Annotated in this window: 50 protein-coding genes; 29 read left to right on the top strand and 21 right to left on the bottom strand. The window is 69.0% G+C overall.

All coding sequences use genetic code 11. The annotated features are described in order from the left end of the window. The first annotated feature begins 207 nt into the window (after positions 1-207). The 3 genes from QZ772_RS19090 (at position 208) to QZ772_RS19080 (ending at position 2,576) form a co-directional block, all read left to right on the top strand. Complete coding sequence (locus tag QZ772_RS19090; RefSeq protein WP_295529517.1) at positions 208-1,362, top strand: zinc-dependent alcohol dehydrogenase; 1,155 nt, start codon at positions 208-210, stop codon at positions 1,360-1,362. Positions 1,363-1,382: 20 nt separating this feature from the next. Next, a complete protein-coding gene (locus QZ772_RS19085) occupies positions 1,383-1,922 on the top strand; it encodes a hypothetical protein (protein WP_295529515.1) in 540 nt (179 codons plus the stop codon). A gap of 69 nt (positions 1,923-1,991) precedes the next feature. Next, complete coding sequence (locus QZ772_RS19080) at positions 1,992-2,576, top strand: hemerythrin domain-containing protein (protein ID WP_366510621.1); 585 nt, start codon at positions 1,992-1,994, stop codon at positions 2,574-2,576. Here QZ772_RS19080 and QZ772_RS19075 read toward each other — a convergent pair. Beyond that, positions 2,569-3,477 carry a LysR family transcriptional regulator gene (locus QZ772_RS19075; protein WP_295529513.1) on the bottom strand — a complete coding sequence of 303 codons (909 nt, stop codon included), beginning with the start codon at positions 3,475-3,477 and terminating at the stop codon, positions 2,569-2,571. The genes QZ772_RS19080 and QZ772_RS19075 overlap by 8 nt on opposite strands. Further along, positions 3,474-4,373, bottom strand: a complete 900-nt coding sequence (locus QZ772_RS19070; protein ID WP_295529511.1) for a helix-turn-helix transcriptional regulator — start codon at positions 4,371-4,373, stop codon at positions 3,474-3,476. The genes QZ772_RS19075 and QZ772_RS19070 overlap by 4 nt, the downstream gene beginning before the upstream one ends. A 106-nt stretch (positions 4,374-4,479) precedes the next feature. Between QZ772_RS19070 and QZ772_RS19065 the strand changes: the two genes are divergently transcribed. The 12 genes from QZ772_RS19065 (at position 4,480) to QZ772_RS19010 (ending at position 16,385) form a co-directional block, all read left to right on the top strand. Then, the gene (locus QZ772_RS19065; RefSeq protein WP_295529508.1) at positions 4,480-5,247 is read left to right on the top strand and encodes an alpha/beta hydrolase; all 768 of its coding nucleotides are present in this window, start codon (positions 4,480-4,482) and stop codon (positions 5,245-5,247) included. A gap of 11 nt (positions 5,248-5,258) precedes the next feature. After that, the gene (locus QZ772_RS19060; protein ID WP_295529506.1) at positions 5,259-6,041 is read left to right on the top strand and encodes a transporter substrate-binding domain-containing protein; all 783 of its coding nucleotides are present in this window, start codon (positions 5,259-5,261) and stop codon (positions 6,039-6,041) included. A 130-nt stretch (positions 6,042-6,171) separates the two neighbouring features. Then, complete coding sequence (locus QZ772_RS19055; protein WP_295529504.1) at positions 6,172-6,972, top strand: isochorismatase family cysteine hydrolase; 801 nt, start codon at positions 6,172-6,174, stop codon at positions 6,970-6,972. Between the two features lie 11 nt (positions 6,973-6,983). Continuing rightward, on the top strand, positions 6,984-8,033 hold the full coding sequence (locus tag QZ772_RS19050; protein WP_295529502.1) for an ABC transporter substrate-binding protein: 1,050 nt from the start codon (positions 6,984-6,986) through the stop codon (positions 8,031-8,033). A 40-nt stretch (positions 8,034-8,073) separates the two neighbouring features. Beyond that, positions 8,074-8,865 carry an SDR family NAD(P)-dependent oxidoreductase gene (locus QZ772_RS19045; protein WP_295529500.1) on the top strand — a complete coding sequence of 264 codons (792 nt, stop codon included), beginning with the start codon at positions 8,074-8,076 and terminating at the stop codon, positions 8,863-8,865. Between the two features lie 17 nt (positions 8,866-8,882). Continuing rightward, positions 8,883-10,355 (top strand): dihydroorotase family protein, encoded by a 1,473-nt coding sequence (gene pyrC, locus QZ772_RS19040; RefSeq protein WP_295529498.1) that lies wholly within the window; start codon positions 8,883-8,885, stop codon positions 10,353-10,355. After that, positions 10,352-11,479 (top strand): ring-opening amidohydrolase, encoded by a 1,128-nt coding sequence (locus QZ772_RS19035; RefSeq protein ID WP_295529496.1) that lies wholly within the window; start codon positions 10,352-10,354, stop codon positions 11,477-11,479. The genes pyrC and QZ772_RS19035 overlap by 4 nt, the downstream gene beginning before the upstream one ends. Before the next feature lie 27 nt (positions 11,480-11,506). Further along, the gene (locus tag QZ772_RS19030; protein WP_295529493.1) at positions 11,507-12,376 is read left to right on the top strand and encodes an ABC transporter ATP-binding protein; all 870 of its coding nucleotides are present in this window, start codon (positions 11,507-11,509) and stop codon (positions 12,374-12,376) included. A gap of 35 nt (positions 12,377-12,411) precedes the next feature. Next, positions 12,412-13,236, top strand: a complete 825-nt coding sequence (locus tag QZ772_RS19025; protein WP_295529491.1) for an ABC transporter permease — start codon at positions 12,412-12,414, stop codon at positions 13,234-13,236. A 175-nt stretch (positions 13,237-13,411) separates the two neighbouring features. Then, entirely contained in the window at positions 13,412-14,473 is a 1,062-nt protein-coding gene (locus QZ772_RS19020) for an ABC transporter substrate-binding protein (RefSeq protein WP_295529489.1), read from the top strand. Then, positions 14,470-15,930, top strand: coding sequence for an amidohydrolase family protein (locus tag QZ772_RS19015; protein WP_295529487.1), 1,461 nt, complete (start codon positions 14,470-14,472; stop codon positions 15,928-15,930). The genes QZ772_RS19020 and QZ772_RS19015 overlap by 4 nt, the downstream gene beginning before the upstream one ends. 29 nt (positions 15,931-15,959) lie before the next feature. After that, positions 15,960-16,385, top strand: a complete 426-nt coding sequence (locus tag QZ772_RS19010) for a DUF3830 family protein (RefSeq protein WP_295529485.1) — start codon at positions 15,960-15,962, stop codon at positions 16,383-16,385. 50 nt (positions 16,386-16,435) lie between these two features. Here QZ772_RS19010 and QZ772_RS19005 read toward each other — a convergent pair whose 3' ends face one another. Continuing rightward, positions 16,436-17,320: an HDOD domain-containing protein gene (locus QZ772_RS19005; RefSeq protein ID WP_295529483.1), complete on the bottom strand. Its 885-nt coding sequence runs from the start codon at positions 17,318-17,320 to the stop codon at positions 16,436-16,438. 50 nt (positions 17,321-17,370) lie between these two features. Then, positions 17,371-18,174 (bottom strand): exodeoxyribonuclease III, encoded by an 804-nt coding sequence (locus tag QZ772_RS19000; RefSeq protein ID WP_295529481.1) that lies wholly within the window; start codon positions 18,172-18,174, stop codon positions 17,371-17,373. A 19-nt stretch (positions 18,175-18,193) separates the two neighbouring features. Between QZ772_RS19000 and pyrE the strand changes: the two genes are divergently transcribed. Both pyrE and QZ772_RS18990 read left to right on the top strand, forming a co-directional pair. Continuing rightward, positions 18,194-18,883, top strand: a complete 690-nt coding sequence (gene pyrE, locus QZ772_RS18995) for an orotate phosphoribosyltransferase (protein ID WP_017757167.1) — start codon at positions 18,194-18,196, stop codon at positions 18,881-18,883. Continuing rightward, positions 18,876-19,601 (top strand): DUF4124 domain-containing protein, encoded by a 726-nt coding sequence (locus tag QZ772_RS18990; protein WP_295529479.1) that lies wholly within the window; start codon positions 18,876-18,878, stop codon positions 19,599-19,601. Before pyrE ends, QZ772_RS18990 begins: the two co-directional genes overlap by 8 nt. On the opposite strand, the gene gatB is transcribed toward QZ772_RS18990, so the two are convergent. Genes gatB through gatC form a run of 3 tightly spaced genes read right to left on the bottom strand, consistent with a single transcriptional unit; the run spans position 19,567 to position 22,849 of the window. Continuing rightward, positions 19,567-21,060 (bottom strand): Asp-tRNA(Asn)/Glu-tRNA(Gln) amidotransferase subunit GatB, encoded by a 1,494-nt coding sequence (gatB, locus tag QZ772_RS18985; protein ID WP_295529477.1) that lies wholly within the window; start codon positions 21,058-21,060, stop codon positions 19,567-19,569. The two genes, QZ772_RS18990 and gatB, sit on opposite strands and share 35 nt — an antisense overlap. A gap of 2 nt (positions 21,061-21,062) precedes the next feature. Next, the gene (gene gatA, locus QZ772_RS18980) at positions 21,063-22,553 is read right to left on the bottom strand and encodes an Asp-tRNA(Asn)/Glu-tRNA(Gln) amidotransferase subunit GatA (protein WP_295529475.1); all 1,491 of its coding nucleotides are present in this window, start codon (positions 22,551-22,553) and stop codon (positions 21,063-21,065) included. Further along, positions 22,550-22,849: an Asp-tRNA(Asn)/Glu-tRNA(Gln) amidotransferase subunit GatC gene (gene gatC, locus QZ772_RS18975; RefSeq protein WP_058642685.1), complete on the bottom strand. Its 300-nt coding sequence runs from the start codon at positions 22,847-22,849 to the stop codon at positions 22,550-22,552. Before gatC ends, gatA begins: the two co-directional genes overlap by 4 nt. Positions 22,850-23,080: 231 nt before the next feature. Between gatC and QZ772_RS18970 the strand changes: the two genes are divergently transcribed. The 4 genes from QZ772_RS18970 (at position 23,081) to mrdA (ending at position 27,873) form a co-directional block, all read left to right on the top strand. Further along, on the top strand, positions 23,081-24,124 hold the full coding sequence (locus tag QZ772_RS18970; RefSeq protein WP_058642686.1) for a rod shape-determining protein: 1,044 nt from the start codon (positions 23,081-23,083) through the stop codon (positions 24,122-24,124). Positions 24,125-24,213: 89 nt separating this feature from the next. Further along, positions 24,214-25,314 carry a rod shape-determining protein MreC gene (gene mreC / locus QZ772_RS18965; protein WP_366510618.1) on the top strand — a complete coding sequence of 367 codons (1,101 nt, stop codon included), beginning with the start codon at positions 24,214-24,216 and terminating at the stop codon, positions 25,312-25,314. Further along, positions 25,311-25,832, top strand: coding sequence for a rod shape-determining protein MreD (gene mreD, locus QZ772_RS18960; RefSeq protein ID WP_295529472.1), 522 nt, complete (start codon positions 25,311-25,313; stop codon positions 25,830-25,832). Before mreC ends, mreD begins: the two co-directional genes overlap by 4 nt. A gap of 70 nt (positions 25,833-25,902) precedes the next feature. Then, complete coding sequence (gene mrdA, locus QZ772_RS18955; protein WP_295529470.1) at positions 25,903-27,873, top strand: penicillin-binding protein 2; 1,971 nt, start codon at positions 25,903-25,905, stop codon at positions 27,871-27,873. Positions 27,874-27,943: 70 nt separating this feature from the next. Here mrdA and QZ772_RS18950 read toward each other — a convergent pair whose 3' ends face one another. From QZ772_RS18950 to QZ772_RS18910, 9 genes are all read right to left on the bottom strand, one after another. After that, a complete protein-coding gene (locus QZ772_RS18950) occupies positions 27,944-28,702 on the bottom strand; it encodes a TSUP family transporter (RefSeq protein ID WP_295529468.1) in 759 nt (252 codons plus the stop codon). Between the two features lie 340 nt (positions 28,703-29,042). Beyond that, on the bottom strand, positions 29,043-30,911 hold the full coding sequence (locus QZ772_RS18945; RefSeq protein WP_295529466.1) for a potassium transporter Kup: 1,869 nt from the start codon (positions 30,909-30,911) through the stop codon (positions 29,043-29,045). A 164-nt stretch (positions 30,912-31,075) separates the two neighbouring features. After that, entirely contained in the window at positions 31,076-32,377 is a 1,302-nt protein-coding gene (gshA, locus tag QZ772_RS18940; protein ID WP_295529464.1) for a glutamate--cysteine ligase, read from the bottom strand. Between the two features lie 111 nt (positions 32,378-32,488). After that, on the bottom strand, positions 32,489-33,763 hold the full coding sequence (locus QZ772_RS18935; protein WP_295529462.1) for a glutamate-5-semialdehyde dehydrogenase: 1,275 nt from the start codon (positions 33,761-33,763) through the stop codon (positions 32,489-32,491). Positions 33,764-33,982: 219 nt separating this feature from the next. Further along, complete coding sequence (locus tag QZ772_RS18930; RefSeq protein WP_295529460.1) at positions 33,983-36,337, bottom strand: xanthine dehydrogenase family protein molybdopterin-binding subunit; 2,355 nt, start codon at positions 36,335-36,337, stop codon at positions 33,983-33,985. 154 nt (positions 36,338-36,491) lie between these two features. Next, positions 36,492-38,171 carry a long-chain-fatty-acid--CoA ligase gene (locus tag QZ772_RS18925; RefSeq protein WP_295529457.1) on the bottom strand — a complete coding sequence of 560 codons (1,680 nt, stop codon included), beginning with the start codon at positions 38,169-38,171 and terminating at the stop codon, positions 36,492-36,494. A gap of 117 nt (positions 38,172-38,288) precedes the next feature. Then, positions 38,289-39,773, bottom strand: coding sequence for an NAD(P)(+) transhydrogenase (Re/Si-specific) subunit beta (locus tag QZ772_RS18920; RefSeq protein WP_295529455.1), 1,485 nt, complete (start codon positions 39,771-39,773; stop codon positions 38,289-38,291). 4 nt (positions 39,774-39,777) lie between these two features. Next, on the bottom strand, positions 39,778-40,107 hold the full coding sequence (locus tag QZ772_RS18915; RefSeq protein ID WP_295529453.1) for an NAD(P) transhydrogenase subunit alpha: 330 nt from the start codon (positions 40,105-40,107) through the stop codon (positions 39,778-39,780). 17 nt (positions 40,108-40,124) lie between these two features. Beyond that, positions 40,125-41,270 (bottom strand): Re/Si-specific NAD(P)(+) transhydrogenase subunit alpha, encoded by a 1,146-nt coding sequence (locus tag QZ772_RS18910; protein ID WP_295529451.1) that lies wholly within the window; start codon positions 41,268-41,270, stop codon positions 40,125-40,127. 244 nt (positions 41,271-41,514) lie between these two features. Between QZ772_RS18910 and QZ772_RS18905 the strand changes: the two genes are divergently transcribed. Both QZ772_RS18905 and QZ772_RS18900 read left to right on the top strand, forming a co-directional pair. Then, the gene (locus tag QZ772_RS18905) at positions 41,515-42,237 is read left to right on the top strand and encodes a response regulator transcription factor (RefSeq protein ID WP_295529449.1); all 723 of its coding nucleotides are present in this window, start codon (positions 41,515-41,517) and stop codon (positions 42,235-42,237) included. A gap of 202 nt (positions 42,238-42,439) precedes the next feature. Beyond that, complete coding sequence (locus QZ772_RS18900; protein ID WP_295529447.1) at positions 42,440-42,934, top strand: NUDIX hydrolase; 495 nt, start codon at positions 42,440-42,442, stop codon at positions 42,932-42,934. 53 nt (positions 42,935-42,987) lie between these two features. On the opposite strand, the gene QZ772_RS18895 is transcribed toward QZ772_RS18900, so the two are convergent. After that, positions 42,988-44,070 (bottom strand): phosphotransferase, encoded by a 1,083-nt coding sequence (locus tag QZ772_RS18895; protein ID WP_295529445.1) that lies wholly within the window; start codon positions 44,068-44,070, stop codon positions 42,988-42,990. Between the two features lie 99 nt (positions 44,071-44,169). Between QZ772_RS18895 and QZ772_RS18890 the strand changes: the two genes are divergently transcribed. The 3 genes from QZ772_RS18890 (at position 44,170) to rsmA (ending at position 48,938) form a co-directional block, all read left to right on the top strand. Next, positions 44,170-46,569 (top strand): LPS-assembly protein LptD, encoded by a 2,400-nt coding sequence (locus QZ772_RS18890; RefSeq protein ID WP_295529443.1) that lies wholly within the window; start codon positions 44,170-44,172, stop codon positions 46,567-46,569. A gap of 90 nt (positions 46,570-46,659) precedes the next feature. Next, positions 46,660-48,132 (top strand): peptidylprolyl isomerase, encoded by a 1,473-nt coding sequence (locus QZ772_RS18885; protein ID WP_295529441.1) that lies wholly within the window; start codon positions 46,660-46,662, stop codon positions 48,130-48,132. 35 nt (positions 48,133-48,167) lie between these two features. After that, complete coding sequence (gene rsmA / locus QZ772_RS18880) at positions 48,168-48,938, top strand: 16S rRNA (adenine(1518)-N(6)/adenine(1519)-N(6))-dimethyltransferase RsmA (RefSeq protein ID WP_295529439.1); 771 nt, start codon at positions 48,168-48,170, stop codon at positions 48,936-48,938. 114 nt (positions 48,939-49,052) lie between these two features. Here the strand turns inward: rsmA and QZ772_RS18875 are convergent, their stop codons facing one another. From QZ772_RS18875 to QZ772_RS18860, 4 genes are all read right to left on the bottom strand, one after another. Beyond that, on the bottom strand, positions 49,053-49,193 hold the full coding sequence (locus QZ772_RS18875; protein WP_295529437.1) for a hypothetical protein: 141 nt from the start codon (positions 49,191-49,193) through the stop codon (positions 49,053-49,055). Between the two features lie 47 nt (positions 49,194-49,240). Further along, complete coding sequence (locus QZ772_RS18870; RefSeq protein WP_234983623.1) at positions 49,241-49,645, bottom strand: barstar family protein; 405 nt, start codon at positions 49,643-49,645, stop codon at positions 49,241-49,243. Between the two features lie 71 nt (positions 49,646-49,716). Next, entirely contained in the window at positions 49,717-50,133 is a 417-nt protein-coding gene (locus QZ772_RS18865; RefSeq protein ID WP_295529432.1) for a ribonuclease, read from the bottom strand. A 212-nt stretch (positions 50,134-50,345) separates the two neighbouring features. After that, positions 50,346-52,655: an NADP-dependent malic enzyme gene (locus QZ772_RS18860; protein WP_295529430.1), complete on the bottom strand. Its 2,310-nt coding sequence runs from the start codon at positions 52,653-52,655 to the stop codon at positions 50,346-50,348. Between the two features lie 204 nt (positions 52,656-52,859). Here QZ772_RS18860 and QZ772_RS18855 point away from each other — a divergent pair, with 204 nt between their 5' ends. Genes QZ772_RS18855 through QZ772_RS18845 form a run of 3 tightly spaced genes read left to right on the top strand, consistent with a single transcriptional unit; the run spans position 52,860 to position 55,680 of the window. Continuing rightward, positions 52,860-53,903 (top strand): SPFH domain-containing protein, encoded by a 1,044-nt coding sequence (locus QZ772_RS18855; protein WP_295529428.1) that lies wholly within the window; start codon positions 52,860-52,862, stop codon positions 53,901-53,903. A 21-nt stretch (positions 53,904-53,924) separates the two neighbouring features. After that, positions 53,925-55,418 carry a DUF4178 domain-containing protein gene (locus tag QZ772_RS18850; protein WP_295529426.1) on the top strand — a complete coding sequence of 498 codons (1,494 nt, stop codon included), beginning with the start codon at positions 53,925-53,927 and terminating at the stop codon, positions 55,416-55,418. A gap of 40 nt (positions 55,419-55,458) precedes the next feature. After that, the gene (locus QZ772_RS18845) at positions 55,459-55,680 is read left to right on the top strand and encodes a DUF350 domain-containing protein (RefSeq protein WP_295529424.1); all 222 of its coding nucleotides are present in this window, start codon (positions 55,459-55,461) and stop codon (positions 55,678-55,680) included. Positions 55,681-55,767: the final 87 nt, after the last annotated feature.

Here is a 55,767-nt window from a genome sequence, read left to right as displayed (position 1 = left end):
TGTTCATGCGCGGCTTCGGCGTGCCGCCGCAGGTGGTGCGCCGGGCGGCGCGCGGCACCGACTGAACGGCCGCACAGGCACGGCCTCGTGCCCGGCGTGCGCCGCGTGCGACCGCCTACCGGCGCCTCGCCGGCTTCCTACAAGGCCCGCGCAGGGCCCCGCAACCATGGGTGTCGACCTCTTCCCCACGCGAAGGACCCCGACTCCATGCTTGCCATGAACTACCGCGGCCCCTACCGGGTGCGCATCGACGAACGCGCCGAGCCCGAGATCGAGCACCCGGGAGATGCCATCGTGCGCGTCACCCGCAGTTGCATCTGCGGCTCGGACCTGCACCTCTACCACGGCCTGGTGCCCGACACCCGCGTCGGCACCACCTTCGGCCACGAGTTCACCGGTGTGGTCGAGCGCGTGGGCCCCGACGTGCAGCGCCTGAAGCCCGGCGACCGGGTGCTGGTGCCCTTCAACATCTTCTGCGGCACCTGCTTCTTCTGCAGCCGCGAGCTGTTCAGCAACTGCCACAACGTCAACCCCGAGGCCACGGCGGTGGGCGGCATCTACGGCTACTCGCACACCACCGGCGGCTATGCCGGCGGCCAGGCGGAATACGTGCGCGTGCCCATGGCCGACATCGGCCCCACGGTACTGCCGGAGGGCCTGGACGAGGACGACGCCGTGCTGCTGACCGACGTCTTCCCCACGGGCTACCAGGCCGCCGAGATGGGCAGCATCCGCGAGGGCGACACGGTGGTCGTGTTCGGTGCCGGGCCCGTGGGGCTGTTCGCCGCCCGCTCGGCCTGGTTCATGGGCGCGGGCCGGGTGATCGTGGTGGACCACGTGGAATACCGCCTGGCCTTCGCGCGCGAGTTCGCCCACTGCGAGACGGTGGACTTCAAGTCGGTGGGCGACATGGCCATCCACATCAAGAAGATGACCGACGGCCTGGGTGCCGACGTGTGCATCGACTGCGTGGGCGCCGAGGCCGCCGGCAGCTTCGCCCAGACGCTGACCGGCGTGAAGCTCAAGCTGCAGGGCGGCGCTGCCACGGTGCTGCACTGGGCCATCAACTCGGTGCGCAAGGGCGGGCATGTGTCCATCGTGGGCGTGTACGGACCCACCTTCAACGCACTGCCCATCGGCAATGCGGTCAACAAGGGCCTGACGCTGCGCATGAACCAGGCCTCGGTCAAGCGCCACCTGCCCAAGCTCATCGAGCATGTGCAGGCCGGCCGCATACGCCCCCGCGACATCATCACCCACCGCCTGCCGCTGGAGGAGGTGGCCGAGGGCTACCACCTGTTCAGCAGCAAGCTGGACGACTGCATCAAGGTCGTGCTGCTGCCGCCCTCGGCGCGCGCCTGACGAACGCACACGGAGGCCCCATGGCAGACAGCTCGAACACCGACTCCACCTCTTCTTCCGCGGACGCATCCACGCGCCATGCCCACATCCCCGGCTGGGGCGTGGACCGTGACCGCAACAGTCGCCCCGCCGTGCCCATGGAGCGCACGCCGCCCCGCCTGGAGGGCGTGCACTGGACGCAGCCGGCGCAGCAACCCCAGACGGTGGAGGTGCTGTGCTCCACCGAGCGCGACAGCACCCTCACGCCCATCTTCGGCAGCACGCTGCCGCCGCAAGGCGTCAGCGGCGGCCTGCGCCGCGCCGCCTTCCGCTTCAGCGAGAACGACCTGCGGCACTGGCTGATCCTGCTGCTGGCCGACCGCACCGAGATGGTCGAGGGCGTGATCGACGACTTGCGCCGTGGCCATGTGCCCAACCTGGTGGCCGAGATGGGCCTGGGCGCCGCCTGGAAGCACGACCGGCCGCGCCTCATCCGCAAGCTGGCCTGGACGGCCGGCAGCGCCGTGCTGCTGGGCCTGCTGCTGAGACGGCGGCGCGGCAGCGGTCGGCGCCTGCGCTGAACGGCGAGCCGTGCCTCGCCGCGCCGGCGAAGCGGCCCCGACGACGAACCCCGAGAAGGAAAGCGCGCCATGATGCGAACCGCCACCGAGTGCCTGGCGCCTTACGCCACCAACATGATCCGGCTCGACCACACGCATGTGGTCGCCACCTTCCATCACTACCGCACCACCGACCACCCGCGCGTCAAGCGCGGGCTGGTCGATCAGGTCTGCCTGGCGCTGGAGGTGCATGCGCAGCTGGAGGAAGAGATCTTCTATCCCGCGCTGCGCGCCGTCGCCGGCGACGAGGAGGCCATGCAGAAGAGCGTGCCGGAGCACGCCGAGATGAAGCGCCTGATCGGCCGCCTGCGCGGCATGGCCCCGGAAGACCCGGCCTTCGACGACACCTTCATGGAACTGCTGCGCGACGTGCTGCACCATGTGGCCGACGAAGAGACCCTCCTCCTGCCGCTGGCCGAACGGCGGCTGCACGACCGGCTGGGCGAACTCGGCCTGGCCATGACCAAACGGCGCATGGAACTGCTGGTGCCCCGCACCGGCGAACTGGCCTCGGCCATGGCGCGGTCGATGTCGCTGGCCACGCTCGCCGCCACGGCGGCTGTCGCGGCGGCACTGACGGCGCTGTGCCTGCACCGCCACCGGCCTCTCAGCTGATGCCCTCGGCGCCCAGCGCCGCGAGGCGCTCGCGCAGGAATTCGGCGAACGCGTAGGCGATCACCGGCAGCTGCCGGCCGCGCAGGCAGCCCAGCACCAGTTCGCCCTGCGGAAAGGCCCGGTCCTCGATGGCGCGGGCGACCAGCTCGGCATCGCCCAGCTCGGTGCCCACCGCCATCTGGAAGGTGATGGACCGGCGGTCGGCCAGGCAGCCGCGCAGGAACTCGAAGCTGTTGCTCTCCACCATGGGCTGGAAGCGGGTGGAGCTGCGCGCGAGGAAGCGCTCCAGCAGCTGGCGGCCACCGATGTCCCGGTTGGGCAGCACGAGGGGATAGTCGGCGCAATCGCGCAGCCGCAATGCGGTGTGACCGGCCAGCGGATGCTCGACGTGCATCATGGCCATCAGCCGCTGGCCGGCCACGTCCAGCCGCTGGATGTCGGACTCGGCCGGCAGGTTGAACACCAGGGCCAGATCGGTGTCCAGGCTGCGCAGGGCTTCGGCGGCATGCACGTGGTCGCCGATGCGCGCGTCGAAGGCCACCAGCGGATGCGTCTCGCGGAAGGCTGCGATGGCCGCCGGCAGGAAGCGCGGCGCCAGCGCCTGGCTGGCCACCAGCCGCACCCGGCCGCGGCGCAGGCCCTGCAGTTCCTCGATCTCGGAGCGCACCCGCTCCAGCTCGGCGCCGCGGTCGCGGATGTAGCGCACGAACAGCTCGCCCGCGGCGGTGAGCCGCATGCCGCGCGGCAGCCGCTCGAAGATGGGCGTGCCCAGCTCCTCCTCGATGTCCTGGATGCGGCGGTTGACGGCCGAAGGCGCGACGTGCAGCCGCTCGGCCGCCTGGCGGATGGAGCCGATGCGCGCCACTTCATCGACGTAGCGCAGCAGGCGCAGATGGTTCATGCGCCCATTGTGGTGTCTGCGTGCGCGTGCAGCAGGCGCGCCATCTCGGCGCTGGCCGCTGCACCCTTCAGGGCCGAGTCCCACAGGCGCGCCGCCAGCGTCTCGTGCAGGCGCAGTGCTTCCTCGTCCTCGCTGATCATCGCCACGCCATAGTGCAGGTTGGTCGGCTCCACGATGCGGAAGGGGCTGGTCACCAGCACGCGGCGCCCGTGCGGCAGCTGGACCAGCTGGAAACCGCTGGTCGGCAGCGGCTGGGTGGTCAGCACGACCTGCACGCCCATCGGCGGCGAGGCGATCAGGCCGGCCAGCCGTTCCATCTCGCGCCGCGCGGCCACGCGCCGGGCAGCGCGTTCTGCCGCGGGCAGCCGCGGGTGGCCACCGAGCCCGTGTGTGAGATAGCGCTCGATGTCGCTCACCGGCACGATGTTGACGAGCGCCGGCCGGTTGCGTGCGAAGGCGGCCTTGCGCTTGGCCAGCAGGTGCATCAGGCGCTCGGCCTCGGCCGGACTCAGGGCGGTCTGGTCGTCGCGCCGGTCGACCAGGCGTTCGGCCAGTGCGGCGTCGTAGTCGTCCGAACTCAGCATGTACGCCTGCGGCCCGAACACCACGGTCATCTGCGTGGCCTCGGCCTCCAGCCGCTGCTGGCGGTCGAAGAACAGCATGCCGTGGGTGATGTACTCGTTGCCCAGGCCGAGCAGGGCACTGGTCGAGGTCTCGTACAGCCGGGCCAGCCTTTCGAGCACCTCGAGCTTGACCACATCGCCCGACTCGTAGCGGTAGAGCAGCGCGCGCGAGATGCCGGCCGCGCGCGCCACCTGCTCGGTGCTCAGGCGTGCGTCCTGGCGCCGGCTGCGCAGGCGCTCGCCGATGTGGGCGTAGTGGTGCGTGGTGGTCATGGCTGTCGCCGTCTCGTTAATGAGTCAGTTCGCGAAATTGCACGTTGTGACGCCGGGCGGGTCGGCCTACGCTGGCCCGGCCATCGCAATACATCACGCAACGAACATGCCCACCATTTCCGTCGACGGGGTACCCGTCCACTACATCGAAGCCGGCCGCGGCGAGCGCGCCATCGTCTTCCTGCACGGCGGCTTCGGCAGCTCCTCGGAACTGTGGGAGCGCACCCTGCAGGCGCTGCCCGCCGGCTGGCGCGGCTACGCCATCGACAACTTCCTGCGCTCGGGCGCGCCACCCGACGGCTACAGCGTGCAGTCGCTGGCGCGCCGCGTGCGCGGCTTCGTCGACGCGCTGGATCTCGAAAAGCCCGTGATCGGCGGCCATTCGATGGGCGGCGTGGTCAGCCAGATCGCCGCCTCGAACGACCCCGGGCGCTACGGCGGCGTGGTGCTGGTGTGCACCGGCGCCGTCATGACCAACCACACGCTGGGCCGGGTGCTGCTGCAGGACCTGCGCGACAACGGCCATGCCAACCTGCGCGAGATCAGTGCGCACTGGTTCCGCGAACTCCCCGAAGGCTTCTTCGAGGGCTATGTGGCGCGCGCCCAGGCGGCGCCCCTGGCCGCCATGATCGACGTGCAGCAGAGCCTGCTCGACACCGACTGCCGGCCCCTGCTGCCGAAGATCACCGCGCCCACGCTGGTGGTGTTCGGCGCGCACGACGCGGGCCGCACCATCGACCACGCGAACACCCTGCTGGCCGGCATTCCCAACAGCCGCCTCGCGCACATGCCCGAGAGCGGGCACACGCCGATGGTCGAGACGCCCGAGGCCTTCGACGCCGCGCTGCACGCCTTCCTGCTCGAAACCCAATGAGGACCTCCACCATGTTCCGACGTTCCATCCTCGCCCTGGCCGTGGCGGCCGGCGGCTCCTTGCTCACACTGCCCGCCGCGCTGGCCGACACGCTCGACGACGTGCAGAAGGCGGGCGTGCTGCGCGTCGCCATCACGCTCGACTACCCGCCCTTCGGCTCGGTCGATGCCAATATGAGCCCACAGGGCTACGACGTGGAGTTCGCCAACCTGGTGGCGGCGGCGCTGGGGGTGAAGGCCGAGCTGGTGCGGGTGACGGCGCAGTCCAAGATCCCGACCATGGCCACGCGCAAGGCCGACCTGCTGCTCAACATCGGCCGCAATGAAGAGCGCGCCAAGGTGGTGGACTTCACACAGCCGTACGCGCCCTACTACATCGGCGTGTTCGGTCCGGTCGACCAGACTGCCACGGGCGTGGCCGACCTGGCCGGCAAGAAGATCGCGGTGACGCGCGGCACGCTCGAGGACCAGCTTCTCACGAAGATGGCCCCGCCCGAGGCGGCGATCCAGCGCTACGAGGACCACAGCAACACCATCAGCTCCTTCCTCAGCGGACAGAGTGACCTCATGTCGGTCGGCAACATCGTGGCCGCGGCCATCATGGAGAAGAACCCGCCGCGCAAGCCGGAGCAGAAGTTCCTGCTGATGAACTCGCCCGTGTGCGCCGCCGTCACCAAGGGCGAGCAGCGGCTGCTCGAGCGGATCAACGCGGCCATCGCGGAAATCAAGGCCAACGGCCGGCTCGCCGCCATGGCCACGCGCTGGCTCAAGCAGCCGCTGCCGGCCAATCTCTGAGGCGCCGGCAGACCGTTGCCGAAACGGCAACGGCGCTGGCGCGATAAAGCGCCGGAAGGTGAGCGCTGGTGGCACGGGCGATGCGTGCTCCCGGCGCATGCACAGTGATGAAAGCACTCCCGGCACCAAGTTGGACACGGCCACCGGCGACGCCCCCGGCTTCGGCCCCGCGGCCGCCAACCGCTGGCAGTTGCAGGACGGGCACCTGAGCCTGGTCCGCACGCCGCCAGTGCCGCGCCCGCTGGCGCTTCCGGCACAGCCGGAATCGCTGGTGATCGACCTGGCTCGCACCGCCCTGGTGGTGGTCGACATGCAGAACGACTTCTGCCACCCCGAAGGCTGGTTCGGCCAAAAGGGCCTGGACGTGCAGGCCGCGCGGCGGCCCATCCCGGTGCTGCAGGCGCTGCTGCCCGCCTGGCGCCGCGCGGGCAGTCCGCTCGTCTGGTGCAACTGGGGCATCCGTGCCGATCGACGCAACCTCGGCCCCACAGTGCAGTTCAAGGGCAAGCGCACGGCCGAAGGCGTGGGCTATGGCGAGTGCTCGCCTATCGACCACGGGCCCTCGCTGGTCCAGGGCAGCTGGGGCGCGGCACTGGTCGACGAGCTCACGGCCGAGCCCGGCGACATCCTGGTGCACAAGCACCGGCTGTCGGGCTTCTGGGACAGCGAGCTCGACAGCGTGCTGCGCAACGCCGGCATCACCACCCTCCTGTTCGCCGGCATCAACACCGACCGCTGCGTGTTCTCCACGCTGCAGGACGCGGCCTTCCTGGGCTACGACTGCGTGCTGCTGGAGGACGCCTGCAGCACCTCGTCGCCCGACTACGTGACCGACGGCGTGCTCTACCTCGTGCGCCTGCTGCACGGCTTCACCGCGCGCGCCGCCGACCTTGGTGCAGCGCTTGCCGACCTTCCTTCCCAACCTGACTGAGGAGCTTCACCATGACCTCGACCCTCTCCCTTCTCGCACGCTGGACACGGCCGCTCATCGGCGCCGCCGCCCTGGCGCTGGCCGCGCTGCCCGCCGCCGCGCAGACGCCGATCAAGCTGGTGCTCAACTGGAAATACGAAGGCCCGCAGGCCTGGTTCTTCCTGGCGCAGGACCGCGGCTACTTCAAGCAGGAGGGCCTGGACGTCAGCATCGACCAGGGCGAGGGCTCGGCCGCCTCGATCCCGAAGGTGGCCGCCGGCACCTACCAGGCCGGCTTCGGCGACATGAATGCGCTGATCGACCTGGCGGCCAAGCGGCCGGCCGATGCGCCGGTGGGCGTTTACATGCTCTACAACACGCCGCCCTTCGCGGTGGTGGTGCGCAGCGACAGCCCGATCAAAAGCCCCAAGGACCTCGAAGGCAAGACCATCGGCGGCCCGGCCAACGACGGCGCGCTCAAGCTCTTCCCGGCCTTCGCCAAGCTGGCCAAGGTCGATGCCGCCAAGGTCACGATCTCGAACATGGCACCCAACCTGCGCGAGCAGATGCTGGTGCGCGGCCAGATCGACGGCGCCTTCGGCTATGTCACCACCGTGAGCTTCAGCGCCCGCGGCATGGGGCTGGACCCGGCCAAGGACCTGCGCTTCATCCGCTACGGCGACCACGGCATGGACCTCTATGCCAACACCGTGTTCTTCTCGCGCAGCTTCGTGCAGGAGAAGCCCCAGGCCGTGGCCGGCTTCGTCAAGGCCCTTAATCGCGCCATCAAGGAGGTGCTCGCCAATCCCGAGGCCGGCATCGACGCGGTGATGAAGCGCGAGCCGCTGCTCAAGCGTGAGGTCGAGAAAGAGAAGCTGCTGGCCACGCTCAGGAACGACATGAGCCATCCCGAGATCGCCCGCATCGGCCTGGGTGACGTGGACGACGAGCGACTGAAGAAGGCCATCGGCATCGTGGCCGAGGCCAACCAGCTGCCACGCCAGCCCGAGGTGGGCGAGGTCTTCGACCGCCGCTTCCTGCCGGCGCGCGCCGAGCGCCCGTCCAGCACCGTCGCGCCCTGAACACCACCGACAAAACCCTCTGAAGAAAGACGAGACCGCCATGGATCTGCAACTGCGCGACAAGGTCGCCATCATCACCGGCCCGGCCAAGGGCATGGGCGCCGCCATTACCCTGGCCTTCGCCCGAGAAGGCGCCAGGCTGGTGCTGGCCGGCCGCGACACCGCCGCCATCGAACCCGTGGCCGCGGAGGCCCGCGCCCTTGGCGTGGCGGCGCAGGTGGTGGCCTGCGACCTCACCGTCTCCAGCCAGACCGAGGCCCTGGCTACGGCGGCGCTGGCCGCCTTCGGCCGCATCGACATCCTGGTCAACGTGGCCGGCGGCTCGGGCCCCATCGGCAAGACCGGCTGGGAAACGACGACGGAAGAGTTCGACGAGATCGTGCGCCTGAACATGACCGGCTGCTTCAACACCATCCGCGCCGTCATGCCGGCGATGGTGGAGCAGCGCAGCGGCAAGATCGTCAATGTGGGCGGCACCTTCGGCCTGCGCGGGCGCGCCGGGCGCATGGCCTACTCGGCCTCCAAGTGGGGCCTGCGCGGCATCACCAAGAGCTTTGCGCTGGAGGCCGGGCCGCACAACATCAACGTCAACAACGTCGCGCCGGGCATGGTGGACGGCCCGCGTTTCCGCGAGAAGGTGTGCGCCAACATGGCCCAGCGTCTGGGCATCACGCTGGAGGAAGCCATGCAGCGCCATGCCGCCGACTACGCATTGCGGCGTGTCTCCACCGACACCGACATTGCCAACGCCTGCCTGTTCATGGCCAGCGAGGTGTCGCGGCAGATCACCGGCGCCGACCTGCCGGTGGACGGCGGCTGGGCCGCGCTGTGAGCCGGGGAGTGAGCAGCATGCGACCTGAAGTCGACCTCGTCATCCGCGGCGCGAGCGTGGTCTCGCCCGACGCCATCGTGCCCGCCAGCGTGGCCATCGCCGGCGAGCAGATCGTGGCCGTGGGCCACGACGACACCATGCCGCCGGCACGCGAAGAACTGCGGGCCGACGGCCTGTTCCTGCTGCCCGGGGCCATCGACAGCCATGTGCACTTCCGCGACCCGGGCTATCCGCACAAGGAGACCTGGCGCACCGGCTCGGCCGCCGCGGCCCTGGGCGGCGTGACCACCGTGTTCGACATGCCCAACACCTCGCCGGCCACAGGCACGGTGGAGGCGCTGCGGCTCAAGCAGATGGCGGCCGAGGCGTCGTACTGTGACTTCGGCATCCACGGCCTGCTGGGCGACGACACCATCGAGCGGCTGGAAGAACTGCTCGACGCCGGCGTCACCAGCTTCAAGGCCTTCGTCGGCAACACCTTCGGCAACCTGCCCGCGCCCACCGACGGTGCGCTGCTGGAGGGCTTCGAGACGCTGGCGCCACTGGGCATCCGCACCGTGGTGCATGCCGAGAACTCGTCGATCCTCTTCCGCCGCCAGAAGAAGATGCAGGACGCCGGCCGTATCGACGCCCTGGCGCACCTGGCGGCGCGGCCCGCCGTGGCCGAGATCGAGGCCATCGGCCGCGTGCTCACGCTGGCCGAATGGACCGGCGCGCGGGTGCACATCGCGCACCACAGCGCGGCGGATTCGCTCTTCCTGCTGCGCGAGGCCAAGCGCCGCGGCGTGGACGTGACGGCCGAGACCTGCCCGCAGTACCTGCTGCTCAACACCGAACACATGCGCAAGCTCGGTGGCGTGATGCGGCTGAACCCGCCCATCCGCGAGCCGCGCCACAACCAGCCGCTGTGGGACGCACTGATGGACGGCACGCTGGACATGATCGCCACCGACCATGCGCCGCATGCGCCGGAGGAGAAGACGCGCGAGAGCATCTGGGACTGCGACTGCGGCTTTCCGGGCGTGGAGACGCAGATGCCGCTGATGCTCACCGAGGTCAATCGTGGCCGCGCCACGCTGATGGACTATGTGCGCTGGAGCGCCGTGGCGCCCGCCAGGGCCTGGGGCCTGTACGGCACCAAGGGCGTGATCGCGCCCGGCGCCCATGCAGACATCGCCATCGTCGACATGGCGCGCCAGGGCGTGCTGTCGCAGAACAAGCTGCAGAGCATCAGCCGCATCTCGCCCTGGAACGGCCGGCCGGTGCAGGGCTATCCGCTGCACACGCTGCTGCGCGGCCGCTTCGTCATGCGCGAAGGCCGGCTGGTGGAAGACGCGGTGGGCTGGGGCCGCTCGGTCAAGGCGGTGCAGAAGATGCCCACGCCGCGGCCGCGCAACACCGAGCACTACAGCCGCGCCATCCTGGAGACACCCCCCGGCGTGCCGCCCACCGCAGTGCCGGCGGGCGAGGTGGACTGGAGCGCGACGTGAGCGGCGCCGTTCCCCAGCATGTGGACGCGCACGTGGTGCCCTGCCGCGGCCCCGGCGACCTGAGCGGCGTGCAGGCCCTGGTCGAGGGCGGCACGCTCGACCCGCGCCACATCGTGGCCGTGATGGGCAAGACCGAGGGCAACGGCTGCGTCAACGACCACACCCGCGACTTCGCCGCCATGGCCTGGTGCCACTACCTCGCGCCGCACCGCGGCTGCACGCCGCAGGCGGTGCATGCGCAGGTGGCGCTGGTGATGTCCGGCGGCACCGAGGGCGTGCTGTCGCCGCACTTCACCGTCTTCACCCGCCGCGCGGCATTGCCGCACGAGGTGGTCGAAGGTGAGAAGCGACTGGTGGTCGGCATCGCCCACACGCGCGACTTCGCGCCGGAGGAGATGGGACGCCAGGCGCAGATCGCCGCCACGGCCGAGGCGGTGCAGGCGGCCATGCGCGACGCCGGCATCGACAGCGCCGCCGACGTTCACTTCGTGCAGGTGAAGTGCCCGCTGCTGACGGCCGCCAAGGTGGACGACGCGCTGCGCCGGGGGCAGGACACCGTCACCCGCGACACCTACGAATCGATGGGCTATTCCCGCGCCGCCTCGGCGCTGGGCGTGGGCGTGGCCCTGGGCGAGGTCGATCCGGCGCGCGCCACCGACGCCGCCGTGCTGCACGACCTCACCCTTCATTCGGCGCGTGCCTCGGTGTCGGCCGGCATCGAGCTGGAGGGCAACGTGGTCATCGTGCTGGGCGAGGCGGTGGGCAGCGCCTCGCCGCTGCGCATCGGCCATGCGCTGATGCGCGACGCGGTCGACACGGCCGGCCTGCGCATGCTGCTGCGCGAGCACTTCGGCCTGGACCCGGAAGCCGACGCCGCCCTGATCGCGCAGCGCCTGGTCAACCTGCTGGCCAAGGCCGAGGCCAGTCCCGACGGCCGGGTGCGCGAGGCGCGCCACACCATGCTGAACGACTCGGACATCCATTCGACCCGCCATGCGCGTGCCGCCGTGGGGGCCGTGCTGGCCTCGGTGGTCGGGCGCACGGCGCTCTACGTCTCCGGTGGTGCCGAGCACCAGGGGCCGCCCGGCGGCGGCCCGGTGGCGGCGCTGGTGCGCGTGGCCTGAACGTCCTCTTTTCTGCAGGAACACCTCATGAGCCAGAGCTTCATCCAACTTTCCGACGTGATGCTGCGCTACGGCGGCGGCACCATCGCCCTGGACCACACCACGCTGGGGATCGACCGCGGCGACTTCGTCGCACTGGTGGGCCCCAGCGGCTGCGGCAAGTCGACCATCCTCAAGCTGCTGGCCGGCCTGCTGCGTCCCACCTCGGGCGCGGTGATCGCCGGCGGCCGCGAAGTGGGGTCGGCCGGTGCACGGCCCGTGGCCGCCGGGCGACCGGCGCTGCGCATCGGGCTGGCCTTCCAGAACCCGACCATGCTGCCGTGGCTGACGATCCGCGAGAACGTGATGATCCCGCTGAAGATCGTCGAGCCCTTCCGCCAGGACTACGCGCGCAAGAAGCGTGGCGAATACGCCGAGCGTGCCGACGCGCTGCTGGCCCAGGTGGGCCTGCGTGGTTTCGGCGACAAGCGGCCCTGGCAGCTGTCGGGCGGCATGCTGCAGCGCGCCTCGCTGTGCCGCGCGCTGGTGCACCAGCCCGAGCTGCTGCTGCTGGACGAGCCCTTCGGCGCCCTCGACCAGTTCACCCGCGAGGAGCTGTGGGACATCATGCAGACGCTGTGGATGACCCAGCGGCCCACGGTGCTGCTGGTGACGCACGACCTGCGCGAGTCGGCCTACCTGGCCAACCGCATCTGCGTGATGAGCGCACGGCCCGGCCGCATCCTCGAGACGCGCGACGTGGACTTCGCCCGGCCGCGCACGCTGCAGTCCAGCTACGACCCGGCCTTCGGCGCGCTGGTGCAGCAGCTGCGCATGCGCATCGCCGAGGCGCGCTGCGACGGCGATGCCACGTCTCCACCCGTGTCGGTGCCCGCACTGCAGGGGGTGGCGGCATGAACGCGCGCGTGAACATCGCGAACGCGGCCGAACCCATGTCCGCATCCGCAGTCGAACCCACAGCCCTCGCCACGCCGCGGCTGTCTCCCCTGGCGCGCCAGCGCCTGCTCTCCGCGCTGGCGCTGGTCGGCTTCTTCCTGGCCTGGGAGCTCATCTGCCTGGCCAGCGGCATTTCGGACCTGGTGCTGCCGCGGCCCAGCCAGATCGCCCGGGTGCTGATCGAGCGCATGCCGCTCCTGTGGCCGCACACGGTGCAGACGCTCTACACCACGCTGCTCGGCTTCGCGCTGGGCGTGGCCGCGGGCATCGTCATCGGCGTGGGCATCGGCTCGTCGCGGCTGGCCTACGACGTCACCTATCCGCTGCTGGTGGGCTTCTCCAGCATCCCGAAGGTGGCGGTGGTGCCGCTGTTCGTCGTGTGGTTCGGGGCCGGCACCGTGCCGGCGGTGCTGACCTCGATGGTCATCAGCATCTTTCCGGTGGTGGTCAACGTGGCCACCGGGCTGGCGAGCACCGAGCCCGAGCTGGAGGACGTGCTGCGCGTGCTGGGCGCGCGCAAGCGCGACATCCTCTGGAACGTGGGCCTGCCGCGCGCCATGCCCTATCTGTTCGCCTCGCTCAAGATCGCCATCACGCTGTCCTTCGTGGGCACGGTGCTGTCCGAGACCGTGGCCTCCAACCGCGGCATCGGCACCGTGATGATGATCGCCAGCGGCAACTTCGACGTGCCGATGGTGTTCGCCGGGCTCTTCCTGCTGGCGGCCATGGGCGTGCTGCTCTATGCGCTGTCGGCCCTGGTGGAGCGGCGCGTGACCGGCTGGTCGCAGCGCAAGACCGACCTGGCGGCGACCGGCGCCTGAGGCTCGGGTCGGTGCACCCAAGACGGTTCGGGTCAACCCACAGCCGTTCGGGCTGAGCCTGTCGAAGCCGGGGCACGCAGGTGCGCCAGCCTTTCGGCACCTCAGGGCGAACGGGTAAGCCGGTGCGGACCGGCACACGGATGCCGTTTTCTTTTCTCTTTTCCAAGGAGCTTCCATGTCCCGCCCCTTTTCCCGTCGTGCCGCCGGCTTGGCACTGTCGGCCCTGTCCATCCTGATGGCCATGGGCGCCGGGCTGGCGCCAGCACCGGCCGCCGCGCAGGCCGAGACCCCGATCAAGTTCGTGCTCGACTGGAAGCTGCAGGGCGTGCACGCCTGGTACTACCTGGCTCAGGACCGCGGCTACTTCGCCCGCGAGAAGCTGGCCGTGATCATCGACCAGGGCGACGGCTCGGCCGCCACCGTCACCAAGATCATGGCGGGTGCCTACCAGGCCGGCTTCGGCGACGTGAACGCCATCGTGCAGAACGCTACGGCCAAGCCGGGCCAGGCGCCGGTGATGGTCTACATGCTCTACAACCGCGCACCCTTCGCGCTCATTGCCAAGGCCGACGGACCCATCCGCACGCCCCAGGACCTGCAGGGCCGCACGGTCGGCACGCCGGCCGGCGGTGCCGCGGCCCGCATGTTCCCGGTGATCGCGACGCGCGCCCGCATCGATGCCGCCAAGGTCGCCTGGACCAACGTCGCGCCCAACCTGCAGGAGCAGCTGTTGCTCAAGGGCCATGTGGATGCCGCGGCCGTGTTCTCGGTCACCAGCTACATGAACCTGGTGGCCCAGGGCATCGACCCCGACAAGGACATCCGGTGGTTCCACTACGGCGACTACGGCGTGGAGCTGTATGGCAACGGCGTGATGGTGTCGCAGCAGCTGCTGCGCGAGCGGCCCGAGGCCGTGGCCGGTCTGGTGCGGGCGATCAACCATGCGGTGCGCGACACCATCGCCGACCCCGATGCCGCCATCGCGGCGCTGGTCAAGCGCGAGCCGCTGCTCAACAAGGAGCTGGAGAAGCGCCGGCTGCTCTATACGCTGAAGACCGTCATGCTCACGCCCGAGGTGGCCACGCAGGGCCTGGGCGATATCAGCGATGCCCGCTTCGCCCGCGCGTTCCTGCAGCTCAAGGAGGCCTTCGACCTGCCGCGCGTGCCCACCGCCGCCGAGGTGTTCGACCGGCGCTTCCTGCCGCCCCTGGCCGAGCGCACGGTCGCCAAGCGATGAGCGACGCCTCCCCCACCGCCATCGACTGCGCCTGGCTGCTGGGCGAGCCCGGTGCCGCGCCCGCGCAGCGCGACATGCGCATCCGGCTCGATGGCGGTGTCGTGTCCGCCATCGAGACCCTGCCTGCCCCGGTGACCGGCCGCCGCCGCATGGCGCTGCCGGCGCTGGCCAATGCGCACGACCATGCGCGCACCGTGCGCAGCGCCACCCTAGGTGCCTTCGGCCAGCCGCTCGAAAGCTGGCTGCCCTTCCTCGGCATGGTGCCGGGCATGGACCCGTACCTGTGCGCCGCGACTTCCTTCGCCCGTTCGCTGCGCAACGGCGTGGTCGACCTGATGGTGCACTACACCCGCGTGCAGGGCGGCCTGCCCTACGTCGACGAGGCCGCGGCCGTGGGACGTGCCGCGCGCGACGTGGGCGTGCGCATCGGCTTCGCCGTGGCCCTGCGCGACCGCCACGGGTTGGGTTATGCGGATGACGCGACGGTGCTGGCCGCGCTGCGCCCGGCGATCCGTGCCGACATCGCCCGCCGGCTGTCCGCGCCTTCGGTGGCACCCGCGCAGCAGCTCGCGCTGGTGGAAGAAGTGGCGCAGCGCTTCGCGGCCGAGGGCCTAAACGCGCACACGGACCTGCAGTACGGCCCCACCGGCGTGCAGTGGTGCAGCACGCCGCTGCTCGAAGCCATCGCCCAGGCCTCGGCAGAGACCGGCCGGCGCGTGCACATGCACTTGCTGGAGACGCAGTACCAGCGTGCCTGGGCCGATGCCGCGCATCCGGGCGGCATCGTGCGCTTCCTGGACGACATCGGCCTGCTCGGCCCGCGGCTCACGCTGGCGCATTGCACCTGGGCGCGGCCGGAGGAGCTGGCCCTGATCGCCGAGCGCGGCGCGACCATCGCGGTCAACACCAGCTCCAACCTGGGCCTGAAGTCGGGCATCGCCCCGCTCGCGCAGATGCTGGCGCAGGGCTGCCGCGTGGCCATGGGGCTGGACGGCATGGCCTTCGACGAGGACGACGACGCCCTGCGCGAGGCGCGCCTGGCCTATGCGCTGCACCGCGGCTGGGGCTACGACACCACGATGACGCCGGCGCAGCTGTGGCGCTTCGCCTCGCGCGGGCGCATCGCGCCGGGCGAGCGCGCGGACCTCGTGCTGCTCGACTGGGACGCGCTGGACGACGATGCCCTGTTCGACGACGTCGACCCGCTGGACCTGCTGCTCGCGCGCGGCACGGGCCGGCATGTGCACACCGTCATCGCCGGGGGCCGCACGGTGGTGGCGGCGGGGCGCGTCCTGGGCGTGGACGAGGTGGCCCTGCACGTCGAGCTGCGCGAGCGCATGCGCTCGGCCCTGGTCGCCGACACTCGCCATGCCGGCTGGCGGCGGACGGTCCAGGCCTTCGCCGAAGACATGGCACCCTTCTGCCGCGACGGCCGCTTCCTGGGCGGCTGCTGCTGACCCTTCCTCCTTTTCCAGAATCCTTCTTCATGACCCGTATCCGAATGCAGGCCGCCGGCTTCGACTTCGTCGCCGAGACCCATCCCGACGCACCGCAGACCGTGGCCGCCTTCCTTCAGCTGCTGCCCTACCGGCAGAAGCTCATCCACGTGCGCTGGAGCGGCGAAGGCTGCTGGGTGCCCCTGGGCGAGTTCCGGCTGACCCATGACGGCGCGCCGGTGGGCTTCGAGAACCACACCAGCCATCCGTCGCGCGGCGACGTGCTGTTCTACCCCGGCGGCTACAGCGAGACCGAGATCATCCTGGCCTATGGCGCCTGCAGCTTCGCCAGCCGCATGGGCACGCTGGCCGGCAACCACTTCCTGACGATCGTCGAAGGCCGCGAGCACCTGCCCGAGCTGGGCCGCCGCGTGCTGTGGGAAGGCGCGCAGGACGTGGTGTTCAGCCTGGCCTGAGCGCCTCCCCGCCCGCCGAGTCCTGGAACGAGGCGGCGCCCGCCGCCGCGTCAGCGCCGCCGGCCCAGCGCCTGCTGCATGGCCTGCACCTGCGCGTGCGCGGCGCGCACCACCTGGGCGGCCTCGCCGCGCTCCAGGACCTCGTCCAGGTCGATGCCGCAGTCCGCCGGGTCGCGCGAGAACTCCTCGAAGGGCGACTGCGTCTGCGCCATCAGGTTGGCCAGTTGCAGCACGTCGCCCAGCGTCTCGGGCGGTGCCATCACATAGCCGCGCCAGAGCGTTTCCACGGCCTCGCCCAACTCGTTGGGCACGCGCAGTGCGGCCAGCAGGCGCCGCGTGCCGACGGCGAGCACGGCGTCGCTGCGCTGGGGCGCGGCCTCGGTGCCGGTCCACAGATGAGCCGCCAGGTCGATGCCGATGGCCTGTACCCGCGAACGCGCCTTGGCCAGGACATAAAAGCCGGCGATGTCGTGCAGCATGCCGGCGAAGAGCGCGGTCTCGGGGCTCACCGTGGTGAAGCGCCGGGCCAGCACCGCGGCCAATGCCGCCACCTCGGTGCTGTGCGCCCACAGGCGGTCCACCAGCGGCGCATTGATGGCGGCGGCCTGGTCGGCCAACTGGGCGGTGACCAGCGACGAGGCCACCGCTCTCAGCATCTTCAGACCCAGCAGGTTGAGCGCCTCGTGCGCATTGGTCACCGTGCGCCCCGAGCGCCCATATGCGGCGCTGTTGGCCATCGCCACCAGCTTGGCCGAAACCAGCGGTTCGCTTCGCACCAGTTTCACCAGGTCGTCCAGGGTGCTGTCTTCGCGGCTGGCGCGATCGATCAGCTGAATCAGCCCCGTGGAGGAGGTGAGGAAAGTCAGGGGCTCGTTCTCGAGGCCGCTGAACAGCGACTCCTGCATCGCATGGCGGCTCGTCAGTTCCAGTCGCATGGGGGTCTCCTCGAAGCGCGGGCACAGGACCGGCCCGTCGCGTGCCAGCGCTAAAGCGTGAAGTCGTAATCGATGGTGATCGGCGCGTGGTCGCTGAACTTGATGGTCTTGAAGATGTGCTCGCTGCGCGCGAGCTGCGCCATGGCCGGCGTGGCCAGGTGGTAGTCCAGCCGCCAGCCCACGTTCTTGGCATAGGCCTGGCCGCGGTTGCTCCACCAGGTGTAGCAGGCGTCGGTGGTGTCGGGCTGCAGGTGGCGGTACACGTCCACCAGGCCCGCGCCCTCGGCGCCGGCGTCGAGCAGGCGGGTCATCCAGGCGCGCTCCTCGGGCAGGAAGCCGCTGTTCTTGAGGTTGCCCTTCCAGTTCTTCAGGTCGGCTTCCTTGTGGGCGATGTTGATGTCGCCGCAGAGGATGAATTCGCGGGTGCGCTTCAGTTCCACGAGATAGGGCATGAAGCCTTCGAGGAAGCGGAACTTGGCCGCCTGCCGCTCCTCGCCCGAGCTGCCGCTCGGGAAGTAGCAGCTGATGATCGACAGCTTGCGCGCCGGCGTGTCGAAGCGCAGCTCCAGGTAGCGGCCCTCGGCGTCGAACTCGGTGTTGCCCCAGCCGATCACGATGTCGGTGGGCTCGTGCTTCGTGTAGATGGCGGTGCCGGCGTAGCCCTTCTTCTCGGCGAAGTGGAAGTGGCCGTTCAGGCCCGCCATTTTTTCGAAGCGGCCCTGCACGTCGCTGGCCTGGACGCGGATCTCCTGCATGCAAATACAATCCGGCGCCGCTTCGGCCACCCAGTCGGCGACCCCTTTTGTCGAGGCGGAACGCAGGCCGTTGAGGTTGAGGCTGGTGAGTTTGAACACGTTTCTTCGAGGAATCCGGATGGCAGTGGACGAGAAGCAGCAGCACCAGAACGCGCGCTTGGCGCAGGACTTCGTGGCGTTCGCGATCGAGGCTGGCGTGCTGCGCTTCGGCGAGTTCAAGACCAAGGCCGGGCGGCTGAGTCCCTACTTCTTCAACGCGGGCCTGTTCAACGACGGCGCCCGCATCGCGCGGCTCGCGGAATTCTATGCAGCGCGCCTGATCGACTCCGGCCTGGAGTTCGACATGATCTTCGGCCCCGCCTACAAGGGCATCCCGCTGGGTGCGACGGTGGCGGCCGAGCTGGCGCGCCGCGGACGCAACGTGCCCTTCGCCTACAACCGCAAGGAAGCCAAGGACCACGGCGAGGGCGGCTCCCTGGTGGGCGCACCGTTGGCCGGCCGCGTGCTGATCGTGGACGACGTCATGTCCGCCGGTACTGCGGTGCGTGAGTCCATCGCCACCATCCGCGCCGCCGGTGCCACGCCGCATGCCGTGGCCATCGCGCTGGACCGCCAGGAGCAGGCCACCGAGAACGGCCAGGACGTGCCCCACAGCGCCGTGCAGTACGTGCGCGATCAGCTGGGCATGGCCGTGGTGGCCATCGCCACGCTCGACGACCTGCTGGCCTATCTGGACCAGCGCGCCGGTGCCGAGCTGCGCGCCCACCGCGCCAGCGTACAGGCCTACCGCGAGCGCTACGGTGCCTGAGGCCCGTCGCGCGGTCATCTTCCAGGTTCCGCACCCGCGTGCCCTGGCATCGCTGTGCGCGATGCCGGCCGTGTTTGCCGCCGCGCTGGGCGGACCGGCCACCGCCCTGGCGCAGCAACCGGGCAGCGCCACGACCCAGGGCAGCATCTACACCTGCACCGATGCGCGGGGGCGGCACTTGACCTCCGACCGCTACATCGCCGAATGTGCCGACCGCCTGCAGCTGGAGCTGTCGCCCAACGGCACCGTGCGGCGGCGCATCGAGCCGGCGCTTTCGCCGCAGCAGCAGGCCGAGCGCGAGCAGCGTCGCCGGGAGGAGGAGCGGGCCGAGGCCCAGCGCCGCGACGAGCGGCGGCGTGATCTGGCCCTCTTGGCGCGCTATCCCGATGCCGCGGCCCACGATCGCCGCCGCGCCGAGGCGCTCGCGCAGGCCGAAGCCGAGATCGTGACGGCGCGCAAGCGCTTGGCCGAACTGGCCGAGGCGCGCCGCAAGCTGGACGGCGAGCTCGAGTTCTACAGCAAGGACCCGGCCCGCGTTCCCGCTGCGCTGAAGACACGGATCAGCGAGAACGGTGCGGCCGTGACGCTGCAGGAGCGCCTGCTGCGCGAGCAGCAGGACGAGAAGCAGCGCATCGACGCCCGCTTCGACGAGGAGCGCCAGCGCCTGGACCGGCTCTGGGCGCCTAGCCGCCCAGCCGCGCCTTCAGCAGCGCGTTGACCTGGGCCGGATTGGCCTTGCCCTTGCTCTCCTTCATGACCTGGCCGACCAGGGCATTGAAGGCCTTTTCCTTGCCGGCGCGGTATTCGGCGATGTTCTTTTCGTTCTTGGCGAGCACGTCGTCGACGATCTTCTCCAGCGCGCCGGTGTCGTTCATCTGCTTGAGGCCCTTGGCCTCGATGAGGGCGTCGACCGACTCGCCTTCACCACTCCACAGCGCGTCGAAGACCTGACGGGCGGCGTTGTTGGAGATGGTGCCGTCGCCGATGCGGCCGATCAGCTGGGCCAGTTGCAATGGCGTGACCGGCGCGGCATCGATGGCGATCTCCTGCGTGTTCAGGCGCTTGGCGATCTCGCCCGACAGCCAGTTGCTGGCCAGCTTGGGCGCGGCGCCTGCGGCCACCGCGGCGTCGAAATAGGCGGCATGCGCCGGGCTCTGCGTGAGCTGCGTCGCGTCGTAATCGGTCAGGCCGAAGTCGCGCACATACCGCTCGGCCATGGCGCGCGGCAGCTCGGGCATCTGCGCGTTCACCGCATCGACCCAGTCGCGGCCGATCACCAGCGGCGGCAGGTCGGGGTCGGGGAAGTAGCGGTAGTCGGCCGCGTCTTCCTTGGTGCGCATGGCGCGCGTCTCGCCCGTGTCGGGGTCGAACAGCACCGTGGCCTGCTGGATGGCGTGACCGTCCTCGATCTGCTCGATCTGCCAGCGGATCTCGAAGTCGATCGCCTGCTGCATGAAGCGGAAGCTGTTGAGGTTCTTGATCTCGCGGCGCGTGCCCAGCGGCTGGCCCGGCCGACGCACCGACACGTTGGCGTCGCAGCGGAAGGACCCTTCCTGCATGTTGCCGTCGCAGATGCCGATCCAGGTGACGATCTTGTGCAGCTCGCGCGCATAGGCCACGGCCTCGGCGCTGGAGCGGATGTCGGGCTCGGTCACGATTTCCAGCAGCGGCGTGCCGGCGCGGTTGAGGTCGATGCCCGACTGGCCGACGAAGTCCTCGTGCAGCGACTTGCCGGCGTCTTCCTCCAGGTGGGCGCGCACCAGGCGCACGGTCTTGAGTTCCTCGCCCAGCCAGAAGCTGACCGAGCCGCCCTGCACGACCGGAATCTCGTACTGGCTGATCTGGTAGCCCTTGGGCAGGTCGGGATAGAAGTAGTTCTTGCGCGCGAAGATGCTGCGCGGCGCGATGGTGCTGCCCAGGGCCAGGCCCAGGCGGATGGCGCGCTCGACGGCGCCGCGGTTCATCACCGGCAACGTGCCGGGCAGCGCCAGGTCCACCGCGCAGGCCTGCGTGTTGGGCTCGGCGCCGAAGGCCGTGGGCGCGCGGCTGAAGATCTTGCTTTGCGTGGAGAGCTGGGCATGCGTCTCGAAGCCGATGACGACTTCATAGCCCTGCACCAGCGGGCCGGTGGGGCGGCCCTCCTGGGCGGCGGCGAAGGTGTTGGTCTCGGTGCTCATGCTCAAAAGCCCTCCGGCGTGCGCTGGTGCCAGTCGGTGGCCTGCTGGAAGCGGTGGGCGGCGTTCAGCAGCCGGCCTTCGGCGAAGTAGTTGCCGATCAGCTGCAGGCCCACGGGCATGCCGCCGTCGAATCCGCAGGGCAGGGAGAGGCCCGGCAGGCCGGCCAGCGAGCCGGGCAGGGTGAAGATGTCGGCCAGGTAGTCGGCGACGGGGTCGTCGCTGTGCGCGCCGAGGGCCCAGGCCACGGTGGGCGCGGCGGGGCCGGCGATCAGGTCGCAGTCGCGGAAGGCGGCCTGGAAGTCGTCCGCGATCATGCGGCGCACCTTCTGCGCCTGCAGGTAGTAGGCGTCGTAGTAGCCGTGGGAGAGCACGTAGGTGCCAATCATGATGCGGCGCTTGACCTCGTCGCCGAAGCCTTCGGCACGGGTCTTCATGTACATCTCGGCCAGGTCCTTGTACTGGCTGGCCCGGTGGCCGAACTTCACGCCATCGAAGCGGCTCAAGTTGGAGCTGGCCTCGGCCGCGGCAATGATGTAGTAGACGGGAATGGCCAGTTCGGTGCGCGGCAGGCTCACTTCGACGCGCTTCGCACCGAGCTTTTCGTACTCGGCCAGTGCGGCCTCGATGGCGGCGCGCACGCCTGGCGCCACGCCCTCGCCCAGGAACTCTTTCGGCACTCCGATGCGCAGGCCGTCGAGTGAGCCGGTCAGGCCCTGCGCGAAGTCTTCGGCGGGCCGGTCGAGCGAAGTGGAGTCGCGGTCGGGGTCGGGCCCGCACATGGCCGACAGCAGCAGGGCGCAGTCCTCGGCCGAGCGGGCCATGGGGCCGGCCTGGTCCAGGCTGGAGGCGAAGGCGATCATGCCGTAGCGGCTGGCGCGGCCGTAGGTGGGCTTGATGCCGGTGATGCCGCAGAAGCTGGCCGGCTGGCGGATCGAGCCGCCGGTGTCGGTGCCGGTGGCGGCGGGCGCCAGGCCCGCGGCCACGGCCACGGCGCTGCCGCCGGAGGAGCCGCCGGGTACGCGCGAGGTGTCCCAGGGGTTGCGCACGGGCACGGGCTGGTCGGCGCCGACCGCTGGCACCGCCACGTTCTGGTTCGAAGAGCCCATGGCGAATTCGTCGCAGCTGAGCTTGCCCAGCGTGACCATGCCGGCCTCGCGCAGCTTGCGCACCACGGTGGCGTCGAAGGGCGACTGGTAGCCGGCCAGCATGCGCGAGCCGGCGGTGCTGGGCCAGCCGGTGGTCACGAAGATGTCCTTGTGCGCGACGGGAACGCCGGCCAGCGGGCCGACGCTGCCGGCGGCCAGGGCAGCGTCGGTGGCGCGAGCCTGGGCGAGCGTGGCGGCTTCGTCGACCGCCACGAAGGCGCCCAGGTCCTGGCGGGCGGCCATGCGGCCCAGGAAGTGCTGGGCGGTCTCCACGGCCGAGACTTCACGCCCAGCCAGGGCGCGGGCCAGTTGGGCCACACCACGGTGGTGCAGATCGGTCGCGCTCATTCGATCACCTTCGGCACGAGGAACAGGCCGTTCTCGACGGCGGGGGCGCTCTTCTGGTTGGCCTCGCGCTGGTTGGGCTCGGTGGCGGCGTCCTCGCGCAGGCGAAGGACGATGTCCTCGATGGCGGAGACCGGGTGCGACAGCGGCTCGACCCCGGTGGTGTCCACGGCGCGCATGCGCTCGACGAGGTCGAAGAAACCGTTGATCTGGCCGCGCAGGCGTTCGCTTTCGTCGGGCGCCAGCGCCAGCCGCGCCAGCGACGCGATGCGCGCGGTATCGGTGGTGGAGAGAGACATCGGAAAAACCCAGAGAGCAGGCGCCCCGTTTGCGTGCAGAAGGGCCTGCAAGTAGGGAAAGCGCCAGGGGGAATCGGGTATTATCCCGCCTTTGCCGCAACTGCCGCCAATGTGCCGGCACGGCCGCCACGGCGAGCGGCAAAGCCACCCAACTTCTCCCTTTTCTCTCTTCACCTCAGGGGCGACGCCGGTCCGAAGCGCCCGCCGTGCCCCTCCGCAAGGACATCGCCCATGTTTGGAGCATTCCGTCGGTATTTCTCGACCGACCTCGCGATCGACCTCGGCACCGCCAACACCCTGATCTTCGCCCGCAACAAGGGCATCGTGCTGGACGAGCCCTCGGTCGTCGCCATCCGCCACGAGGGTGGTCCGCACGGCAAGAAGGTCATCCAGGCGGTGGGCGCCGAGGCCAAGGCCATGCTGGGCAAGGTGCCCGGCAACATCGAGGCCATCCGCCCGATGAAGGACGGCGTGATCGCCGACTTCGTGATCACCGAGCAGATGATCAAGCAGTTCATCAAGATGGTGCACCCGCGCACGCTGCTCACGCCCAGCCCGCGCATCATCATCTGCGTGCCCTGCGGCTCCACCCAGGTCGAGCGCCGCGCCATCAAGGACGCCGCCGAGGCCGCAGGCGCCACCTCGGTCTACCTGATCGAGGAACCCATGGCGGCGGCCATCGGCGCCGGCCTGCCGGTGTCCGAGGCCAGCGGCTCCATGGTGGTCGACATCGGCGGCGGCACCACCGAGGTGGGCGTGATCTCGCTGGGCGGCATGGTCTACAAGGGCTCCGTGCGCGTGGGCGGCGACCGCTTCGACGAGGCCATCATCAACTACATCCGCCGCAACTACGGCATGCTGATCGGCGAGCCCACGGCCGAGGTCATCAAGAAGACCATCGGCTCGGCCTTCCCCGGCTCCGAGGTCAAGGAGATGGAGGTCAAGGGCCGCAACCTCTCCGAAGGCGTGCCGCGCAGCTTCACCATCAGCTCCAACGAGGTGCTGGAGGCGCTGACCGATCCGCTCAACAACATCGTCTCGGCCGTCAAGAACGCGCTGGAGCAGACGCCGCCTGAACTGGGCGCCGACATCGCCGAGCGCGGCATGATGCTCACCGGCGGCGGCGCGCTGCTGCGCGACCTGGACCGCCTGCTGGCCGAAGAGACCGGCCTGCCCGTGCTGGTGGCCGAAGACCCGCTGACCTGCGTGGTGCGCGGCTGCGGCATCGCCCTGGAGCGCATGGACCGCCTGGGCAGCATCTTCACCAGCGAGTAAGCCGCCGCCGCTGTCCGCAGGCCGGCCCCGTTCCACGGGCCGGCCTTTTTGCCATATAGACGCCGCCTCTTCCCGCCAGGTCCGACCCCATGCCGCTCGGCACGCTCGACCGCTCCGCCCCGCCCCTGTTCAACCAGGGGCCGTCGGCGTTGTCGCGCTTCGTCTTCTGCAGCGCGCTGGCCGTGTTCCTGATGGTGGCCGATGCGCGCTTCGACGTGGTGGCGCCGGTGCGAACGGCGGTGGGCACGCTGCTGTTTCCGCTGCAGTGGGCGGTGCTCAAGCCGGTGCAGTGGGTGTCGGCCACCAACCGGCAGTTCGAGGACCTGGCCACCGCCCAGCGCAACGAGGCCGATGCGCGGCGCCGGCTGGTGCTGCAGTCCGAGCGCGCCAGCCAGGCCGACGCGCTCGCGCGCGAGAACGCCCGCCTGCGCACGCTGCTGGAGTTGCGGCAGAACGCACCCACGCCCGGCCGCGCTGCCGAGGTGCTGTACGACGCTGCCGACCCGTACACCCGCAAGGTCGTCATCGACCAGGGCCAGGTGCATGGGATCGCCGCGGGTTCGCCGGTGATCGACGAGCAGGGCGTGCTGGGCCAGGTGACGCGGGTGATGGCCTTTTCCAGCGAGGTGACCCTGGTGATCGACCGGGACCTGTCCATCCCCGTGCAGAACACGCGCACCGGTGCGCGCAGCGTGGCCTTCGGCGATGCCGGCCCGCACAGCGCCGGCATGGAGCTGCGCTTCACCGCCGCCAATGCCGATGTGCGCGAAGGCGACCTGCTCTCCACCAGTGGCGTGGACGGCGTCTACCCCGCGGGCCTGCCGGTGGCGCGCGTGGACCGCATCGACCGCCGGGCAGACACCGCCTTCGCGCGCATCCACTGCGTGCCGCTGGCCCGCGTCGGCGCGGCGCGCTACGTGATGGTGCTCACGCCGGTGGGCGAGGCGCCGCCCGTGGTCCGGCCCAGCCCTGCCGCCGGGCCGGCCGATGCGCGCAAGCCCGAGCGGCCGGGTCGCAAGAACGACACGCCGGCCTCGGCCATGCCCGCGCCGGCCAATCGGCCCGGTACGCCCGCCGCATCTGTGGCGCCGACGGCGTCTGCGGCGCCCCGCGTCGCGTCGCCCGCGCCTGCCCAGGCGCCGCAAGCGTCCACCAACCGCGCGCCGGCAACCGGAGGGGCGGCGCCATGATCATGCGCCCCGGCCAGGAGCAGCTGCTGCTGCCCGTGCGACCCCTCTTCATCTGGGGCAGCCTGTTCGTCGCGCTGCTGCTGAACATGCTGCCGCTGGGACGGCTGCCGTGGATGCCCGACCTGCTGGCGGTGGTCCTCGTGTTCTGGGGCGTGCACCAGCCCGCCCGCATTGGACTGGGGGCGGCCTTCGTCTTCGGCCTGGCCATGGATGTGCACGAGTCCTCCCTGCTCGGCCAGCATGCGCTGTCCTATGCCACGCTCAGCTTCTTCGCCATCACCATCCATCGGCGCCTGCTCTGGTATCGGCTTTCGGCCCAGGCGTTGCAGCTGGTGCCGCTCTTCGCGCTGTCGCGGCTGATCGAGCTGGGCATCCGGCTGGTCGGCGGCGGCATCTTCCCGGGCTGGATCACCCTGCTGGGTGCGGCCATCGAGTCGATGCTGTGGCCGCTGGCCACCTGGCTGCTGCTGATTCCGCAGCGCCGGCCGCCGGAGCAGGACGAGAACCGCCCTCTGTGAGTGCGGGTCTTGCTATGCATGCCCTCGCTGTCGTCCTAAGCTTCGCGCGCCCGTCCGACCCGACCCTGCCATGACCGAGATCCGAAACGTCGCCGCCGACCTCGCGCGCTTCAAGCGCCGGGTGCTGGTGATCGGTCTGGTGGTGCTGACGGCGTTCGTCCTGCTGGGCCTGCGCCTGTTCCATCTGCAGGTCACGCGCCACGAGGAACTGGCCGAGCGTGCCGAGAGCAACCGCACGGCCGTGGTGCCGGTGGTGCCCAACCGCGGGCTGATCCTGGACCGCAACGGTGTGATCCTGGCCTCCAACTACTCGGCCTACACGCTGGAGATCACGCCCTCCAAGGCCGGCGACCTGGAGCAGACCATCGACGCGCTGGGCCAGATCGTCGAGATCCAGCCGCGCGACCGCCGCCGCTTCAAGCGCCTGCGCGAGGACTCGCGCAGCTTCGACTCCATTCCGATCCGCACCCGCCTGACCGACGAGGAGGTGGCCCGTTTCGCGGCCCAGCGCTACCGCTTTCCGGGCGTGGAGATCAAGGCGCGGCTCTTCCGCAGCTACCCGATGGGCGATCTGGCCAGCCATGTGCTGGGCTACATCGGCCGCATCAACCAGCGCGAGAAGGCTGCCATGGAAGACTGGCCTGAAGAGGACCAGGCCAACTACAAGGGCACCGACTACATCGGCAAGCTGGGCATCGAGCAGAGCTACGAGAAGGTGCTGCACGGCCAGACCGGCGTCGAGCAGATGGAGACCTCCGCGGGCGGCCGCGCGGTGCGGCGCCTGGCCAGCCATCCGGCCACGCCCGGCAACACCGTCATGCTGTCGCTGGACATCAAGCTGCAGAAGCTGGTGGAGGACATGTTCGGTGACCGCCGTGGTGCGCTGGTGGCGCTCGATCCGCGCAACGGCGAGGTGCTGGCCTTCGTCAGCAAGCCCACCTTCAATCCCAACCTTTTCGTTGAAGGCATCGACAGCGAGAGCTGGGCGGCGCTCAATGAATCGATCGACAAGCCGCTGCTCAACCGGGCGCTGCGCGGCACCTATCCGCCCGGCTCGACCTACAAGCCCTTCATGGCGCTGGGCGCGCTCGAACTCGGCAAGCGCTCGCCGACCATGGTGATGAACGATCCCGGCTACTACACCTATGGTGGCCACACCTTCCGCAGCCACGAGGGTGGCCTGGGCGGCGTGGACATGGTGCGGGCCATCCAGTTCTCCAGCAACACGTACTTCTATTCGCTGGCGGTCGACATGGGCGTGGACACCATCCACGACTTCATGAAGCCGCTCGGCTTCGGCCAGATCACCGGCATCGACCTGCCCGGTGAGGTGCGCGGCGTGTTGCCGAGCACCGAATGGAAGCGCAGCGTCAACAAGCGGCCGGAGGCCCGTCGCTGGTACTCCGGCGAGACGGTGTCGCTGGGCATCGGCCAGGGCTACAACAACTTCACCATGCTGCAACTGGCCTCCGCCGAGGCGACGCTCGCCAACGGCGGCACCAAATACCGGCCGCACCTGGTCAAGGCCATCAAGAACACCGTGACCGGTCAGGTGCAGGAAGAGATCCAGCCACCGGGCGAGAACCTCGGCTTCAAGGCGAAGAACATCGAGATCGTGCGTACGGGCCTGGTGGCGGTGAACAAGGCCGGCACGGGCACGCGCATCTTCGCCGGCGCGCCCTACACCTCGGCCGGCAAGACCGGCACCGCCCAGGCGGTGAGCCTGGGCCAGAACGTCAAGTACAACGCCAAGGCGCTGGAGGAGCACCAGCGCGACCATTCACTGTTCGCCGCCTTCGCGCCGGCCGAGAACCCGCGCATTGCGCTGGCGGTGATCGTGGAGAACGCCGGCTTCGGCGCCGCCGCGGCCGCGCCCATCGTGCGGCGGGTGTTCGACTACTGGCTGCTGGGCCAGTATCCCAACGAGCAGGACATGGCCGCGGTGCGCGCCGGCAAGGCGGCTGCACCCATCGGGCAGCCGCTGCCGGCGACGGAGGTGGCGCTGCCATCTTCGGCCGCGTCGGCTGCGACGGCGCCCTGAGGAGGGCGACGCCTGCGTGTCCTGGGATTGCTGAGCCCGGCCGCAACGGGGGCGTTGCGCCATCCAGCACTCACCGCAGGAACGCGTCGTAGGCCGTCTTGCAGATCAGTGCGCTCACCACGACGATGAACGCGCCGCGCACGAAGCCGGCCCCATGCCGCAGCGCGAGTCGCGTGCCGATCAGGCTGCCGCCGATGTTGGCCACGGCCATGGCCAGGCCCAGCGTCCAGATCACATGGCCCTTCAAGCCGAAGAGCAGCAATGCACCCAGGTTGGTCATGATGTTGATGACCTTGGCGCTGGCCGACGCATGCAGGAAGTCGTGCCCCAGCCATCGCACGAACAGGAAGATCAGGAAGCTGCCGGTGCCCGGCCCGAAGATGCCGTCGTAGAAACCCAGCATCAGGCCCACGGTGCCGGTGGCGGCCAGTTCGGCCTTGCCCGTGAAGCGCGGCTGGTGCGTGAGTCCCAGGTCCTTGCGGGCCAGGGTGTAGAGCAACAGCGCCCCCAGGACGATGGGCAGGGCCTTCCGCAACGCGTCCGTCGGTACCCAGGTCACCACCCAGGCTCCCATGAGCGAGCCGCCGAAGGCCAGCACGGCCGCCACCGACAGCGAACGCCAGGGCAGACGCACACGCCGGAGGTACTGCCCGGCCGAGGCGGCCGTGCCCCAGACCGAGGCGCTCTTGTTGGTGCCCAGCAGCGTGGCGCCGGCGGTGTCGGGAAACGCAGCGAACAACGCCGGCACCAGAACCAGCCCGCCGCCGCCGACGATCGCGTCCATGAATCCCGCCGTCAGCGAGGCCAATGCCATCCATGCCCATTCCATAGGGGCGGCATTGTCGCAGCGTGAGTCGCTCCTCTTTTGGGAGCGCTACACCAAGCTGGGCTGAGCCATTTCTTTACCGCGTGGAGCAGGCCTGACCATAAGCGGCGCAAAAAAAAGCGCCGACTGCGCGGCGCTTTGAAAGTTGTTTGGCTTCTCGTCGGACGGAGGCCTTTGGGAATCTCATGAATTTTGATTTTTCTGGATTTGTCTCCTCAGACCCTCGCGCATCAGCAGGGCGGTGCCTGCTGCGAGTGGCGAGACTTTAGGTCCTGCACCGCGGTAGTGCATTGGGACTAACCCGTGGCCCGGATTCGGGCAGCGCGCATCCGTGGATGCGCGGCTAGATTTCGATCTTGGAGCCCAACTCCACCACGGCGTTGTTCGGCAGGCTCATGAAGTCCGCCACGCCGCTGGCGTTGTGGTGCATCTGCGCAAAGAGCTTCTCGCGCCAGGGGGCCATGCCGCTGCCCAGCGTCGGGATCACGGTGTCGCGCGAGATGAAATAGCTGGTCATCATCCGCTCCAGCTGGCAGCCGCGCAGCTTGGCCTGCTCCAGCGCGCGGGGCAAATCGATGTCGTTCTTGAAACCGTAGTGGATGGTGATCTGCCAGCAATGGTGGCCCAGCGGCTCCATCTCCACCCGGCGTTCCATGGAAATCCAGGGCACCTCATGGTTGCGCACCGTGACGAAGAGGTTCTGCTCGTGCAGCACCTTGTTGTGCTTGAGGTTGTGCAGCAGCGCCGTCGGCACCACACCGGTCTCGGACGTGAGGAAGACCGCCGTGCCCTCGACCCGCGCCGGCGGGCTGACGAACACGGCCTCCAGGAAGCTGCGCAGGTCGATGGCATCGGCGCGCTGGGCCTCTGACATCAGGCTGCGGCCCTGCTTCCAAGTGATCATCAGCGTGAACATGCCCATGCCGATCATGACCGTGAACCAGCCGCCCTGCGGCAGCTTGAGCAGGTTGGAGGCGAAGAAGGCGAAGTCGATGATGAAGAAGGTCACCGTCGCGCCGATGCACAGAAGGAGCGGCAGCTTCCACGCATAGCGGATCACGAAGAAGGTGAGCATCGTCGTGATCAGCATGTCGGTGGTCACCGCGATGCCGTAGGCCGCCGCCAGGTTGCTGGAACTGCGGAACATCACCACGGCCAGCACGATGGCCACGAACAGCGACCAGTTGATGAAGGGGATGTAGATCTGCCCCGCCGAACGCGCGCTGGTGTGCTCGATGCGCAGTCGGGGCAGGTAGCCCAGCTGGATCACCTGTCGCGTGACGCTGAAGGCGCCCGTCAGCATGGCCTGCGAGGCAATCACCGTGGCGGCCGTGGCCAGCAGCACCACAGGCACCACCGCCCATTCAGGCGCCATCAGGAAGAAGGGGTTCTTCACCGCCGCCGGATTGCCCAGCAGGAGGGCGCCCTGACCGAAGTAATTGAGCACCAGCGCCGGCATCACCACCGAGAACCACGCGATGCGGATCGGGCCTTTGCCGAAATGGCCCATGTCGGCATACAGCGCCTCGGCCCCGGTCACGCAGAGCACCGTGGCCCCCAGGATGATGAAGCTGGTGCCCGGGTTGTCCCAGATGAAGCGCAGCATGTAGTGCGGGCTGATCGCCTTGAGGATCTCGGGGTGCGTCAGGATCTGCGCCACGCCCAGCAGCGCCAGCACACCGAACCAGGTCAGCGTGATCGGCCCGAAGAAGCGGCCGATGCCCGCCGTGCCGCGCTTCTGCACCGCGAACAGGCAGAACAGCACCACCAGCGTGATCGGAATGACATAGCCGGTGAAGTGCGGCGACACCACCTCCAGGCCCTCGACCGCCGAAAGCACCGAGATGGCCGGTGTGATCACACCGTCGCCATAGAACAGGGCGGTGCCGAAGATGCCCAGCGCCAGCATGCCGTTGCGCAGGCGCGGCTTGTCGGCCACTGCGCGCGAGGCCAGCGCCAGCATGGCCACCAGGCCACCTTCACCCTCGTTGTCGGCCCTGAGGACCAGCACCACGTACTTCAGCGAGACGATGATGGTCATCGTCCAGAAGATCATCGAGAGCATGCCGTACACGTTCTCGACCGTGAAGGGAACGTGGCCGTGGCCGAAGATTTCCTTGATGGCGTACAGCACGCTGGTGCCGATGTCGCCATAGACGATGCCGATGGCGCCGAGCACGAGCGCCGGCATGGAAGACTTGGAGGCAGACACGAAGTGGCGAGGAAAGGGCCGGGCCGCGCCTTACCCCGCCGGCCGCCTCGTGGCGCCGGGGAGCCAAGCTCCGCCCTCGATTTTCCGTTGCTGTGGAAGTGTGGATTGTGCGCGCCGCCCGTCTGGCCGCAAGCCCGCGCGGGCCCCTGCGGGACGGCGCCGGATCACTCGTAGACCTCGGCCTCGGGGTTGGTGGCTTCGAGTTCGTAGGAGGCGGCGACCATGGCCAGGCGGCCAATCACGCCGTACATGTAGAAGCGGTTGGGCGCGCTGGCGCCCGGCTTGGCGCCGGGCTGGGGCAGGTGGCCGCTCTGGGAAAAGGCCAGCGGCACGAAGCTCGCGCCCGGCAGGGCCAGGCTCTCGTCCGCGCCGCGGTCGGGGTGTACGCGGTAGAAGCCGCCCACCACATAGCGGTCCATCATGTAGACCACCGGCTCGGCCATGCCGTCGTGGACACGCTCGCGGGTCAGCACGCCTTCCTGCACGATCACATCCGTCGGGCCGGCATCGTCGGTGGTGGCGCCGGCCATGGCTTTCTGGCGGGGCTTCTTCGTCAGGGCCTCGAGCTCCTTGACGTCGCGGATGGTGGAAATCGGCAGGCTGCTGGCCCCGTTCTCGCTCTTGACGATGACGAAGGGCTTCTCGTTGATGCCGTATTCCTTGTACTTGCGGCGCACCTTGGTCAGCACCTGATCGACCGCGGCCGTCAGGCCGTCGACGCCCTTGTTGCGGGCGAGGTCCACGCCCTCGGCGCGGCCATAGATCGACTGGATCAGCCAGGGATCGATGCCCAGCAGCTTGCCGAAGCGCTTGGAGACTTCCTCGTAGCTGTGGAGGTGGTTGCTCTTGCGCCGCACCGACCAGCCGGCATGCAGCGGCGGCAGCAGGTATTGCTCGTGCAGGTCTTCCAGGATGCCGGGCGTGCCGGCGGCCAGGTCGGTATTGAGCAGGATGGTGCACGGGTCGAAGTTCTTCAGCCCCAGGCGGCGCTTGCTGCGCACCACGGGTTCCAGGCAGACCGTGCTGCCGTCAGGCAATTCCACCTTCTTGGGCGACTTGATGGCCGGGTCGATGGAGCCTACCCGGACATTCAGCCCCGCCATCTGGAAGATGCGCACCAGCTGCGCCACGTTGGCCATGTACGAGGTGTTGCGGCCGCGGTTCTCGGGAATGACCAGCAGATTGCGGGCCTCGGGGCAGATCTTCTCGATCGCGGCCTGGGCAGCCTGCACCGCCAGCGGCAGCATCTCGGTGGTCAGGTAGTTCCAGCCACCGGGGAAGAAGTTGGTGTCCACCGGCGCCAGCTTGAAGCCGGCGTTGCGCACGTCCACGGCCGTGTAGAAGGGCGGGGTGTGCTCCATCCACTCGAGCCGGAACCAGCGCTCGATGGCGGGCATGCCGTCGAGGATGCGCTGCTCCAGTTCGTTGATCGGGCCGGTCAGGGCGGTGACGAGATGCGGAACCATGCGGCTGCCTTGTTATGCGGGTTTGCGGCCAGAGGCGGACCGGCGATTGTAGGCAGCCGGCCTGGCCGCTCCCATGACAGTGCGGCGGCCGCTCTCTGGTACGCAGCCGGGTCAGCGGCGGATCTCGCCCTGTCCCAGAACGATGTACTTCAGCGAGGTCAGGCCCTCGATGCCCACCGGGCCGCGGGCGTGGAACTTGTCGGTGCTGATGCCGATCTCGGCGCCCAGCCCGTACTCGAAGCCGTCCGCGAAGCGCGTGCTCGCATTCACCATCACGCTGGCCGAATCGACCTCGCGCAGGAAACGCTGCGCATGGCTGTGGTCGTTGGTGACGATGGCGTCGGTGTGGTGGCTGGAGTAGCGGTTGATGTGATCGATGGCCTCGTCCACGCCGTCCACCAGCTTGATGCTGATGATCGGCGCCAGGTATTCCTCGAACCAGTCCTGCTCGGTGGCGGCCACCACCCGGGGCTGGCCGGCCAGCAGGGCTGCAGCCTCGGGATCGCAGCGCATCTCCACGCCCTTGGCGGCGAAGACGGCGCCGATGCGTGGCAGGAAGGCCGGCGCGATGGCGCGGGCGACCAGCAAACCTTCGGTCGCGTTGCAGGGGCTGTACTTCTGCGTCTTGGCGTTGTCGACCAGGGTGACGGCCATGTCCAGATCGGCGCTGGCATCGACGAAGGTGTGGCAGTTGCCGTCCAGGTGCTTGATGACCGGCACCTTGGCCTCGCGGCTGATGCGCTCGATCAGGCCCTTGCCACCGCGCGGGATGATCACGTCCACATACTCGGGCATGGCGACCAAGCGGCCGACGGCGTCGCGGTCGGTGGTGGGCACCAGCTGGACGGCGTCCTCAGGAAGGCCAGCGTCCAGCAGCGCGGCGCGCACCAGAGCCGCCAGGGCCTTGTTGGAGTCGATGGCCTCGGAGCCGCCGCGCAGGATGGCGGCGTTGCCGCTCTTGATCGCCAGGCTGGCGGCCTCGATGGTCACGTTGGGCCGGCTCTCGTAGATCATGCCGAACACGCCGATGGGCACCCGCATCTGGCCCACGCGGATGCCGCTGGGCTGCTGCTTCATGCCGATAATTTCGCCGATCACGTCGGGCATGGCGGCCAGCTGCTCGCAGCCCTCTGCGCAGGTGGCGATGACCTTGGGCGTGAGCTTGAGACGGTCCACCATCGGCTCGGCCAGGCCGGCGGCGCGGGCACGCTCCAGGTCGCGGGCGTTGTGCTCGCCCAGCGGTTCCACGCTCGCCCGCAGTCGTTCGGCCAGGCTGCGCAGCGCGCGGGCCTTGGCCGCGGCGCTGGCCTTGGCCATCTGCGTCGACGCCGCGCGCGCCTGGGCGCCCAGCGTGTTCATCAGTTCGAGGGTGGAGATCGCGTTCATGGGCGCGATTTTCTCACCGGGCTCGTGCCCGGGGCGGGGTGGGGGGATCGCTGCCCCTTCGGCCAAAGTTCGTGGAGGCCAACCGCCCTCGCACCGTTCGGGCGGAGCCTGCTGAAGCCGGGTGCCCCACCAAGCGCCTGGCAGAGTTTGGCTGTACCAGGCACACCCCCAAACCGTTCAGGCTGAGCCTGTCGAAGCCCGGCCCGAACGCCCAGCCTCTCAATCCGCCTGCTGCAGCAGCGACCAGACCCGGACCGGCGTCAGCGGCATCTGCAGCCGGGGCGCCAGCGCGCCGCGCCCGTTGCGCGCGAGCGCATCGGCTACCGCGTTCACCACCGCCGGCGTGGCGCCGATGGTGCCCAGCTCGCCGACGCCTTTCACGCCCAGCGGGTTGTTCTTGCAGGGCACGGACTCGTCCATCTCGGTGCGGAAGTCGGGTGCCGTGCCGGCCACCGGCAGTGCGTAGTCCATCAGGCTGCCCGTCACCAGCTGGCCGGTGGCTTCGTCGTAGACCACCTGCTCCAGCAGCGCCTGGCCGATGCCCTGCACCGCGCCGCCGTCGAGCTGGCCGCGCACGATCATCGGGTTGACCACGCGGCCGACGTCGTTCATCGAGGCATAGGCCACCACGGCCACGTCGCCGGTCTGCGGATCGACCTCGACCTCGCAGACATGGCAGCCGTTGGGCCAGGTGGGCCCGTCCACCTTGCTGGTCGAGTCCACGAAGATGCGGCCCTCGGCCTGGCGGCCCGCCAGCTCGAACAGGCCGATGCCCAGGTCGGTGCCGCGTACGGTGAAGCGGCCCTGGCCGTAGTCGATGTCGGCGGCCGCAGCCTCCAGCGCCTCGGCCGCCAGTTCGCGGCCGCGCGCCAGGGTGCGGTCGGCGCCGGTGCGCATGGCCGAGCCGCCGGTGAACAGTGAGCGCGAGCCCGCGCTGCCGAAGCCATTGCCGCGGTCGGTATCGCCAAGCACCACGCGCACCTGCTCGATGGGCACACCGAAGGCGTCCACCACCAGTTGTGCCAGCGTGGTGGCGATGCCCTGGCCCATGGCGTTGACGGCCGAATAGACCTCGATCACGCCGTCGGCCTTCACGTCCACCGTCACGCGCTCCTCGAACACGTTGCCGCCCGTCCATTCGAGGAAGGTGGCGAGTCCGAGGCCGCGCCACAGGCCGCGCGCGGCCGACTCGGCGGCGCGGGCGTCGAAGCCGTTCCAGTCGGCGAAGGCCAGGCCCCGGTCCATCATGTGCTCGAAGGCGCCGGTGTCGTAGGTCTGGCGCATCGGGTTGGTGTAGGGCATCTGCTCCGGGCGGATGAAGTTGCGCCGGCGCAGGGTCACGCGGTCGATGCCCGTCTGCCGTGCGGCCTCGTCCATCAGCCGCTCGATGAGGAAGATGGCCTCGGGTCGGCCGGCGCCGCGGTAGGCGCCCGTGGGCGACTGGTTGGTCATCACCGCGCGGAAGTGGAAGTCGATGACCGGGATGTCGTAGACGCTGGTCTGCACCCAGGGGCCGATCAGCAGCTGGATGGCCACGCCGGTTCCGGTCGGGTAGGCGCCCACGTTGGCGTCGCTGTGCACGCGCAGGGCGAGCACGCGGCCGTCGCTGTCCAGCGCCATGGCGGCGCGGGCTCGCACGTCGCGGCCATGGGTGGTGGTGAGGAATTCCTCGGAGCGCTCGCCGGTCCACTTGACGCCGCGGCCGAGTGCCTTGGCAGCGAAGGCCACCACCGCGTCCTCAGGGTACAGGCCGGTCTTCATGCCGAAGCCGCCGCCGACGTCGCTCACGCGCACGCGGATCTGCTCCGCCGGCAGCCCCAGCACCGTGGCCAGGGTGCCACGCACGCCGGTGGGCATCTGGGTGCTCATCTGCAGGCTGAGGCGGCCATCCTGGTCATCGATCTCGGCCAGCACGGCGCGCGGCTCCAGCGTGACGGCGGCGACGCGCTGGTTGTCGACGGTGAGTTCGACGACATGCGCCGCCCCGGCGAAGGCGCGGGCTGCGGCCTCGGCATCGCCGTGGCGCATCTCGGCGCTGATGTTGTCGGGCGCTGCCTCGCACAGAGTGGGCGCGCCCTCGGCCAGCGCAGCGTCGAGGGTGGGAATCGCCGGCAGGTCTTCGTAATCCACCCACACGGCCTCGGCCGCGTCCTTGGCGGCCTGCAGCGAGGTGGCGACCACGGCCACCACCGGCTCGCCGACGAAGCGCACCACGTCGTGAGCCAGCGGCAGACGGGCGGCGGTCACGCCGGGTGAGCCATCGGCGCGCACGAAGCCGGCCACGCCGGGGATGGGCTGGACGCCCTGGGCCACCAGGTCGGCGCCGGTGTAGACGGCCAGCACGCCCGGCAAGGCGCGCGCGGCTTCGGCGTCGATGCTTCGGATGCGCGCATGCGGGTGCGGCGAGCGCTGGAAGGCCAGCGTGGCGCAACCCTGGAGCCGGATGTCGTCGGTGTAGCGGCCACGGCCGGCAAGCAGGGCCTCATCTTCCAGGCGGCGCACGGCCTGGCCGCTGCCGAAGCGGCCGGCTGAAGGGGCGGGGGTCGAAGCGGCGGAATGCGCGTTGTCCAGCATGGGCGTCTCCGTAAAGGGAAAAGGTGTTGCACGTACCGCCGCCCGTTTTACCCGGTTGCCTGCCGCCCCGCTTGGAACGCGGGGCATGGCCGTCGGGCGGCCGGACGGTGCGGACGCCATGCAAGCGCCGCGCCGCCCTTTGCTGTAGGTCGGCCTATTTGCGCGCGTCGCGCAACTCGCGCCGCAGGATCTTGCCCACAGGCGTCTTGGGCAAATCGGTGCGGAACTCGATGATCTTGGGCCGCTTGTAGCCGGTCAGGTTGTCGTGGCAGAAGCTGCGCACCTGCTCCTCGGTGAGCGCGGGATCCTTCTTGACGATCACCAGCTTGACGGCCTCGCCGGTCTTGTCGTCGGGCACGCCGACCACCGCGCACTCGAGCACGCCGGGCAGGGTGGCGACGACGTCTTCGACCTCGTTGGGGTACACGTTGAAGCCGCTGACCAGCACCATGTCCTTCTTGCGGTCCACGATCCTGGTGTAGCCGCGCTCGTCCATCACGCCCAGGTCGCCGGTCTTGAACCAGCCTTCCGGGGTCATCACCTTGGCGGTTTCGTCCGGGCGTTGCCAGTAGCCCGCCATGACCTGCGGGCCGCGCAGCGCGATCTCGCCCACCTGGCCCAGCGGCACCGGTTGGCCGGCATCGTCCAGCAGGATGATCTCGGTGCTGGGCAGCGGCACGCCGATGGTGCCGCTGTATTCCTGGCTGGTCGTCGGGTTGCAGGTCGCCGAAGGCGAAGTCTCGGACAGGCCGTAGCCCTCGCAGATCGGGCAGCCGGTCTTGTCGAGCCACAGCTTGGCGACGGCACTTTGCACCGCCATGCCGCCACCCACCGAGATCTTGAGATGGCTCCAGTCCACCGTGTTGAAGTCCGGGTGGTTGGCCAGGCCGTTGAACAGCGTGTTGACGGCCGGGAAGCTGTGGATGCGGTGCTTGGAGAGATCCTTGAGCGTGGCGGCCAGGTCGCGCGGATTGGGGATGAGGATCAGCAGCCCACCCGTGCGCATCGACAGCATCATGCCGACCGTGAAGGCGAAGATGTGATACAGCGGCAGCGCACACACGGTGGTGGGCTGCTCGCCCTGCGGCACACGCTGCATCACCGGGCTGTTCCACGCCTCGGACTGCAGCACGTTGGCGATCACGTTGCGATGAAGGAGCACGGCGCCCTTGCTCACGCCGGTGGTGCCGCCGGTGTACTGCAACACCGCCACGTCGTCGCCGCCGATGGCCGGTGCCTGCAGGCCGCGGCGGCGGCCCTGCGACAGCGCGTCGTTGAAGCGCACCGCGCCCGGCAGGCTGAAGGCCGGCACCAGCTTCTTCACGTTGCGCACCACGTAGTTGACGATGGCGCCCTTGAGCAGGCCCAGCCGGTCGCCCATGGAAGCGAGCACCACATGCTTGACCATCGAATTCGCGATGCACTTCTGCAGTGTGCTGGCGAAGTTCTCCATGATCACGATGGCCTTGGCACCGCTGTCCTTGAGTTGGTGCTCCAGCTCACGGGCGGTGTAGAGCGGATTCACGTTCACCAGGATCAGGCCCGCGCGCAGGATGGCCGCCACCGCGATGGGGTACTGCGGGCAGTTGGGCATCATGACCGCCACGCGGTCGCCCTTGGTTAGGCCCAGCCCCTGCAGGTAGCCGGCGAAGGACTGGCTGGCGCGGTCGACGTCGCCGTAGCTCACCAGCTTGCCCATGAAGCTGTAAGCGGAGCGGTCCGCGTACTTGCGGAAGCTCTCGTCCATCAGCGCCACCAGCGAGGCGTACTGCGCGGGGTCGATGTCGGCTGGCACGCCCGGCGGGTAGCTGCTGAGCCAGGGGCGGTCGGTCATGTGCAATGTCTCCAATGTCCGGAATGAAAAGTGGCCGCTGCAGCGGCGGCGGCCAGGCTCTTGAAATCGTAGCAAAGCGGCAGCGCCATCAGGCGCCGCGCCCGGTGAGGCAATGCCTTATTCCACGGCCTTCATCATGTCCTCGACCACCTTCTTGGCATCGCCGAAGACCATCATGGTCTTGTCCATGTAGAAGAGCTCGTTGTCCAGGCCCGCGTAGCCGGCCGCCATCGAGCGCTTGTTCACGATCACCGTTTTGGCCTTGTAGGCCTCCAGGATCGGCATGCCGTAGATCGGGCTGCCCTTGGTGTGCGCGGCCGGATTCACGACGTCGTTGGCGCCCAGGATGATGGCCACGTCGGCCTGGCCGAATTCGCTGTTGATGTCCTCCATCTCGAAGACCTGGTCGTAGGGCACCTCGGCCTCGGCCAGCAGCACGTTCATGTGGCCGGGCATGCGGCCGGCTACCGGATGGATGGCGTACTTGACGGTGACGCCCTTGTCGGTGAGCTTCTGCGCCAGTTCCTTGACGGCATGCTGGGCCCGTGCCACGGCCAGGCCGTAGCCGGGCACGATGATCACGGTCTCTGCGTTGCCCAGCACGAAGGCGGCATCGTCGGCACTGCCGCTCTTGACCGGGCGCTGCACGGCACTGCCAGCGGCGGCCGCCGTGGCCTCGCCGCCGAAGCCGCCCAGGATCACGCTGAAGAAGGAGCGGTTCATGGCCTTGCACATGATGTAGCTCAGGATCGCGCCCGAGCTGCCCACCAGCGAGCCGGCAATGATCAGCATGCTGTTGTTGAGCGAGAAGCCGATGCCCGCCGCCGCCCAGCCCGAATAACTGTTGAGCATCGACACCACCACCGGCATGTCGGCGCCGCCGATGGGGATGATGATCAGCACGCCCATCACGAAGGCCAGCGCCAGCATCAGCAGGAAAGCACTCCAGCTCTCGGTGGCCATGTACACCAGGCCCAGGCCAATCGTCGCCAGACCCAGCACCAGGTTCAGCGCATGCTGTCCCTTGAACTGCACCGGCGCGCCCTGGAACAGGCGGAACTTGTACTTGCCCGACAGCTTGCCGAAGGCGATCACAGAACCGCTGAAGGTGATGGCGCCGATGGCCGCGCCCAGGAACAGCTCCAGCCGGTTTCCGAAGGGAATGGGCGAACGCGCAAAGCCGTCGACGAACAAGGTGCCCGCGGGCGTCGTGTAGGTCGCTCTTGCCGACACAGGCGGCGGCACGATGCCGAAGGCCCAGGGCTCCACCACCGCTGCCACGGCGATGAACACCGCCGCAAGGCCGATCATGCTGTGCATGAAGGCGACCAACTCGGGCATCTTGGTCATCTCCACGCGCTGGGCCATGAAGGCGCCGGCGCCGCCGCCGATCACCAGGCCCACCAGCACCCAGCCGAGCCCCAGCGGCGAGCCGGCCAGGCGCACGATCAGCGCCGCCGTGGTCAGCACGGCGATGGCCATGCCGACCATGCCGAAGACGTTGCCGCGGATCGAGGTGGTCGGGTGCGACAGGCCCTTGAGCGCCTGGATGAAGCAGACGCTGGCCACCAAGTAGAGCAGCGTGACGAGGTTCATCGACATGGCGTCACTTCCCCTCGGCGTTGGCTGCGGTGGAAGGGGCCTTGCGCTCCTTCTTCTTGAACATCTCCAGCATCCGGCGCGTGACCAGGAAGCCGCCGAAGACGTTGACCGCAGCCAGCGCCACGGCTGCCACGCCCATCACCTTGCCCAGCGGCGTGGTGGTGAGCGCCGCCGCCAGCATGGCGCCGACGATGACGATGGCCGAGATGGCGTTGGTCACCGCCATCAGCGGTGTGTGCAGCGCGGGTGTGACGGTCCACACCACGTGGTAGCCGACGTAGATGGCCAGCACGAAGATGGTGAGGTTGATGAGGGTCGGGTTGACGATGTCCATGGTGCGCGTTCCTTCAATCAAGCCTTGCGGGTGACCTGGCCGTCCTGCGCCACGCGGCAGGCGGCGACGATGTCGTCCTCGAGGTCGATCTTGAGCCCGCCTTCCTTGGGCAGGATCAGCTTGAGGAAGTCCAGCACGTTGCGGGCGTAGAGCGCCGAGGCGTCGGCCGCCACCAGGGCGGGCAGGTTGGTCTCGCCGATGAGGGTCACGCCGTGGCGCACCACCGTGCGGTCGGCCTCGGTCAAGGGGCAGTTGCCGCCGGTCATGCCGCCATGGACGTCGGGCCCGCGGCCGGCCGCGATGTCCACGATCACAGCGCCGGGCTTCATGGCCTGCACCATGGCCTCGGTGATCAGGGTGGGCGCCGGCCTGCCGGGGATGAGCGCCGTCGAGATCACCACGTCGGCCTGGGCCACCCGCTTGGCCACCTCGGCCTGCTGGCGGGTCAGCCAGCTCGCCGGCATCGGCCGCGCATAGCCGCCGACGCCCTCGGCGGCCTCGCGCTCCTCCTGCGTCTCGTAGGGCACGTCGATGAACTTGGCGCCCAGCGACTCGACCTGTTCCTTGACGCTGGGGCGCACGTCGCTGGCCTCGATCACCGCGCCCAGGCGCTTCGCCGTGGCAATGGCCTGCAGTCCCGCGACGCCCACGCCGAGCACGACGACGCGGGCGGCCTTCACGGTGCCCGCGGCCGTCATCAACATCGGGAAGAAGCGCTGGTAGGCGTTGGCGGCCATCATCACCGCCTTGTAGCCGGCGATGTTGGCCTGGCTGGACAGCACGTCCATGCTCTGCGCGCGCGTGGTGCGCGGCGCGGCCTCGAGCGCGAATGCGGTCAGCCCGGCCGAAGCGAGCCGCTGCAGGCCTGGCACGTCGTGGGGATTGAGCATGCCGACCACGACCGTGCCGGGCTTCATGGCGGCGCACTCGGCGTCGGTGGGCGCGCGGACCTTGAGCACCAGCTGGGCGCCCAGCGCACTCGCGGCGTCCGTGGTCTGCGCTCCGGCAGCTTCGTAGGCGGCATCGGGGACGCTGGCCGCAAGGCCGGCGCCGGACTGGATGAGCACCTGATGGCCTTGGGCCACCAGCTTCTTGGCGGTCTCGGGCGTGACGGCCACGCGCGATTCACCGGCCACGCACTCGGCGGGCACTCCGATCAACATCTTGGAATCTCCTCGTCACCACAGCGGCTTGGCCGCCCCAACTTCGCCAAAGCTTACAGTAACTTGACGCCTCCGGGCGCGCCTGGACGACAACATTCAGGAGCGCGTCACAGCCCGGACCGGGGGGCTTTCGGCGATTTCCGTGCGGAACTTCCTTCGTGCACGGTAGCGGGCTGGGTAGCATGCCCCGCCGCCCGGGTGAAGACATGGACGATCGACAGACCCGCGGCTAAAGGGGAAGGGAATGCGCATTGCGGTGCTGGACGACGAACTGGATCAACAGGCGCTGATCAGCGCGGCGCTGACCGAATCAGGGCACGAGTGCCACTGCTTCGATCGCAGCGTCGATCTGCAGCCTGGGCTGCGCGCCAAGGAGTTCGATCTGCTGATCCTTGACTGGGACCTGCCCAACCTCGACATCGATGCCCTTTTGCGGCTCGTGCGGGAGAGCTTCGGGACCTCCATCCCCGTCATCCTGCTCACCCATCGGTGCGACGAGGCCGATCTCGTCGAAGCCCTGGGTGCCGGTGCAGGCGGATGCATCAGCAAACCGTTGCGTGTCCCTGAACTTCAAGCGCGGGCCGAGGCCCTGCTGCGGCGGGTGCGCTTCTCGATCGGGAGCGATCGGCCGCAGGAGTTCGGACGCTATCGCTTCCTGCCCGCGGCGCGTCAACTGCTCATGGACGGCCAGCCCGTCGAACTCAAGAACCGTGAATACGAGCTCGCCCTGCTGCTTTTCCAGAATCTGGGGCGTCTGTTGAGCCGGGACTACCTGCGCGCCACCATCTGGGGCAGCACCCATGAAGACGGCTCGCGCTCGCTGGATACCCACATCTCCCGAGTCCGCAGCAAGCTGGCGCTGCGTCCGGAGCACGGATTCATGCTGACCGCCATCTACGGCATGGGCTATCGGCTTGAACCCGTGGACCCGTCGGAGATGCCCCCGCCGCTGCACATGTTCAGCTGACGCCTGCCGTTTACCGGGGCGGGGGCACGGCTGCCGGTCGCCGTGCGCCGCGATGGGCTGCACGCCGGCCAGCGCCGCGCTACAGTGCGCGACTTTTCATATGCCGCGTCGCCTTCGAGCAGGGTCGCCGTGGCGCCGCCCCTGGCGCCCAAGGCCGCTACGCCCAGGCCTGCCGGTGCGCAACCTGTCCGGAGACTGCTTCATGCGATGGAGACCCAATGTGACCGTGGCCGCGGTCATCGAGAAAGATGGCCGCTTCCTGCTGGTGGAAGAGCACACGGACCGGGGCCTACGCCTGAACACCCCCGCCGGCCACCTTGAAGCCGGCGAGACGCCGGCCGAAGGCTGCGCGCGCGAAGCATTGGAAGAAACCGCCCACGCCTTCACGCCCACGGCCATCGTGGGCATCTACATGGCCCGTTTCGAGCGCCGGTCGCCGGGCGACGAGGGCGACACCGACATCACCTATCTGCGCTTCGCCTTTGCCGGAGAGGTCGGCGCGCTCGATCCTGCGCGGTCGCTGGACGAGGGCATCGTGCGCACGCTGTGGATGACCCCGGAGGAGATCCGTGCCAGCGTCGACCGCCATCGCAGCCCGCTGCTGCTTCAGTGCGTGGAGGACTACCTGGCAGGCCAGCGGCATCCGCTGGACCTGATCCACACCGACAGCTCGGTGCACACGCCCGGGCCAGCCTGAGGTCCGTCCCTGTCCGGGGCGTGGATGCGCACGCCGCCGGAAGGAGGCGGCTGTCAGGGCCGCCCGTACATGAAACCGGTCGGGGCTTCCGTTCCCTCGATCCGGTCGACGAGGCGCAGCAGCGGCGTCAGCTCGCGATAGCGGCTGGCGGTAGCCCGGATGTAGCCGATGAAGCGAGGCGCATCGGCCAGGTACTTGGGCTTGCCGTCGCGCAGGGTGAGGCGGGCGAAGATGCCCGCGACTTTCAGGTGGCGCTGCAGGCCCATCCATTCGACCGCACGGTAGAACTCGCCGAAATCGTCGTCCACCGGCAGCCCGGCCTTGCGCGCGGCCTGCCAGTAGCGCACCGTCACGTCGATCACGAAGTCCTCGTCCCAGCTCAGGAAGGCATCGCGCATCAGGCTGGCGATGTCGTAGGTGATGGGGCCGCGCACCGCATCCTGGAAATCGAGCACGCCCAGCGCATCGGGGTCTTCGCCGACCATCAGGTTGCGGGGCATGAAGTCCCGGTGCACAAAGACCGCGGGCGACGCCAGGTTGGTGCGCACGATCAGGTCGAAGGCCTGCTGCAGCGTGGCCGCCTGGGCATCGTCGAGCGTCACGCCGCGGTGACGGCCCAGGTACCAGTCGGGGAAGAGCGCCAGTTCGCGCCGCAACAGGGCGTCGTCATAGTCGGGCAGCACGCCGGGGCGGGAGGCCTGCTGCCAGCGCACCAGTGCGTCCACCGCCTGCTGGTAGCGCGGCAGGTTGGCGACCGGGTCCTCGCGGTCGATCACATCCAACAGTGTGTGGGTGCCGAGATCGTCCAGCAGCAGGAAGCCGTTGGTCTCATCCCAGTCCAGGATCTGCGGCACCCGCAGGCCAGCGCCGCGCATCAGTGCGGCGACCTGCACGAAGGGCCGGGCATCTTCCTGGGCGGGCGGTGCATCCATCACGATGCGGGAGAGGGCGGGCGCGGCGCCGTCGATGCGGAAATAGCGGCGGAAGCTGGCGTCGGCGGAGGCGGGGCGCAGGGTGTCGGGTTGCAATGCGTGGGCCGGCGCGATGCGCTTCAGCCAAGCCTCGAAAACCCGGCCCCTGGCAGCGTCGGCCCAGGCGATGGAAGCCGGGCCGGAAGGGGGCGCTGAAGCGGTCATGGATAATCGACATTCTACAAATCCGCCCTCTCCCAAATGGGCGCGCGCCGGCCGCAGGACCGGCCGCGTCCAGCGCCGAGACGCTTGCCACACGCATCCATGCCAGACCAGAGCCGCGCCCCCGGGCACCGACGCCTGCCGCCGCTGCCCCTCGCGCTGCTGACGCTGGCGCTCGCGGGCGTCCAGGGCGCGTGGGCACAGTCGCTGCCTCCCCTGCCCGGCGAGCCGCCCCTGGTGCTGCGCCGTACCCCGCAGCTGACCGAGAACATTCCCACTGCAGAACGCAGCCAGCGTCCCAGCATCGTCCAGGGCGACCGCATCTCGGGGCGGCCCGATCTCGAGACCACGATCGAAGGCAGTGCCTCGCTGCGCCGCGGTGACACGGTCATCCGGGCCGATCGGCTCAGGTACGACCAGCCCCAGGACTTGGCCACCGCCGAAGGGGAGGTGCGCGTCAATCAGGCGGGCAATGTCTACGAGGGCCCGCGCCTGCAGCTCAAGCTGGAGACCTTCGAAGGCTTCTTCGACAGCGTGCGCTATCAACTGCTGGCCAACGGCGCCCACGGCACCGCGGATCGGGTCGACTTCATCGATTCTGACCGCACCATCGCGCGCCGGGCGACCTACACGACCTGTCGCCGAGAGGATGACCAGCCGGGATGGAAGCCAGCGTGGTTCCTCAGCGCCGAGAAACTGCGCACCGACAGCGCCGAAGGGGTCGGCGTCGCCGAGAACGTGCAACTGCATTTCATGGGCCTGAGCTCGCCGGCCCTGCCCAGCGTGAGCTTTCCACTGGACGACCAGCGCAAGAGCGGCATCCTGCCGCCGGTCGTGGGCATGGACAGCGTCAATGGCCTGGAGCTGACGCTGCCCTACTACTGGAACATCGCGCCCAACCGCGACGCGACGTTCACCCCCGCGGTCATGAGCAAGCGCGGCATCAACGTCGCCAACGAGTTCCGCTACCTCGAAAAGGACTACAGCGGCGAGGTGCGCTTCGACCTCATGCCCGACGACCAACTGCGCAACCGCGACCGCTGGGGCCTGTGGCTGCGACATCGGCACAACTTCAATGCCGGCACGCTCGGCGCGGACACCCTCAGTGCCAATCTGTCGGTGGACCGGGTCAGCGATGACGACTACTGGCGCGACTTCACCCGCACGCCCACGCTGACCTCACGGCAGCTGTCGGCCGACGGGTCGATCAACTGGAGCAAAGGCGACTGGAGCGGTCGCCTGTTCGCCCAGAAATGGCAGACGCTGACCTACACCGAGGCGCCGATCACGCCAGCCTACGACCGCCTGCCCCAGCTCACGGCCAACTATGCGCTGTATGACTGGAACGGCTTCGACTTCAGCTTCAACAACGAGCTGACGCGCTTCAGCGCCAATTCGATCCAGCAGGGCCAGCCGAATGCCGACCGGCTGTTCTCGCAGGTACAGCTGTCGCGGCCCTTCGTGCGGCCCGGCTACTACGTCACGCCCAAGCTCATGCTGTCCGGCACCAGCTACAGCTTCGACGGTCCGCTGTCCAACGGTGCGACATCGGCCAACCGCACGGTGCCGACCTTCAGTCTCGATACCGGCATGACGTTCGAGCGCGAGACCAGCCTCTTCGGCAAGGCCTACACGCAGACGCTCGAGCCGCGGGCCTTCTTCGTCAATACGCCCTATCGCGACCAGAGCACGCTGCCCGTCTACGACACGGCCAAGAGCGACCTGAGCCTGGCCTCTCTCTTCACCGAGAACGAGTTCACGGGCAACGACCGCATTTCCGCCACCAAGGCCGTCACGCTGGGCGTGACCTCTCGACTGATCGATCCGGACACCGGCTTCGAGCGGGCGCGCTTCGGCATTGCGCAACGGCGCCGTCTGTCGGACCAACTGGTCACGCTGCCGGGCGGCACGGCTTCTACCGACCGCGCGTCCGACGTGGTGACGGCTGCGCAGGTCAACATCAACCCGCAGTGGAGCGTGGAAGGCGCGGTCCAGTACAACCCGCAGATCGACAAGTCGGAGCGTCGTGCCATCACCGCGCGCTACACGCCGGGCCCCTATCGTTCGCTCAGTGCCTCGTACCGTTACCAGGACGATCGGATATCCGTCAACAACTCGGGCTACGAATCCATCGATCTGGGCTGGCAGTGGCCGCTGAACGATCTGTGGGGCGACAAAGGTTCGCCCAAGGCCGGCGGCGGGCTGGGTGGCCCGCGCTGGTATGCGGTCGGCCGCGTCAACTACAGCCTGCGCGACAAGGTGGTGACGGACGCGGTGATGGGACTGGAATACGACGGCTGCTGCTACATCGGCCGCGTGGTGCTCGAGAAGATCAGCACTGGCGTGGCCACGGCCACCAAGCGGATCATGTTCCAGATCGAATTCCTGGGCTTCACCAGTATCGGAACCAGTCCGATGCGCACGCTTCAAACCAATGTGCCGCGCTATCGTTCGCTGCGCGAGCCGACCTTGGCGCCCAGCCGCTTCACCAACTATGAGTGAGCAAGACCCCGCCCGCCGCTTCTGCGGCCGCGGCTTGCTCCACCCCGCCCGCCGCTCCCGGCGCGGCGCTTGATCCAGGAGGCCTACGCCATGAAATTCGAGCTTTCCGTCTTCGCCCTGTCGTGCGCGGCCCTGCTGGCCGCGACGCCGGCCGCGCAGGCCCAGCAAGGTGGCGCCACCCCGCGGCAGAGCATGTCGACGCAGCAGGGCCGCAGCAGTGCCCCGGGCGCCGCGCCGCGCCGCGGCATCACCGACATCATGCGCGAAGGGCCGGCCGCATCCACGCTGCCGCCGCCTGTTTCCGCCGGCACCCAGCCACAAGGGCAGCGCGCCGCCGAATACATCGTGGCGCTGGTCAATTCCGAGCCGATCACCAACACCCAGGTGCAGAAGCGGGTCGAGCGCGTCCTGCGCGAGGCTGGCCCCGAGGCCCAGCGCATCCCGCCCGAGCAGATCACCCGACAGGTGCTGGAGCAGATCATTTCCGAGCGGGCGCAACTGCAGCTGGCCAAGGAGCTGGGTGTGCGCGTCGACGCCATGGCCATCGACCAGGCCGAGGAAGTGGTGGCGCGGCAGAACCAGGTCAGCCTGAGCGAGCTGCGCCGCCGCGTGGGCGAGGCCGGCATCTCACGCGACGAGTTCCGCAACAACCTGCGCGACCAGCTGCTGCTCACACGCCTGCGCGAACGCGAACTGGAAGGCCGCGTGAAGGTCAGCGACGACGAGATCGACCAGTTCCTGCGCGAGCAGCGTGCGGCTGCGAGCAGCGCCGCGCCCGACATCAACCTTGCCCAGGTGTTGGTCACGGTGCCCGAAAAGGCGACGGCCGCGCAGGTCGCCGAGGCGCAGAAGCGGGCGGAGGACATCGCCCGCCGCGCCCGCGCTGGCGAAGACTTCTCCCAGTTGGCCACCCAGCTGTCCGACGCGCCGGATGCCAAGGGCACCGGCGGCGTATTGGGCCTGCGCGCGGCCGATCGCTATCCGCCGCTGTTCGTCGAAGCGACGCAGTCCACGCCCGTGGGCGGCATCGTCGGCCCGGTGCGCTCGGGCGCGGGCTTCCATGTGCTGAAGGTGCTGGCCAAGCAGAATGCCGCGTCGCCGGATTCCGTGGTCACGCAGACGCAGGTGCGCCATATCCTGATGCGGCCCGATGCGCGTCGCACGCCCGAGCAGATCGTTTCGCTCATGGCCGACTTCAAGCGGCGCATCCAGGCCGGGACGGCCGACTTCGCGACGCTGGCCCGCGAGAACTCGCAGGACACGGTCAGCGCCCGGGCGGGCGGTGAGCTGGGCTGGTCCACGCCCGGCCAGTTCGTGCCCGAGTTCGAGGAGGTCATGAGCCGCCTGCAACCCGGCCAGATCAGCGACCCGATCGTCACCCGCTTCGGCATCCACCTGATCCAGGTCGAGGGCCGGCGCGAGGCCAAGCTCAATCCGGCCGAGCTGCGCGAAGCAGCGCGCAACGTGCTGCGCGACCGCAAGATGGAAGACGCCTACGAGGCGTGGGCCCAGGAAGTGCGCCAGCGCGCCTATGTGGAGATGCGCGAGACGCCCACGTCTTGAGCACGATCGCCGGCCACGTCTGCGCCCTTGCCCGCATGAAGCCCCACGCCCCGCGAAAGCGGTTTGGACAGCATTTCCTGACCGACGACGCCATCATTGACGGCATCGTCCGCGAAATCGCGCCGCGGTCCGGAGACGCCATGGTCGAGATCGGGCCGGGCTTGGCTGCACTCACGCAGCCCCTGGTCGAGCGGCTTGGCCGGCTCACCGTGGTCGAGCTGGATCGGGATCTGGCCGCACGGCTGCGCAGTCATCCGCAGCTCACCGTGGTCGAGGCGGATGTGCTGACGGTCGACTTCCGGGCGCTCGCGGACACCACAGGTCAGAAGCTGCGCGTGGCCGGCAACCTGCCCTACAACATCTCCACGCCGATCCTCTTCCATCTGCTGCGCTTTGCCGACCGGATCGTCGACCAGCACTTCATGCTGCAGAAGGAAGTGATCGACCGCATGGTGGCCGAGCCCGCCACGTCCGACTACGGCCGCCTCTCGGTGATGCTCCAGTGGCGCTATGCCATGGAGAACGTGCTGTTCGTGCCACCGGAGAGCTTCGATCCACCGCCCCGCGTCGACAGCGCCGTGGTTCGGATGGTGCCCCGCGCCGCGCCGGCGGTGCTGGATTCCGCGCTGCTCGAACGCATCGTGCAACTGGCCTTCAGCCAACGCCGAAAGCTGCTGCGCCACACGCTGGGCCGATGGCTGGAGGAACAGGCGTTCGCTGGCCACTTCGACGTGCAGCGCCGCGCCGAGGAGGTGCCGGTGGACGAGTACGTGTTGCTTGCGCAAGCACTTGCTTCGGTGTCCTGAAAGAAGGCCGGCGCCTCGGCGCGCCATGGCACAGTCGTACTCGAGGCTTGCGTCGCGCCCAAGAAAAAGCCCGCCGTTCGGCGGGCTTCGTTCGTCAGCACTGGGCCGGAGGGCTCAGGCGGCCGACAGCCAGTAGCTGCTGTTGAAAGGGCTGCTCATGCGCAGCGCCTGGGGAGAGACATCCACCAGCTTGTCGGTGGGCATCTTCTCTTCTGCGCTCAGGTCGATGCCATCGACGGGAGCGGTGGTGGTCACCGGGGCCTCGCTGGCCCGTTCTGCTTGGCCGGGTTGTGCAGAACGGGCTACAGAAAAGAATAGAAGCACCGGAAAGGCACTTTCCGGTCGCCCCAGTAGTCGGCGGCGTCACGGAAGATGTCAAGCAGTTGCTCGCGTGCCTCCTTGTCGAACTTGGCATGCGCGGGGATCTGCTCCAGCACCACGACGAAGCCCGGCTGCGGGCCCGACTTGTACAGCGGGTCGGTCATGCAGTCGTACAGGGCGTCGAAGTTCTTGCCGAAGTGCGCCGGGAAGGTGAACTGCTGCGCGATCAGGTCGAGCACGTCCTGTTTGCTCTGGGCCACGGCCAGGTTGGCGTAAAGGAAGTGGTGGCCCGCTTCTTGCGCCGCCTGCTGCAGATCGGCCACGCGAAAGGCGCGAATCGATTGCACGATGTTCGGCCGCACGCCCTTGAGAGGCTGCTGATTCATCTCCGCTGTTCTTTCCATGATGGTCAAGACTTGTTCCGGACGCGTCGGTGCGTCAATCCATGCCGTGCGTATCAGGGCACGATCCTTCTGAAACTGGCGTAGTGGTCGGCCGTGTACCAACAACCATCGGGTCGGCTGGGCTGCTGGCCTCCGCACACGATCCGGCGCGCACCGCGGTTGCTCGCGCCAGGCGTTCTGACCGTGTACTCGCGGTAGTAGCCGCGCGTCTCACGAGGCAGCAGGCGCTCGCGGTTGCCGAAGACCGTGCCGTCCTTCTCGTGAGGGAAGGGACCGCCTTGCAGGATGGTTCGGTAGGTTTGCTGGCCCTGGGGAGGCAGTTCCGCCAGTGCAATCGAGGTGCCCCGATCCGTCGTCTCCCGTGCGCATGCGGCGGGGATTCCCGCCAGTCCTCCCCAGATGGCTGCCGCAAGAACGCCGAAGCGCGTGAACTTGGAAACCGGGGAAGAGATCGAGGCGAAGACCGCCATGAGGCACCGGAAGGCTAAAGAACGGGACTGCGATTTACGGGTTAACCCGTAAATTCAAGCCCGCCAGTGTGCCGCAGAGCTGCCTAAATAGCAAGCGAATGCCCAAGGATTGGGCAGTGGGAATACCAGCGAAGTGCCAAAAGCTGACGCTTCGCTGGGTTGGCACCGGGGTGGTGCGAGGCGGGCGCGCAGAGCGCCTGCCTGTGGGCCGTTCAGCGGTCTGCGTTGGCGTCGGCCACCGTCAAGGCCGTCATGTTGACGATGCGGCGCACCGTGGTGCTGGCGGTGAGGATGTGCACCGGCTTGGCGGCGCCGAGCAGCACCGGGCCGATGGCGATGTTGCCGCCAGCCGCCGTCTTGAGCAGGTTGTAGGAGATGTTGGCGGCGTCGATGCTCGGGAACACCAGGAGATTGGCGTCGCCCGCCAGTGCACTGTGCGGCATCACGCTCATCCGCTGGCGGCCGTCCAGCGCCACGTCGCCGTGCATCTCGCCGTCCACCTCGAGCCAGGGCGCCTGCTCGCGCAGGAGCGCCAGGGTCTGGCGCATCTTGAGGGCGCTCGGATGGGCGCTCGTGCCAAAGTTGGAATGCGACAGCAACGCGGCCTTCGGCTTGAGGCCGAAGCGCATCATCTCCTCGGCGGCCATGATGGTGATCTCGGCCAGCTCCTCGGCGCTGGGGTCGTAATTGACGTGCGTGTCCACCAGGAACACCTGGCGCTCGGGCAGCAGCAGCGCGTTCATGCAGGCGTAGATGGAAGCGCCGGGGCGCTTGCCGATCACCTGGTCGATGTAGGGCAGATGCGAGTGGGTGGTGCCCCAGGTGCCGCAGATCATCCCGTCCACATGGCCCTTGTTCAGCAGCATGGCGCCGATGAGGGCGAGACGGCGGCGCATCTCGATTTTGGCGACCTGCACCGTCACGCCCTTGCGCTCGGTCATGCGGTGGTAGGTCTGCCAGAAGTCACGGTAGCGCTCGTCCCATTCGACGTTGACGACGTCGTAGTCCTGGCCTTCCTTGAGGCGCAGCCCGAACTTCTCGATGCGCTGGGCGATGATGGCCGGGCGGCCGATGAGCGTGGGGCGGGCCACGCCTTCGTCGACCACGATCTGCGCGGCGCGCAGCACGCGCTCCTCTTCGCCTTCGGCATAGGCCACGCGCTTCTTGGCCGCGCGCTTGGCGGCATCGAAGATCGGCTTCATGGTCGTGCCCGAGGCATAGACGAAGCCTTCCAGCTTGTCGCGGTAGGCGTCCATGTCCTTGATGGGACGGGCCGCCACGCCGCTCTCCTCCGCCGCCTTGGCCACGGCCGGCGCGATCTTCATCATCAGGCGCGGGTCGAAGGGCTTGGGGATCAGATACTCGGGGCCAAAGCTGAGCTTTTCGCCAGCGTAGGCAGCCGCCACGCGCTCGCTCTGCTCCGCCTGCGCCAGGTCGGCGATGGCGTGCACCGCGGCGATCTCCATCTCGTCGGTGATGGTGGTCGCGCCGCAGTCCAGGGCCCCGCGGAAGATGTACGGGAAGCACAGGACGTTGTTGACCTGGTTCGGATAGTCGGTGCGGCCGGTGGCCATGATGACGTCGCCGCGCACCGAGTGGGCCAGCTCCGGCAGGATCTCCGGATTGGGATTGGCCAGCGCGAAGATCACCGGCCGGGCGGCCATCTTGGCCACCATCTCGGGCTTGAGCACGTTGCCGGCCGACAGGCCCAGGAAGACGTCTGCGCCTTCCATGACCTCACCCAGCGTGCGGGCGTCGGTCTTCTGGGCGAACTGCGCCTTGTCCTCGTCCATCAGCTCGGTGCGGCCTTCGTAGACCACGCCGGCCAGGTCGGTGACGAACACGTTCTCGCGCTTCAGGCCCACCTTGAGCAGCAGATTCAGGCAGGCGAGCGCCGCGGCGCCGGCGCCCGAGGCCACCAGCTTCACCTGGCCGATGTCCTTGTTGGCCACCTTCAGGCCGTTGAGCATGGCCGCCGCCACGGTGATGGCTGTGCCGTGCTGGTCGTCGTGGAAGACCGGGATCTTCATGCGCTTGCGCAGCTCGCGCTCGACGTAGAAGCAGTCCGGCGCCTTGATGTCCTCGAGGTTGATGGCACCGAAGGTGGGCTCCAACGCCGCGATCACCTCGACCAGCTTGGCCGGGTCCTTCTCGTCGATCTCGATGTCGAAGACGTCGACGCCGGCGAACTTCTTGAACAGGACGGCCTTGCCTTCCATCACCGGCTTGGAGGCCAGCGGGCCGATGTCGCCCAGGCCGAGCACGGCGGTGCCGTTGGAGATCACGGCCACCAGATTGCCGCGCGAGGTGTAGCGGAAGGCGGCGGCCGGGTCCTTGACGATCTCCTCACAGGGCGCGGCCACGCCGGGCGAGTAGGCCAGCGACAGGTCGCGCTGGTTCGTCATCTGCTTGGTGGCGCTGATCGCCAGCTTGCCCGGCACCGGAAGCTCGTGGTATTCGAGTGCGGCGCGGCGAAGTTCCGCGCGCTTGTCTTCGGCGCTCAGGGGTTTGGACTCGGACATGGGGACACTGCTCCTCGACGCAGGCGGTGGGCTTTGGTGGCGCCGCCGCTGCCTGGCTCACTGGGAAAAGGGCGCCGATTGTAGGCTCGGCCTTACGCCGGTCTTTCTGGTCATAGGCTGCCTGGCCAGTCCGTCCGCAAGAGGCCGTGCCAACGGGGTGTGGCAACATTTGCGGCTCCTCACTTCGCACGCACGGAGCAGCACATGGCCCTGATGGATTTCATCAAGAAACAGTTCATCGACGTCATCCAGTGGACGGAAGAGGGCGATGGCACGCTCGCCTGGCGCTTCCCCATGGCGGGCATGGAGATCCAGAACGGCGCCTCGCTCACGGTGCGCGAATCGCAGATGGCGGTCTTCGTCAACGAGGGGACGGTGGCGGACGTCTTCGGTCCGGGGATGTACAAGCTCACCACCCAGACGCTGCCGGTGCTGACCTATCTGAAGAACTGGGACAAGCTCTTCGAGTCGCCGTTCAAGAGCGACGTCTACTTCTTCAGCACCCGCCAGCAGGTGGACCAGAAGTGGGGCACGCCCCAGCCCATCACCATCCGCGACAAGGACTTCGGCGCGGTGCGGCTGCGGGCCTTCGGCAACTACAGCTACCGGGTGACCGACCCCAAGCTCTTCCACACCGAGATCTCCGGCACGCGCGAGCGCTACACAGTGGCCGATCTCGACGGCCAGTTGCGCGGGCTGGTGCTGCAGAACATCAGCAACGCCATCGCCGCGAGCGGCGTGCCCTTCCTGGACCTGGCGGCCAGCCAGAACCAGTTTGCGCAGGCGCTGGCCGCGCAGCTGGCGCCCGAGTTCGCAAAGATCGGTCTGCGACTGGACGTGATGACGGTGCAGAACCTGTCCCTGCCCGAGGAGCTGCAGAAGATCCTCGACCAGAAGATCGGCATGGGCATGGTCGGCAACGACATGGGCAAGTTCATGCAATACCAGACCGGCCAGGCGATCCCGGTCTTCGCCGAGAACAGCGGCCACGGCGGTGGCGTGGCCGGCGATGCGATGGGCCTGGGCGCGGGCGTGGCGCTGGGGCAGGTGATGGCCAACACACTGGCGCAAGGACTGCAGCAGCCGGCCCAGTCCGCCGCGCCGGCTGCGGCGGCTGCGGCGCCGACCGTCAGTCCGGCCGAAGTGATGTCCACCCTCGAGAAGCTGGCCGAACTCAAGACCAAGGGCATCCTGACCCAGGAAGAGTTCGACGCCAAGAAGACCGAGCTGCTGAAAAAGCTGACGTGATCGGCGCCGCACGCTCCCGCCATGGATGAGCCCGGCGGCACCCAGCGCCACTATCGCGCCCCCTGCCCGGGCTGCGGCGCCCCGGTCGAGTTCCGCTCGGCGCAGTCCGTCTACGCCGTCTGCCCCTACTGCCAGAGCACCGTCGTGCGCCAGGGCGAGCAGCTGGCGCGCGTGGGCAAGATGGCCGAGCTGTTCGAGGACTTCAGCCCGCTGCAGCTCTTTGCCGCCGGCCGCCTGCAGGACAGGCCCTTCACCCTGGTCGGCCGGCTGCAGTACGCCTACGCCGGCGGGCGCTGGACCGAGTGGATCGCCCAGCTCGACGGCGAGCGCCAGGCAACCCTGAGCGAGGACAACGGCGGCTATGTCTTCTCGCTGCCCTATGCGCTGACGCAGCCGGCGCCGCCGCCCGATGCCCTGCGGGTGGGCATGACGACGGCGATCAACGGCCAGTTGTACACCGTGGCGTCCAACGAAGAGGCGGCGCTGCTCTCCGCGCAGGGCGAGCTGCCGCGGCTGCCGGAGCTGGGCCGACCCTTCCGCGTGGTCGAGTTGCGCAATGACAAGGGCCTGGTGCTCAGTCTGGAGTACGGCAGCCAGCCGCCCACGGCCTGGCTGGGCCGACAGGTGGCATTGGCCGACCTGCAGCTCACCGGCCTGCGCAGCGAATCCGGCAAGGAGGAGCGCGGCCGCAGCTTCAGCTGCCCGAACTGCGGCGCGCCGGTGACGGTGCAGCTCGAGGGCAGCAAGAGCATCACCTGCGGCAGTTGCAAGAGCCTGATCGACCTGAGCGCCGGCATCGGCGCCGAGCTGAAGTACGCGGTGCAGGACGAGCCGGTGAGGCCGCTGATCGCGCTGGGCAGTACGGGCCGGCTGGAGGGCAGCGACTGGCAGGTGGTGGGTTTCCAGCACCGCATGGGCCGCTCGCCGGGCGAGGACGAGCAGTTCGGCTGGAACGAGTACCTGCTCTACAACCGGCAGAAGGGTTTCTGCTTCCTGGTCGACGCCGAGGACGGCTGGAGTCTGGTGCGGCCGACCACGGGCGCGCCGGTGGTATCGGGCGGCGGCGCCAGCGCGCGCTACCTGGGCACGACCTACCGCCAGCAGTACAGCTACGACGCCGAGACCACCTACGTGGCCGGCGAGTTCTACTGGCGCGTCGAACGCGGACAGCGCACCAGCAACCGCGACTACGCCGGCCCCAAGGGCGCGGTGCTGTCGCTGGAGCGGGCCGACAAGGAGCTGACCTGGTCGCTCGGCAACCGGCTGGACGGCGCGGCCGTGGCCCAGGCCTTCAAGCTCGATGCGCGCAAGGACCAGTTCAAGCGCGCCGATGCGGCTCCGCTGAGCGCGGCCTCGGGCCTCGGCTGCGGCACCATCATCCTGATCGTGGTGGTCGTGATCATCCTGCTCCTGATCCTGTCGACCTGCAGCAGCGGCTCAGGCTCCTCGGGCAGCGGCTGGCGCAGCACCGGCGGTTCCTACGGCGGCTATTCCAGCGGCGGCGGCCACAAGTAGGTGGCGCGTTTCCCTTCTTCATCCTCTTGCGGAGAGACACATGGCGAAATTCGAATGGCTCCATCCCGTGTCCATCGCGGGCACCCTGCTGTATGCGCTGATCGGCATCGTCGTCTTCTGGGTGGCCTTCGTCATCATCGACAAGATCACGCCCTACGACCTGTGGGCTGAGATCGTCGAGAAGCAGAACCTGGCACTGGCGCTGGTGGTGGCGGCGATGTGCCTGGGCATCTCGATCATCGTGGCGGCAGCGATTCATTGAGCCCCCCGGCTTTTCACGCCGCTGCGCGACGTGTAACGCCACCCCCCGAGGGGGAGGCGCGGCCGCCTTGGGGCGGCCCGGCGGCGG

Source organism: uncultured Pseudacidovorax sp., from assembly GCF_913773995.1.
In the GTDB taxonomy this organism is placed as follows: Bacteria; Pseudomonadota; Gammaproteobacteria; order Burkholderiales; family Burkholderiaceae_C; genus Xenophilus.
Note: the sequence above shows the minus strand (reverse complement) of the source record. Positions and strands in the feature narration are given on the sequence as shown.

Excerpts from the sequence above, each read along its gene's own strand:
- QZ772_RS19090 (WP_295529517.1), top strand. The coding sequence starts at position 208 with ATGCTTGCCATGAACTACCGCGGCCCCTACCGGGTGCGCATCGACGAA.
- QZ772_RS19085 (WP_295529515.1), top strand. The coding sequence starts at position 1,383 with ATGGCAGACAGCTCGAACACCGACTCCACCTCTTCTTCCGCGGACGCA.
- QZ772_RS19080 (WP_366510621.1), top strand. The coding sequence starts at position 1,992 with ATGATGCGAACCGCCACCGAGTGCCTGGCGCCTTACGCCACCAACATG.
- QZ772_RS19075 (WP_295529513.1), bottom strand. The coding sequence starts at position 3,477 with ATGAACCATCTGCGCCTGCTGCGCTACGTCGATGAAGTGGCGCGCATC.
- QZ772_RS19070 (WP_295529511.1), bottom strand. The coding sequence starts at position 4,373 with ATGACCACCACGCACCACTACGCCCACATCGGCGAGCGCCTGCGCAGC.
- QZ772_RS19065 (WP_295529508.1), top strand. The coding sequence starts at position 4,480 with ATGCCCACCATTTCCGTCGACGGGGTACCCGTCCACTACATCGAAGCC.
- QZ772_RS19060 (WP_295529506.1), top strand. The coding sequence starts at position 5,259 with ATGTTCCGACGTTCCATCCTCGCCCTGGCCGTGGCGGCCGGCGGCTCC.
- QZ772_RS19050 (WP_295529502.1), top strand. The coding sequence starts at position 6,984 with ATGACCTCGACCCTCTCCCTTCTCGCACGCTGGACACGGCCGCTCATC.
- QZ772_RS19045 (WP_295529500.1), top strand. The coding sequence starts at position 8,074 with ATGGATCTGCAACTGCGCGACAAGGTCGCCATCATCACCGGCCCGGCC.
- pyrC (WP_295529498.1), top strand. The coding sequence starts at position 8,883 with ATGCGACCTGAAGTCGACCTCGTCATCCGCGGCGCGAGCGTGGTCTCG.
- QZ772_RS19030 (WP_295529493.1), top strand. The coding sequence starts at position 11,507 with ATGAGCCAGAGCTTCATCCAACTTTCCGACGTGATGCTGCGCTACGGC.
- QZ772_RS19025 (WP_295529491.1), top strand. The coding sequence starts at position 12,412 with ATGTCCGCATCCGCAGTCGAACCCACAGCCCTCGCCACGCCGCGGCTG.
- QZ772_RS19020 (WP_295529489.1), top strand. The coding sequence starts at position 13,412 with ATGTCCCGCCCCTTTTCCCGTCGTGCCGCCGGCTTGGCACTGTCGGCC.
- QZ772_RS19015 (WP_295529487.1), top strand. The coding sequence starts at position 14,470 with ATGAGCGACGCCTCCCCCACCGCCATCGACTGCGCCTGGCTGCTGGGC.
- QZ772_RS19010 (WP_295529485.1), top strand. The coding sequence starts at position 15,960 with ATGACCCGTATCCGAATGCAGGCCGCCGGCTTCGACTTCGTCGCCGAG.
- QZ772_RS19005 (WP_295529483.1), bottom strand. The coding sequence starts at position 17,320 with ATGCGACTGGAACTGACGAGCCGCCATGCGATGCAGGAGTCGCTGTTC.
- pyrE (WP_017757167.1), top strand. The coding sequence starts at position 18,194 with ATGGCAGTGGACGAGAAGCAGCAGCACCAGAACGCGCGCTTGGCGCAG.
- gatB (WP_295529477.1), bottom strand. The coding sequence starts at position 21,060 with ATGAGCACCGAGACCAACACCTTCGCCGCCGCCCAGGAGGGCCGCCCC.
- gatA (WP_295529475.1), bottom strand. The coding sequence starts at position 22,553 with ATGAGCGCGACCGATCTGCACCACCGTGGTGTGGCCCAACTGGCCCGC.
- gatC (WP_058642685.1), bottom strand. The coding sequence starts at position 22,849 with ATGTCTCTCTCCACCACCGATACCGCGCGCATCGCGTCGCTGGCGCGG.
- QZ772_RS18970 (WP_058642686.1), top strand. The coding sequence starts at position 23,081 with ATGTTTGGAGCATTCCGTCGGTATTTCTCGACCGACCTCGCGATCGAC.
- mreC (WP_366510618.1), top strand. The coding sequence starts at position 24,214 with ATGCCGCTCGGCACGCTCGACCGCTCCGCCCCGCCCCTGTTCAACCAG.
- mreD (WP_295529472.1), top strand. The coding sequence starts at position 25,311 with ATGATCATGCGCCCCGGCCAGGAGCAGCTGCTGCTGCCCGTGCGACCC.
- mrdA (WP_295529470.1), top strand. The coding sequence starts at position 25,903 with ATGACCGAGATCCGAAACGTCGCCGCCGACCTCGCGCGCTTCAAGCGC.
- QZ772_RS18950 (WP_295529468.1), bottom strand. The coding sequence starts at position 28,702 with ATGGAATGGGCATGGATGGCATTGGCCTCGCTGACGGCGGGATTCATG.
- gshA (WP_295529464.1), bottom strand. The coding sequence starts at position 32,377 with ATGGTTCCGCATCTCGTCACCGCCCTGACCGGCCCGATCAACGAACTG.
- QZ772_RS18935 (WP_295529462.1), bottom strand. The coding sequence starts at position 33,763 with ATGAACGCGATCTCCACCCTCGAACTGATGAACACGCTGGGCGCCCAG.
- QZ772_RS18930 (WP_295529460.1), bottom strand. The coding sequence starts at position 36,337 with ATGCTGGACAACGCGCATTCCGCCGCTTCGACCCCCGCCCCTTCAGCC.
- QZ772_RS18925 (WP_295529457.1), bottom strand. The coding sequence starts at position 38,171 with ATGACCGACCGCCCCTGGCTCAGCAGCTACCCGCCGGGCGTGCCAGCC.
- QZ772_RS18920 (WP_295529455.1), bottom strand. The coding sequence starts at position 39,773 with ATGTCGATGAACCTCGTCACGCTGCTCTACTTGGTGGCCAGCGTCTGC.
- QZ772_RS18915 (WP_295529453.1), bottom strand. The coding sequence starts at position 40,107 with ATGGACATCGTCAACCCGACCCTCATCAACCTCACCATCTTCGTGCTG.
- QZ772_RS18910 (WP_295529451.1), bottom strand. The coding sequence starts at position 41,270 with ATGTTGATCGGAGTGCCCGCCGAGTGCGTGGCCGGTGAATCGCGCGTG.
- QZ772_RS18905 (WP_295529449.1), top strand. The coding sequence starts at position 41,515 with ATGCGCATTGCGGTGCTGGACGACGAACTGGATCAACAGGCGCTGATC.
- QZ772_RS18900 (WP_295529447.1), top strand. The coding sequence starts at position 42,440 with ATGCGATGGAGACCCAATGTGACCGTGGCCGCGGTCATCGAGAAAGAT.
- QZ772_RS18895 (WP_295529445.1), bottom strand. The coding sequence starts at position 44,070 with ATGACCGCTTCAGCGCCCCCTTCCGGCCCGGCTTCCATCGCCTGGGCC.
- QZ772_RS18890 (WP_295529443.1), top strand. The coding sequence starts at position 44,170 with ATGCCAGACCAGAGCCGCGCCCCCGGGCACCGACGCCTGCCGCCGCTG.
- QZ772_RS18885 (WP_295529441.1), top strand. The coding sequence starts at position 46,660 with ATGAAATTCGAGCTTTCCGTCTTCGCCCTGTCGTGCGCGGCCCTGCTG.
- rsmA (WP_295529439.1), top strand. The coding sequence starts at position 48,168 with ATGAAGCCCCACGCCCCGCGAAAGCGGTTTGGACAGCATTTCCTGACC.
- QZ772_RS18870 (WP_234983623.1), bottom strand. The coding sequence starts at position 49,645 with ATGAATCAGCAGCCTCTCAAGGGCGTGCGGCCGAACATCGTGCAATCG.
- QZ772_RS18865 (WP_295529432.1), bottom strand. The coding sequence starts at position 50,133 with ATGGCGGTCTTCGCCTCGATCTCTTCCCCGGTTTCCAAGTTCACGCGC.
- QZ772_RS18860 (WP_295529430.1), bottom strand. The coding sequence starts at position 52,655 with ATGTCCGAGTCCAAACCCCTGAGCGCCGAAGACAAGCGCGCGGAACTT.
- QZ772_RS18855 (WP_295529428.1), top strand. The coding sequence starts at position 52,860 with ATGGCCCTGATGGATTTCATCAAGAAACAGTTCATCGACGTCATCCAG.
- QZ772_RS18850 (WP_295529426.1), top strand. The coding sequence starts at position 53,925 with ATGGATGAGCCCGGCGGCACCCAGCGCCACTATCGCGCCCCCTGCCCG.
- QZ772_RS18845 (WP_295529424.1), top strand. The coding sequence starts at position 55,459 with ATGGCGAAATTCGAATGGCTCCATCCCGTGTCCATCGCGGGCACCCTG.